Source organism: Streptomyces sp. NPDC046909 (assembly GCF_040644695.1).
In the GTDB taxonomy this organism is placed as follows: domain Bacteria; phylum Actinomycetota; class Actinomycetes; order Streptomycetales; family Streptomycetaceae; genus Streptomyces.
On the sequence record NZ_JBEYXC010000006.1, the window covers coordinates 282,949 to 339,718 of the forward strand.

The 56,770-nt window shown below is 68.2% G+C and carries 50 protein-coding genes and 1 pseudogene (1 of these 51 cut by a window edge); 32 read left to right on the plus strand and 19 right to left on the minus strand.

Features of this window, described 5'->3' with window-relative positions:
* The 4 genes in view from ABZ928_RS22015 to ABZ928_RS22030 are tightly spaced (at most 41 nt apart) and all read left to right on the plus strand, a layout consistent with a single transcriptional unit that may run on beyond the window.
* Positions 1-923 carry the 3' portion of a hydroxymethylglutaryl-CoA synthase gene (locus tag ABZ928_RS22015; protein ID WP_361521400.1) on the plus strand. It extends 484 nt beyond the left edge of the window, so the window shows 923 of its 1,407 coding nt (coding positions 485-1,407); its start codon lies beyond the left edge, outside the window; the stop codon is at positions 921-923.
* Positions 920-2,113 carry an acetyl-CoA acetyltransferase gene (locus ABZ928_RS22020; protein ID WP_361521402.1) on the plus strand — a complete coding sequence of 398 codons (1,194 nt, stop codon included), beginning with the start codon at positions 920-922 and terminating at the stop codon, positions 2,111-2,113. The genes ABZ928_RS22015 and ABZ928_RS22020 overlap by 4 nt, the downstream gene beginning before the upstream one ends.
* A gap of 41 nt (positions 2,114-2,154) precedes the next feature.
* The gene (locus ABZ928_RS22025) at positions 2,155-2,370 is read left to right on the plus strand and encodes a ferredoxin (protein WP_361521405.1); all 216 of its coding nucleotides are present in this window, start codon (positions 2,155-2,157) and stop codon (positions 2,368-2,370) included.
* 4 nt (positions 2,371-2,374) lie between these two features.
* Positions 2,375-3,619, plus strand: coding sequence for an FAD-dependent oxidoreductase (locus ABZ928_RS22030; RefSeq protein ID WP_361521408.1), 1,245 nt, complete (start codon positions 2,375-2,377; stop codon positions 3,617-3,619).
* On the opposite strand, the gene ABZ928_RS22035 is transcribed toward ABZ928_RS22030, so the two are convergent.
* A complete protein-coding gene (locus ABZ928_RS22035; protein ID WP_361521410.1) occupies positions 3,609-4,247 on the minus strand; it encodes a TetR/AcrR family transcriptional regulator in 639 nt (212 codons plus the stop codon). The genes ABZ928_RS22030 and ABZ928_RS22035 overlap by 11 nt on opposite strands.
* Before the next feature lie 238 nt (positions 4,248-4,485).
* Here ABZ928_RS22035 and ABZ928_RS22040 point away from each other — a divergent pair, with 238 nt between their 5' ends.
* The 4 genes from ABZ928_RS22040 to ABZ928_RS22055 all read left to right on the plus strand — a co-directional run bounded on the left by ABZ928_RS22040 (position 4,486) and on the right by ABZ928_RS22055 (position 8,094).
* On the plus strand, positions 4,486-5,349 hold the full coding sequence (locus ABZ928_RS22040) for a MaoC family dehydratase N-terminal domain-containing protein (RefSeq protein WP_361521413.1): 864 nt from the start codon (positions 4,486-4,488) through the stop codon (positions 5,347-5,349).
* A complete protein-coding gene (locus ABZ928_RS22045; protein WP_361521416.1) occupies positions 5,346-6,116 on the plus strand; it encodes an enoyl-CoA hydratase in 771 nt (256 codons plus the stop codon). Before ABZ928_RS22040 ends, ABZ928_RS22045 begins: the two co-directional genes overlap by 4 nt.
* Entirely contained in the window at positions 6,113-7,294 is a 1,182-nt protein-coding gene (locus tag ABZ928_RS22050; protein WP_361521419.1) for a CoA transferase, read from the plus strand. Before ABZ928_RS22045 ends, ABZ928_RS22050 begins: the two co-directional genes overlap by 4 nt.
* A gap of 92 nt (positions 7,295-7,386) precedes the next feature.
* Entirely contained in the window at positions 7,387-8,094 is a 708-nt protein-coding gene (locus ABZ928_RS22055) for a nitroreductase (RefSeq protein WP_361521422.1), read from the plus strand.
* A gap of 119 nt (positions 8,095-8,213) precedes the next feature.
* Here the strand turns inward: ABZ928_RS22055 and ABZ928_RS22060 are convergent, their stop codons facing one another.
* Entirely contained in the window at positions 8,214-8,951 is a 738-nt protein-coding gene (locus ABZ928_RS22060) for a hypothetical protein (protein ID WP_361521425.1), read from the minus strand.
* A gap of 284 nt (positions 8,952-9,235) precedes the next feature.
* On the opposite strand from ABZ928_RS22060, the gene ABZ928_RS22065 reads away from it, so the two are divergent.
* The 7 genes from ABZ928_RS22065 to ABZ928_RS22095 all read left to right on the plus strand — a co-directional run bounded on the left by ABZ928_RS22065 (position 9,236) and on the right by ABZ928_RS22095 (position 17,173).
* On the plus strand, positions 9,236-10,246 hold the full coding sequence (locus ABZ928_RS22065; protein ID WP_361521427.1) for a helix-turn-helix transcriptional regulator: 1,011 nt from the start codon (positions 9,236-9,238) through the stop codon (positions 10,244-10,246).
* A 193-nt stretch (positions 10,247-10,439) separates the two neighbouring features.
* Positions 10,440-11,519 carry an LLM class flavin-dependent oxidoreductase gene (locus tag ABZ928_RS22070; RefSeq protein ID WP_361521430.1) on the plus strand — a complete coding sequence of 360 codons (1,080 nt, stop codon included), beginning with the start codon at positions 10,440-10,442 and terminating at the stop codon, positions 11,517-11,519.
* A 317-nt stretch (positions 11,520-11,836) separates the two neighbouring features.
* Entirely contained in the window at positions 11,837-13,825 is a 1,989-nt protein-coding gene (locus ABZ928_RS22075) for a maleylacetate reductase and hydroxyquinol 1,2-dioxygenase domain-containing protein (protein WP_361521432.1), read from the plus strand.
* Entirely contained in the window at positions 13,822-14,328 is a 507-nt protein-coding gene (locus ABZ928_RS22080; RefSeq protein WP_361521435.1) for a flavin reductase family protein, read from the plus strand. The genes ABZ928_RS22075 and ABZ928_RS22080 overlap by 4 nt, the downstream gene beginning before the upstream one ends.
* 243 nt (positions 14,329-14,571) lie before the next feature.
* Positions 14,572-15,327, plus strand: coding sequence for a CoA transferase subunit A (locus tag ABZ928_RS22085; protein WP_361521438.1), 756 nt, complete (start codon positions 14,572-14,574; stop codon positions 15,325-15,327).
* Complete coding sequence (locus ABZ928_RS22090) at positions 15,327-15,974, plus strand: CoA transferase subunit B (RefSeq protein ID WP_361521441.1); 648 nt, start codon at positions 15,327-15,329, stop codon at positions 15,972-15,974. The genes ABZ928_RS22085 and ABZ928_RS22090 overlap by 1 nt, the downstream gene beginning before the upstream one ends.
* On the plus strand, positions 15,971-17,173 hold the full coding sequence (locus tag ABZ928_RS22095; RefSeq protein ID WP_361521444.1) for a thiolase family protein: 1,203 nt from the start codon (positions 15,971-15,973) through the stop codon (positions 17,171-17,173). Before ABZ928_RS22090 ends, ABZ928_RS22095 begins: the two co-directional genes overlap by 4 nt.
* Positions 17,174-17,243: 70 nt before the next feature.
* Here the strand turns inward: ABZ928_RS22095 and ABZ928_RS22100 are convergent.
* The 3 genes and pseudogenes from ABZ928_RS22100 to ABZ928_RS22110 form a co-directional block, all read right to left on the minus strand.
* Positions 17,244-17,909 (minus strand): annotated as a pseudogene (locus tag ABZ928_RS22100) (transposase).
* A gap of 219 nt (positions 17,910-18,128) precedes the next feature.
* A complete protein-coding gene (locus tag ABZ928_RS22105; protein WP_361521447.1) occupies positions 18,129-18,281 on the minus strand; it encodes a hypothetical protein in 153 nt (50 codons plus the stop codon).
* 69 nt (positions 18,282-18,350) lie between these two features.
* Complete coding sequence (locus ABZ928_RS22110) at positions 18,351-19,367, minus strand: AsnC family transcriptional regulator (protein WP_361521450.1); 1,017 nt, start codon at positions 19,365-19,367, stop codon at positions 18,351-18,353.
* Between the two features lie 116 nt (positions 19,368-19,483).
* On the opposite strand from ABZ928_RS22110, the gene ABZ928_RS22115 reads away from it, so the two are divergent.
* From ABZ928_RS22115 to ABZ928_RS22125, 3 genes are all read left to right on the plus strand, one after another.
* Positions 19,484-20,854, plus strand: coding sequence for an MFS transporter (locus ABZ928_RS22115; RefSeq protein ID WP_361521453.1), 1,371 nt, complete (start codon positions 19,484-19,486; stop codon positions 20,852-20,854).
* Entirely contained in the window at positions 20,851-22,077 is a 1,227-nt protein-coding gene (locus ABZ928_RS22120) for a M20 family metallopeptidase (protein WP_361521456.1), read from the plus strand. The genes ABZ928_RS22115 and ABZ928_RS22120 overlap by 4 nt, the downstream gene beginning before the upstream one ends.
* 534 nt (positions 22,078-22,611) lie before the next feature.
* Positions 22,612-23,286: a TetR/AcrR family transcriptional regulator gene (locus tag ABZ928_RS22125; RefSeq protein ID WP_361521459.1), complete on the plus strand. Its 675-nt coding sequence runs from the start codon at positions 22,612-22,614 to the stop codon at positions 23,284-23,286.
* 79 nt (positions 23,287-23,365) lie between these two features.
* Here ABZ928_RS22125 and ABZ928_RS22130 read toward each other — a convergent pair whose 3' ends face one another.
* Positions 23,366-24,583 (minus strand): CaiB/BaiF CoA-transferase family protein, encoded by a 1,218-nt coding sequence (locus ABZ928_RS22130; RefSeq protein WP_361521462.1) that lies wholly within the window; start codon positions 24,581-24,583, stop codon positions 23,366-23,368.
* Between the two features lie 280 nt (positions 24,584-24,863).
* Complete coding sequence (locus tag ABZ928_RS22135) at positions 24,864-25,787, minus strand: SDR family oxidoreductase (RefSeq protein WP_361521465.1); 924 nt, start codon at positions 25,785-25,787, stop codon at positions 24,864-24,866.
* A gap of 135 nt (positions 25,788-25,922) precedes the next feature.
* Here ABZ928_RS22135 and ABZ928_RS22140 point away from each other — a divergent pair, with 135 nt between their 5' ends.
* Positions 25,923-26,543 carry a TetR family transcriptional regulator gene (locus tag ABZ928_RS22140; RefSeq protein WP_361521468.1) on the plus strand — a complete coding sequence of 207 codons (621 nt, stop codon included), beginning with the start codon at positions 25,923-25,925 and terminating at the stop codon, positions 26,541-26,543.
* A gap of 242 nt (positions 26,544-26,785) precedes the next feature.
* Here the strand turns inward: ABZ928_RS22140 and ABZ928_RS22145 are convergent, their stop codons facing one another.
* The 8 genes from ABZ928_RS22145 to ABZ928_RS22180 all read right to left on the minus strand — a co-directional run bounded on the left by ABZ928_RS22145 (position 26,786) and on the right by ABZ928_RS22180 (position 37,464).
* Positions 26,786-27,583 carry a VOC family protein gene (locus tag ABZ928_RS22145; RefSeq protein WP_361521471.1) on the minus strand — a complete coding sequence of 266 codons (798 nt, stop codon included), beginning with the start codon at positions 27,581-27,583 and terminating at the stop codon, positions 26,786-26,788.
* 119 nt (positions 27,584-27,702) lie between these two features.
* Positions 27,703-29,127 carry an NAD-dependent succinate-semialdehyde dehydrogenase gene (locus ABZ928_RS22150; protein ID WP_361521473.1) on the minus strand — a complete coding sequence of 475 codons (1,425 nt, stop codon included), beginning with the start codon at positions 29,125-29,127 and terminating at the stop codon, positions 27,703-27,705.
* Positions 29,128-29,209: 82 nt separating this feature from the next.
* A complete protein-coding gene (locus ABZ928_RS22155) occupies positions 29,210-30,157 on the minus strand; it encodes a PDR/VanB family oxidoreductase (protein ID WP_361521475.1) in 948 nt (315 codons plus the stop codon).
* 599 nt (positions 30,158-30,756) lie between these two features.
* Positions 30,757-30,984, minus strand: coding sequence for a hypothetical protein (locus ABZ928_RS22160; protein WP_361521478.1), 228 nt, complete (start codon positions 30,982-30,984; stop codon positions 30,757-30,759).
* Positions 30,985-31,379: 395 nt separating this feature from the next.
* Complete coding sequence (locus ABZ928_RS22165; RefSeq protein WP_361521481.1) at positions 31,380-33,575, minus strand: aminobutyraldehyde dehydrogenase; 2,196 nt, start codon at positions 33,573-33,575, stop codon at positions 31,380-31,382.
* A 17-nt stretch (positions 33,576-33,592) separates the two neighbouring features.
* The gene (locus ABZ928_RS22170; protein WP_361521484.1) at positions 33,593-34,492 is read right to left on the minus strand and encodes a dihydrodipicolinate synthase family protein; all 900 of its coding nucleotides are present in this window, start codon (positions 34,490-34,492) and stop codon (positions 33,593-33,595) included.
* A 75-nt stretch (positions 34,493-34,567) separates the two neighbouring features.
* Entirely contained in the window at positions 34,568-35,956 is a 1,389-nt protein-coding gene (locus ABZ928_RS22175) for an NAD(P)/FAD-dependent oxidoreductase (RefSeq protein WP_361521487.1), read from the minus strand.
* 137 nt (positions 35,957-36,093) lie between these two features.
* Complete coding sequence (locus tag ABZ928_RS22180) at positions 36,094-37,464, minus strand: MFS transporter (RefSeq protein WP_361521490.1); 1,371 nt, start codon at positions 37,462-37,464, stop codon at positions 36,094-36,096.
* A 350-nt stretch (positions 37,465-37,814) separates the two neighbouring features.
* Between ABZ928_RS22180 and ABZ928_RS22185 the strand changes: the two genes are divergently transcribed.
* The 5 genes from ABZ928_RS22185 (at position 37,815) to ABZ928_RS22205 (ending at position 42,512) form a co-directional block, all read left to right on the plus strand.
* The gene (locus tag ABZ928_RS22185; protein ID WP_361521493.1) at positions 37,815-38,483 is read left to right on the plus strand and encodes a GntR family transcriptional regulator; all 669 of its coding nucleotides are present in this window, start codon (positions 37,815-37,817) and stop codon (positions 38,481-38,483) included.
* Positions 38,484-38,963: 480 nt separating this feature from the next.
* The gene (locus tag ABZ928_RS22190; RefSeq protein ID WP_361521496.1) at positions 38,964-39,899 is read left to right on the plus strand and encodes a transporter substrate-binding domain-containing protein; all 936 of its coding nucleotides are present in this window, start codon (positions 38,964-38,966) and stop codon (positions 39,897-39,899) included.
* Entirely contained in the window at positions 39,899-40,870 is a 972-nt protein-coding gene (locus ABZ928_RS22195) for an amino acid ABC transporter permease (protein ID WP_361521499.1), read from the plus strand. Before ABZ928_RS22190 ends, ABZ928_RS22195 begins: the two co-directional genes overlap by 1 nt.
* Before the next feature lie 22 nt (positions 40,871-40,892).
* The gene (locus ABZ928_RS22200) at positions 40,893-41,699 is read left to right on the plus strand and encodes an amino acid ABC transporter ATP-binding protein (protein ID WP_361521502.1); all 807 of its coding nucleotides are present in this window, start codon (positions 40,893-40,895) and stop codon (positions 41,697-41,699) included.
* Positions 41,700-42,272: 573 nt separating this feature from the next.
* Entirely contained in the window at positions 42,273-42,512 is a 240-nt protein-coding gene (locus tag ABZ928_RS22205) for a hypothetical protein (protein ID WP_361521505.1), read from the plus strand.
* 209 nt (positions 42,513-42,721) lie between these two features.
* Here ABZ928_RS22205 and ABZ928_RS22210 read toward each other — a convergent pair whose 3' ends face one another.
* The 3 genes from ABZ928_RS22210 to ABZ928_RS22220 all read right to left on the minus strand — a co-directional run bounded on the left by ABZ928_RS22210 (position 42,722) and on the right by ABZ928_RS22220 (position 44,927).
* A complete protein-coding gene (locus ABZ928_RS22210; protein ID WP_361521508.1) occupies positions 42,722-43,306 on the minus strand; it encodes a TetR/AcrR family transcriptional regulator in 585 nt (194 codons plus the stop codon).
* A 262-nt stretch (positions 43,307-43,568) separates the two neighbouring features.
* Positions 43,569-44,219, minus strand: a complete 651-nt coding sequence (locus ABZ928_RS22215; protein WP_361521511.1) for a 3-oxoacid CoA-transferase subunit B — start codon at positions 44,217-44,219, stop codon at positions 43,569-43,571.
* A 3-nt stretch (positions 44,220-44,222) separates the two neighbouring features.
* Positions 44,223-44,927 carry a CoA transferase subunit A gene (locus tag ABZ928_RS22220; RefSeq protein ID WP_361521514.1) on the minus strand — a complete coding sequence of 235 codons (705 nt, stop codon included), beginning with the start codon at positions 44,925-44,927 and terminating at the stop codon, positions 44,223-44,225.
* A 157-nt stretch (positions 44,928-45,084) separates the two neighbouring features.
* Here ABZ928_RS22220 and ABZ928_RS22225 point away from each other — a divergent pair, with 157 nt between their 5' ends.
* From ABZ928_RS22225 to ABZ928_RS22260, 8 genes are all read left to right on the plus strand, one after another.
* Complete coding sequence (locus ABZ928_RS22225) at positions 45,085-45,858, plus strand: IclR family transcriptional regulator (protein ID WP_361521517.1); 774 nt, start codon at positions 45,085-45,087, stop codon at positions 45,856-45,858.
* Between the two features lie 139 nt (positions 45,859-45,997).
* A complete protein-coding gene (locus ABZ928_RS22230; protein ID WP_361521520.1) occupies positions 45,998-47,167 on the plus strand; it encodes an SRPBCC family protein in 1,170 nt (389 codons plus the stop codon).
* Positions 47,168-47,192: 25 nt separating this feature from the next.
* Positions 47,193-48,122 carry a 3-keto-5-aminohexanoate cleavage protein gene (locus ABZ928_RS22235; protein ID WP_361521522.1) on the plus strand — a complete coding sequence of 310 codons (930 nt, stop codon included), beginning with the start codon at positions 47,193-47,195 and terminating at the stop codon, positions 48,120-48,122.
* Positions 48,109-49,068, plus strand: a complete 960-nt coding sequence (locus tag ABZ928_RS22240; RefSeq protein WP_361521525.1) for a 3-hydroxyacyl-CoA dehydrogenase NAD-binding domain-containing protein — start codon at positions 48,109-48,111, stop codon at positions 49,066-49,068. The genes ABZ928_RS22235 and ABZ928_RS22240 overlap by 14 nt, the downstream gene beginning before the upstream one ends.
* A gap of 599 nt (positions 49,069-49,667) precedes the next feature.
* Entirely contained in the window at positions 49,668-50,756 is a 1,089-nt protein-coding gene (locus ABZ928_RS22245; RefSeq protein ID WP_361521528.1) for a glycine betaine/L-proline ABC transporter ATP-binding protein, read from the plus strand.
* The gene (locus tag ABZ928_RS22250) at positions 50,756-52,765 is read left to right on the plus strand and encodes an ABC transporter permease subunit (protein WP_361521530.1); all 2,010 of its coding nucleotides are present in this window, start codon (positions 50,756-50,758) and stop codon (positions 52,763-52,765) included. Before ABZ928_RS22245 ends, ABZ928_RS22250 begins: the two co-directional genes overlap by 1 nt.
* Before the next feature lie 17 nt (positions 52,766-52,782).
* Positions 52,783-53,748: an ABC transporter substrate-binding protein gene (locus ABZ928_RS22255; RefSeq protein WP_361521533.1), complete on the plus strand. Its 966-nt coding sequence runs from the start codon at positions 52,783-52,785 to the stop codon at positions 53,746-53,748.
* Positions 53,749-53,985: 237 nt separating this feature from the next.
* A complete protein-coding gene (locus ABZ928_RS22260) occupies positions 53,986-56,436 on the plus strand; it encodes an FAD-dependent oxidoreductase (RefSeq protein ID WP_361521535.1) in 2,451 nt (816 codons plus the stop codon).
* Positions 56,437-56,560: 124 nt separating this feature from the next.
* Here ABZ928_RS22260 and ABZ928_RS22265 read toward each other — a convergent pair whose 3' ends face one another.
* Positions 56,561-56,713, minus strand: a complete 153-nt coding sequence (locus ABZ928_RS22265) for a hypothetical protein (RefSeq protein ID WP_361521537.1) — start codon at positions 56,711-56,713, stop codon at positions 56,561-56,563.
* Positions 56,714-56,770: the final 57 nt, after the last annotated feature.

The window sequence follows — 56,770 nt, forward strand, 5'->3', positions numbered from 1 at the left end:
ACATCGGCGTCACGGAGGAGTTCCTCGACCGCTGGCGGGAGCCGGCTCGCACCACGGGCCGGCACTGGGAGGAACGATTCGGCTTCGAACGCTACGCCGCGCTGGTACGGGCGGCCGCGACAGCCGCTCTCGACGCCGCCGGCCTCAGCGAAGCGGACCACACCGTGGTCACCAGCCCCAACACCGGTGTCCTGAAGCGGGCGGGGACGCTCGTCAAGGGCCGGATCGCCGGCCATCGTCCGCCCGTCGGGTTCGCCGGCGCGGCCGACCCCCTGCTGGCGCTCGCCGACGTGCTGGACCGGGCGGGCCCCGGAGAGACCGTCCTGCTGCTCTCGGCGGTCGACGGCTGTGATGCGCTCGTCCTGCGGACCACCGACGCCCTGGTGGACCGTCGCCAGGCGCGTTCGGTCCAGCAGCAGTTGCAGGGCGGCAGAGAGGTCGACTACACCAGGTATCTCTCCTGGCGCGGACTCGTCGAGGTGGAGCCGCCCCGCCGCCCCGAACCGCAACCGCCGGCCGCGCCCCCCTCGGGTCGGACGACCGGGTGGAAGTTCGGGTTGACCGGCTCCCGGTGCACGCTGTGCGGATTCGTGCATCTGCCACCGGCCCGGGTGTGCCGCGGCTGCGCCTCCGTCGACACCATGGAGCCGCTGCCCGCCGCGGACCTGCGCGGACGCGTCCGGACGCACACCGTGGACCGGCTCGCCTACTCACCGTCGCCTCCCATGGTCGAGGTCGTCGTCGACCTCGGCGGCCCCGGCGGCGGCCGCAGCACATTCGAAGTGGCGGACGCGGACATGGACACGATCGGAGTCGGGGCATCCGTCGGCCTTGTCTTCCGCCGTCTGTTCACCGCCGGCGGCGTGCACAACTACTTCTGGAAAGCGCACGTCCAGGCCGAGCAGCAGCAGGAGGCGTCGTGAGCAGCAACGGAATCCTCGACAAGGTCGCCGTCGTCGGTATGGGCTGCACCTCGTTCGGTGAACTGTGGGGTGCCTCGACGGACGACCTGCTGGTCGACGCCGTCACACAGGCTCTCGGCGGGCGCGATGCCGACCTGGTCGACGCCTACTGGCTCGGCACGGTCGGCTCCGGCCAGTCCGGACTGACCCTGAGTCGGCCACTGGGCCTCGACTACCGCCCGGTCACCCGGGTCGAGAACTTCTGCGCCACGGGCTCGGAGGCGTTCCGCAACGCCTGCTATGCGGTGGCGTCGGGCGCGTACGACCGTGTGATCGCCGTCGGCGTCGAGAAGCTGAAGGACTCCGGCTACTCGGGACTGCTGCGCACCGAGCCGCCGGGTGACGGCACCGCGCCGGAACTCTCGCTCACCGCTCCCGCGGCGTTCTCCCTGCTCGATCCCGCCTACACCGGGAAACACGGGGTGGCCCCGGAGCAGATGCGGGCGGCCATGACCCATGTCGCGTGGAAGAACCACCGCAACGGAGCCCGCAACCCCAAGGCGCAGTACCGCAGCGAGGTGTCCAGGGAGAAGATCGAGGCCGCGCCGAAGGTCGCCGGCCGCCTCGGTGTCTACGACTGCTCGGGGGTCTCCGACGGCGCGGCCGCGGCGCTCATCGTGCGGGCCGAGGAGGCGAAGGACTACGTCGACAATCCCCTCTACGTCAAGGCGCTCTCGCTGGTCGCCGGACCGATGCGGGGTGCGTTCGACCCGGCCTACGACTTCACCACCTTCCCGGAGGTGGTCCGGTCGGCCAAGGACGCCTACCGCCAGGCCGGCATCGAGGACCCGCGCACCGCGATCTCGTTCGCCGAGGTGCACGACTGCTTCACCCCGACGGAGATCGTCCTCATGGAGGACCTCGGGTTCGCGGAGGAAGGGCAGGCCTGGAAGGACGTACTGGCGGGCGAGTTCGACGCCGAGGGCCGGCTCCCCGTCAACATCGACGGCGGCCTCAAGTCGTTCGGACACCCGGTCGGCGCGAGCGGCTTGCGCATGCTGTACGAGGCATGGCTGCAGTTGCGCGGCGAAGCCGGTGACCGGCAGTTGCCGGATCCGCGCACCGCTCTCACGCACAACCTGGGCGGCCGCCCGGGCGGCTGCGTCTCCTTCGTCTCGGTCGTCGGACGCGAACTCGGCGTCTGCGGCTGAGAACTGAAGACCCGCAGGTTCTTGCGGGACAACCCATCACCATGGCCACGGACAGACAGGGAATCATGAAGGTCATCCTCGATCGCGCCCGGTGCACGGGCATCGGCATCTGCGAGTCGCTCGCGCCAGAACACTTCGAGGTCAACGAGGACGGTGATCTGGTGGTCCTCCAGGACGGCGTCAGCCCTGAGGATCTGCAGGCCGTCGAAGAGGCCGTCGGCGGCTGCCCCACCGAGGCGCTCCGGATCGAGCGGTGATCGTGTGAGCGTCCAACGGCTTGTTGTGGTCGGCGCGTCCCTGGCCGGACTGCGTGCGGTCGAGGCCGCCCGCAAGGCGGGATTCGACGGGTCGATCACGCTCATCGGCGCGGAGTCCCATCTGCCCTACGACCGCCCTCCGCTGTCCAAGGCGTTCCTCGAACCGGAGGCCGAGGGTCCGGCGGGCCCCTACTTCCGGGACGAACACCATCTGCGGGAGGTACTGCGCACCGAGCTCAGGCTCGGCCGCCCCGCGACCGGCCTGGACACCGAGCGCAGGGTCGTGCGGGTCGGCGATGACGAGGTGCCCTACGACGCGCTGGTGATCGCCACCGGTACCACTCCGCGCGACCTGCCGGGCATCGACGGCCTGGCGGGCGTGTACTCGCTGCGCACCCTCGACGACGCCCTGACCATCCGGTCCGCTCTGAAAGGCAGCACTAAGGCCGTGGTGATAGGTGCCGGGTTCATCGGCTCCGAGTTCGCCTCGGCCGCCAAGAAGTGGCAGGTCGACGTGACGATCGTCGAGAGCCTGACCACCCCCCTGGTGCGGGCCGTCGGCGTGGAGATGGGCGATGCGATCGCCTCGCTGCACCAGCGGAACGGAACCACGCTGCGCTGCGGTGTCGGGGTCGAGAGGCTCGAGGGCGACGGGAAGGTCGAGCGCGTCGTCCTCTCCGACGGGTCGGTGATCGAAGCGGACCTGGTGGTCGTGGGCGTCGGGGTCTCGCCGGCCACCGCGTGGCTGGAGGCGTCCGGCCTGACGCTGGACAACGGGGTCGTCTGCGACGAGCGACTGTGGACAGGTGCCCCGGGCGTGTACGCCGCGGGCGATGTCGTCAACTGGCCCAACGCTGTCATGGGGGAGCGGCAGCGGATGGAGAACTGGACGGCGGCCGCCGAGCAGGGAGCCGTCGCAGCTCGGAACGCCGTCGATCCCGAGAACGCCAAGCCCTACGGCACGGTTCCGTATTTCTGGTCCGACTGGTACGACGTGCGGATCCAGTCCGTCGGTTCTCCCCAGGCGGACGAAGTCCGCGTCGTCGACGGACACTTGGACGGCGGCGACCGGTGGGTCGCGCTGTACCGCCGCGGGGACCGGCTGATCGGCGCACTCACGGTCAACGCGCCGACCGAGATCATGAAATACCGCGCTCTTGTCGGCAAAGGCGCTTCCTGGGAGGAAGGGCTCGAGTTCGCCGCGCGGCGGGCGAGACGGTCGGACCAACCGGCTCCGGTCAGTCGATGAGCGCGTGCCTGACGAACGATTGTGCGTTCCTGACAAGCTCGTCTATGGAGCAGCGCCTGGAACTCCACCATTCGGCAGCCCAGTTCAGTGATCCCATCACGAGCATCTGCGCGACGAACGGATCGTAGTCAGCCCGCATCGCGCCGCTCGTCACCGTTGAATCGATCAGCTCACGCCACAACTCACCGTACTTGACCTGTTCGACTCTCTGTCGCTTCTGGATCTTCTCCGAAACCTGCCCCGCATTGCGGATCGAGGCGGTGGTGTAGTCGGAGGCCTGGAGTTCGTAGCGCAGGTGAGCTTCCACGGCGGCGAGGAGGCGGTCGATCGGAGAGGCATCGGCGGGCAGGGCATCGAGGACTTCGATTACATGGGCTCGCATCGAGGCCATTCCGACCCACATGACTTCCTCGATGAGATCCTCGCGCGAGCCGAAGTGGTAGTAAATCGCCGGCGCTTGCAGATCGGCGACTTCGGCGACGTCGCTCAGCCGCATACCGGAATAGCCTTTGCGGCTGAGTACTTTGGCGGCGGCGTCCAGAATTCGCTTGCGAGTGCGAGCCGACTTGCTGTCAGTGGCAGGCTCGATCGATGCTGACTCGGCAGGAGGAGAAACTCGGCGCGACATGCCAGGCAGTGTAGCGCAGGGTGATCGCCTCCAGGAGTCGGTGGCTCGCTCGAACGATGACAAGTAGTGCCCGATGGCTTGATGTTGCTCGCTCTTGCCTACGGAGCCTTCCTTAATGTAGATTAAAAAATGTCAGGCGAGATCGCGTTCGGGCGGTCGGCCTTACGGAAGACAAGCGCGCCCCTTGCCGGTAGCTGTGATCGGTGTGCAGGGGCGTGAGATTGGTGCGTGATGGCAGATGTCGGCCCTTGAGCTCGACACCTTCCGGGAGGCGATAGGCCGGCGCGGGATCGAGACAAGAGAAACTCTCGATCTGTGGACCTGCCTCATGTATCACCGCACGTTCGTGCGTGATGCCGCTGAGCCCGACCACGGTTCATTGATTCCTCCGGGGTGGCATTTTCTTTATGACCGTCCCGGCAGCGGGCTTGACGAGCTGCGCCCGGATGGGATGCCGGCCCGCTCCTCGGTCGTCCCGGATATCCCTCTGCCGCGGCGAATGTTCGCGGGTGAGGAAATCACCTGGTATCTGCCCGTGCATATCGGTGACACCGTTACCCAGTCCACAGTCCTCGACTCCGTGGAGGAGAAGACGGGGTCAAGTGGAGACCTGGTCTTTGTCGGTGTGCGTCAGGAGATAAAGGTGCCCGACGGGGTGGCCATCTCCGGTGTCGCCAAGACGGTGTTCCGTGGCGCGGACCGCTCAACAGGCAACGCTTCGAATTCCCCGCACGAGTCGTCCGAACCGCGGAAGTGGACGCGCAGCGCATCGGTCACGTTGAACGCCGTCCAACTCTTCCGGTATTCGGCGCTGACCTTCAATTCCCACCGGATTCATTACGATCACCTATGGGTGACCCGGCAGGAGGGCTACCCCGGTCTGGTGGTGCAGGGCCGGCTGACCTCTTTGCTCCTGCTCGGCTTCGGGATGCAGCAATGGCCCGACGCCACCCCCCGCCGATACACCTATCGGGCCGTCAACCCGGTGTTCGCGGACACGCCCGTGGCGCTCTGCGCCATCGACAATGACAAGGGCGCAGAGCTCGCGGCGGTCCTCGACGACGGCCGGGTCGCGATGCGCGCGGTTCTGGAGGTGGAATGACCGAGCTACTCGTGCACCGCTCCGGCGGTGTGGTCAACGTGACGCTGAATCGGCCCGAGCGCAAGAACGCGATGAACACCGCGATGCTCGAGGCGATGGTCGCCACCTTCGACGAGATCGCCGCCAGCCAGGAAGACCGTGTCGTGGTCCTCACAGGGGCAGGTGACGCGTTCTGCTCGGGGTCCGACCTGAGCGACCGGCAAACGGATCCCCGGCACCCCCTGGCCCGGATGCGGTGGATCGCGCGGGCCGCGCAGGCCCTGTACTCGGTACCTCAGCCGGTTGTCGCCATGGTACGAGGCCCGGCCGTAGGCGGCGGACTCTCGCTCGCGCTCCTGGCCGACCTGATCATCGCAGGGTCCTCGGCACGGTTCTCGACCGTCTGGACGAAGCGTGGCCTGAGCCCCGACTTCGGCGGCTCCTGGCTGCTGCCCCGCCGCGTCGGCCAGCGCGCCGCGGCCGAACTCGTTCTCCTGAGCGAGGTCCTCGACGCCGAACAGGCAGCGGCGATAGGAATCGTCAACCGTGTGGTGCCCGACGAGCAGGTGGAGGAAGACGTGCGGCGACTGGCCGCACAGCTCGCGGCGGGGCCGCCACTGGCCTTGTCCATGGCCAAACGGCTCCTGCGCGCGGGCGGTGAAATGCCCTTCGCCGACGTGCTGGAATCCGAAGCGATGTCCCAGGCGGTCAACGCCCGCTCGGAGGACGGCGCGGAGGCCATCGACGCGTTCTTCAACAAGCGCCCGCCGACCTTCGCCGGCCGATGAGGGCGCTCGACGGGGTGCAGGTGCTCGACTTCGGCCGCTACGTCGCCGGACCGTACTGCGCCCAGCTCCTCGGCCAGCTGGGCGCGCGCGTGATCCGCGTCGAACGTCCCGGCGGGGCGGAGGACCGCGGGCTGACACCGGTGGCGGACGACGCCGGATCGATGTTCCTGGCAACGAACATCGGCAAGGAGTCGATCACGCTGGACACCCGCACGCCCGGAGGCCGACTGGTCCTTCACAAACTGGTGGCCGCCAGCGACGTGGTCGTCGCCAACCTGCCGCCTCGTGGACTGGCGGCGCTGGGGCTGACCCTCGACGAACTGCGCCGAATCCGGCAGGACATCATCCTGACCACGGTCACCGCGTTCGGAGCGGACAGCGACTGGGCCGACAGACCGGGTTTCGACGGTATCGGCCAGGCGATGTCAGGCGCGGCCCACCTGACCGGCGAACCGGACACACCACTGCGCGCGGGCGTGTCATGGGTCGACTTCGGCTCCGCCACCCTGGCCGCCCTCGGCACGATGGCGGCGCTGCGCGAGCGCGACGTGACCGGTGAAGGCCAACAGGTCGACGCCGCTCTCCTGCGAACCGCCCTCGCCTTCTCCTCGCCGGCACTGATCGAGCAGGCAGTCCTTCAGAACGACCGGCAGGCCACCGCCAACCGAGGCCCTCAAGCGGCCCCGTCCGACATCTTCCGTACGCGCGACGGCTGGATCATCGTCTACGCGGTCGGCGACGCCATGTTCCGGCGATGGGCGGCGCTGATCGGAGAAGAGGAGAAGTGGACCACCGATCCGCGTCTGAGTGACGATGCCCGACGCGGCGAGCACGGCGAGGAGATCTCGGCGCGCATGTCGAGGTGGACCGCCCGACTGACCACGGCGGAGGCGCTCGACAGGCTGACCGCGGCACGGCTGCCCGCCGCACCGGTGTACAGCCCGCAGCAGGCGCTGGACGACGAGTCCCTGATGAGCGTGGCCCGGATGGCGCCGCTCAGCTATCCCACCGCACCACGACCCGTACCGTCCTTCCCGCTTCCCCTGTGGCTCAGCGGCTCCGACAAGGCCGAGCAACCGAGGCCACCACGGCTCGGTGAACACACGTCCGGGATTCTCGCCGAACTCGGCTTCGGCCCCGACGAGATCACGGACCTCGCGGCGGGCGGCGCGATCTGAGAACGCGCTCCCAGCGCTTCGGAATCAACGGTTCGGAGCCGACGGTTCACGTGCGGCCGGTGGCAGTCGCCACCATCGACAAGGAGGTAAAGGTGTCCGCGAACGTGGACGAGATCGGTATCGCCGCCCCGGCGGGGTATCGGGAACTGCGGGCGATCATGGAGGCGCGACACAGCTGCCGCGCCTTCACCGCGGACGAGGTGCCGCGCGAGACCATCGTGCGAGTGCTGGAGACCGCCCAATTGACCGCGTCGTGGTGCAACACGCAGCCATGGCAGGTGACCGTGCTGAGTGGTGAGCGCAGACGCGCGTTCGCCGACCGCCTGTACGCACACGCCGAGTCCGGGGCGGGGGAGGCCTACGACCTGGACACTCCCGAGTACCGCGGGATCTCGCTCGTCCGCCGACGCGAAGCCGGCTGGGGACTGTACGAAGCGGTCGGCATCACCAGAGGCGACCGCGAGGCCAGCCTTGACCAGGCGCTGCGGAACTTCCGCTTCTTCGACGCTCCCCACATCGCGATCATCACGTCGGACCGGGCTCTGGGCACCTACGGCGTGCTCGACTGCGGCGCGTACGTGGCCTCGTTCCTGGCCGCGGCCACCGCCCTCGGCCTCGCCACGATCGCACAGGCCGCCGCCGTGCACCACGGCGACGTCGTGCGGGAACACCTCGCGATACCGGACGACCGCCTGCTGGTGTGCGGGATCGCCTTCGGCTACGAGGACCGTGACCACCCTGCCAACGCCTTCCGCACCAGCCGGGCGCCGGTCACGGACGCGGTGACGTTCCTCGACTGACGCGTCCACAGGGCCTCCCGGCACGCTTCGGCTCGATTCATCCCCGAGCCGCCGAGAGGCCCTGCTTCACGTGCGTACCGCCGGAGCATGACCCATCCAGACCCCATCCGGCGTTGCGGTCATACGAGGTCGTACAGCACGGGCATGGAGCCGACTCGGTTGGCCAGCAGGTTCGTCGAGATGTACTCGCCCATGCTGGGCTTGCTGATGAGCTCCACGAAGCTGGGCAGGTCGAGGTCGAAACGGGCGTAGCTGAGGTAGGCGTAGTCCGACGGGCTGTCGGGCTCCAGCAAAGTGGCGTTGTTCAGGTCCGCCTCCGCCTGGAACCAGCCGTAGCAGTACTCCCACGTCCGCAGGGCTATCTTGGGGTCTTCGGAGACGTTGTAGTTGAACAGGAACAGCCCCGGCCGGGTGACGTCCACTTCGCCGAGACTCTCGAGGCAGTGGCCCTTGAACTCGTGCGTGTCGCTGGTCGCGGCCGTCACGGCATCGCGGAGTGCCTGGTACTCCTCGGACTTGCCGACCGCCTCCAGCGCGTCCACGTCGTTGGTCTCCACGAGCACCGCCACGTCGTAGCGCGGCTGACGGAACTCCTTCTGCTGGCCGTACACGCTGGGCGTGGGGACGATGACCGCCTGGTACACCGTGGCCTTTGCCACCGATTCCAGGCGCTCGACCTGGCGGGCGAGGTCCTTCAGCCGGTCGATCAGATCGGACTTCTCCTTGCTCGGCGAAGGGAACCTCCCCTCGGTGGGTGCGTCGACCGCGGCGGCCAGGTGGAGGTAGCCGCGCGTGGGCGGCTCCACCAGCCGGGCACGCGAGTACTTCGGGTTCGGGTTGATCAGCTTGAATTCCATGAAGGATCTCCTCAAGAGATTGGTGCAGCGCACGTACGAAACGGTTTCGTACAGGCATGCTGTGAACGGTAGGCCCGGCGGCGGTGCCCCGCCGATCCGTTTGGCGACGCACCGATCCGCTGCGCGACAGGGATACCTGCGCGCGTGGATCGACCTTCGCGCCTGGCCCGAAGGTGGCGTGGCAGGCGTCACGTGCGCTCTCAAAGTTGGTCAAACGAACCGGCGGATAGACTGATTGCCGACCGCCGTAGGCGTCCCCCTAGGCAGGCGAAAGGCGGGGCCGTATGGACGAGAGCGTGGCGGAGCCCGCCGTCGTGGGTCCTTCTCTGTTGCGGCGCTTCACGGTGCTTGAGTCGGCAGAGCTGGACGAGGTCCGACCGAATGCCTCGCAGATGCTGTCGTCGTTCCGCCCCACCTCGGGAGGCGGCAGCGGCATGCTGTGCGATCTGGCGGCCGTCGGCTTCGGACCGTTGTCCCTCGTCTACGCACGTACCTACGGAGACGAGCTCGCGGCCGAGATCACCGAGAAAGTCTCCTATTACGACATCAATATCGCGTTGGCGGGGACCAACCGGGTCGAAGCCGGCGACGAACGCCTGATGCTCACGCAGAGCACGGCCGGAATCCTCTCCCCGCGCATGCGGCCGACGATGCACCTCAGTGACGGATACAGCCAACTGCACCTGCGCATCGAACGGTTCGCGCTGGAGCGGCATCTGGAGGACATGCTGGGCAGACATGTCGTCGGCCCCATTCAGTTCCGGGCCGAGATAGACCTGACCTCTCCGGCGCTTGCGTCCTGGGTGCATGCCGTTCATCTCTTCGTCCAGGACCTCGACCAGGAGTCGGGCCTGAGCGCTTTCGGGCCGGAACTGAGCCCATGGGCCGGCTTCGTCATGACCGGACTGCTGTTGGCGCAGCCGCACGACCATTCCGCGCAGCTCGCGCAGCGGCAGTTCGCCCCCGTGCGTCCGCTCTCGGTCAAGCGCGTGATCGACCTCATCGAGCAGGACCCCTCGAACGACCTGTCGCTGGCCCGGCTCGCTGCCGTGGCGGGTGTGGGTCCGCGGTCCTTGCAGCGCAGCTTCCGTATGCACACAGGGGCGTCGCCACGGGAGTACATCCAGAGCGTCCGGCTCGCGCGCGTGCATGACGACCTTGTCGCGGGGGCGGGCTCCACGGTCGCCGATATCGCGCTCCGGTGGGGTTTCAACCACGTACCGCGGTTCGCACGTCTCTACCGGGAGCGCTACGGAGTACCACCCTCGGCGACTTTGCGCGCTTCCAGGGCATGACGACGCGTTCTCCGGTCTGGCGGGTCACGCCGAGGGCGCGTCGCCGCACCGGCTCGCATTCTGCTGTCGCACAGCGGATCGGTGCGTCGCCAAGCGGCTCGGAGGGCTGACGGTAACGACATACGGTCGCAATGTGCTCGACACCTTGTCGGCACGTGATCGACTCATCCACCGTTCCCGGAGGCCAGAGCCCATGGACGTGCTCAGCGACAGCCCGCAGACGCTCAAGTTCGTACACACCTACGGTGTGGGTCTGCACGCAGAGGAGGCCGACCCGGATGTGCACGACCCGCGCTGGCAGAAGCGTCAGGTGGACGACTTCGTGGAATTCGCTGTCGAGGCCGAGGAGCAGGGCTTCGACGGAGTGACGGTCACCGAGCACCACGTGCCCATGATGACGTGTCCGTCCCCGCATCTGCTGCTCGCGGCCGCGGCGGTGCGTACGAGCAGGATCAAGCTGGGAACGGCGGTGACGGCGCTGCCGCTCTACCACCCGATCCGGGTGGCGGAGGAGGCGGGTACCCTCGACCTGCTCAGCGGGGGGCGGTTCGAACTCGGCATCGGCCGCGGCGTGCCCGGGGAGGCGCACATCGCGGTCGGCCGGGACCTGACCCCGCAGGAGCTCAGCCAGGGCTGGCTCGAGAGCCTCGACGTGCTGCAACTCGCCCTGACCCAGCAGGACTTCACTTATGACGGAACCTTCCACAAGGTCACCGAGCCGACGACGATCGCGACCCGCCCGCTGCAGGAGTCGCTCCCGGTCTGGCTGGGTGGGGCGAGCCAGGACACGATGAGCCAGGCCGCCTCCCGGGGCTGGAACATCATGCGCAACTTCGGCAGCAACCAGGAGCACCGAGACGCGCTGGACCACTACATCAAGGTGGCCGGCGAGCACGGGTACGACAGGTCCGGCGCGAACCTGATGGTGGAGAGGTTCGTGGCGATCGGGGAGACCGAGACGGAAGTCGAGCACAACCTCGGCAGGATGACGCACTCGCTGGGCCGGTTCATCTCGTTCTTCACGGCGGGCGGCAAGCGGGCCATCCCGAACGCGGACGCCGAGTTCCATGTCGGCGCCGACTCCGGAAAGAAGAACCGGCCGGCCATCGTCGTCGCCGGCACCCCCGAGCAGGTGATCGACAGTCTCCAGCAGACGATCGACGAGACGGGTGCTCGCCGACTGATCATCGAGATCTTCTCCACCAAGGAGAGGCAGCTGTTCGTGGACGAGGTCATGCCCGTTCTGCGGGAGCGGAACGCGACGGCGATCTGAGCCGAGACCCGGCGAAAGCACGACCCCGGCAAGCTGGAGCCAGGGAAGCAGAAGCCCCCCGGCACCCTGGCTTCAGACCACTCCGCGCGCCCAATCCGGGAACCTCCCGGTCGCCGTTGTCGCCGATGAACCGTGGTTCGTTGACGCGACGGGAATCGGCGCCGGCGGCGATCGAGCGCGGCCACGTGAAGGTGACTGGCCTTGTCAGTGGCCGGCTCGGCGTGCGTGCACCGCGGTCGTGCCCCCGGTCCCGAGAGCCGAACAGCAGCCCGTGGTTCCGCCGCGAACCCACCCGTCACATCGAGAGGTTGCCGACGATGTCGTCCTTCTCCTACACCGCCCACCCCGCCCGTATCGTTTTCGGCACCGGCACCCTCGACCAGGTCAGCGAGGAGGTCGAGCGGCTCGGCCGCCGCCGCGTGCTCGTTCTCGCCGGTCCGCACCGCGCCGACGTGACGGAGCGAGTCGAGAAAGTCCTCGGTCCGCTACTCGTGGGGCGCTTCGACGGCGCTGCCATGCACACACCGGTCGACGTCACCGAACGGGCACTGGCCCTGCTCCACGAGATCCAGGCGGACTGCGTCGTCGCGATCGGCGGCGGTTCGACGACCGGACTGGCCAAGGCCCTCGCCGTCCGGACCGGCGTCGATCAGGTGGTCCTGCCGACGACCTACGCCGGGTCAGAGGTCACTCCCGTGCTCGGTGAGACCGAGAACGGCGTGAAGACCACCCGCTCGTCGCCGGAGATCCTCCCCGAGACCGTGATCTACGACGTCGAACTCTCCCGCCGGCTCCCCGTACCACTGACGGTGACCAGCGCTGTGAACGCGATGGCCCATGCCGTCGAGGCGCTCTACTCACCGGACGCCAATCCGGTCGTCGACGGGATGGCCCTCGACGCGATCGGGCGGCTGGCCCGGGGCCTGCGCCGACTCGCCGCCGACCCCGGTGATCCCGACACCCGCAGGGACCTCCTGCACGGCGCGTGGATGGCCGGAACATGCCTCGGCATGGTCGGCATGGGGCTGCACCACAAGCTCTGCCACACGCTCGGCGGCAGCTTCGACCTTCCCCACTCACCGACGCACACGGTCGTCCTTCCGCACGCCATGGCCTACAACGCCGCCGCCGCACCTGAGGCGATGCGACGCATCGCCGACGTGCTGGGCGCCGCAGACGCGCCGACCGCGGTCTTCGACCTGATCGCCGAGTGCGGCGGACCGACCGCGTTGCGCGACCTCGGACTGGACGAGGGCGATCTGGACCGTGCCGCCCGCCTGGCCGTGGCCAAGCCCTATCCCAACCCGGCACCGCTGAGCGGCGTGGGCATCCTCGACCTGCTCCGGCACGCGTGGGCCGGCAAGCGGCCGACCACGGACACCGCGGCCCTCGGCGGCCTTGCCGGCATCGACCGGCTGACCCGGCAGGTCGTCGCCACCTTCGCCGGCGCCGAAGACCCACGGCTGCGCGAGCTGCTCAGTGACCTGGTCCGCAGGCTCCATGGCTTCGCCGTCGACAACGAGCTCACCCAGACCGAATGGGCGACGGCCATCGACTTCCTGACCCGCACCGGGCAGATCTCCACGCCCACGCGCCAGGAGTTCATCCTGCTCTCCGACACTCTCGGGCTCTCCAGCGTGGTCGATGTCCTCACCAACTCCCGTACCCCGGACACCACACCGTCGGCCGTGCTCGGCCCGTTCTACGTCGAAGGCCCACCCGAGCTCGCGCAGGGCACCGACATGGCACAAGGCCTTTCCGGAACCCCGCTGTACGTGGACGTCAGCATCACCGACACCGCCGACCGGCCGTTGGCCGGCGCTGTCGTCGACGTCTGGCAGTCGAACGACGACGGCTTCTACGACGTGCAACTGCCCGACGTCGACGGTCCCGTACTGCGCGGCAGGTTCCGCACCGACGCCGACGGGCGACTGCGGTTCTGGAGCATCCTGCCCTGCGAGTACCCGATCCCCGACGACGGACCGGTCGGTCAGATGCTCGCGGCCACCGGCCGCCATCCGTACCGGGCCCCGCACGTGCACTTCATGATCTCCGCGGAGGGCCACCAGCAGCTGATCACCCAGCTCTTCGTCCGCGGAGGCCGCTACCTCGACTCCGACACGGTGTTCGGGGTGAAGGACGACCTCGTGGTCGACTTCGCGCCGCGCACCGGTCCGGCTCCTGACGGCCGGCAGACCGAGGGCGGCTGGCGAGAGCTGCGGTACGCCTTCCGTATCGCTCCCCAGGGCCCGTCATCTCCCCCATCACCCTCGACGCTGACAGCAGCACCGGAAGGGACGTCATGAGAATCCTTGAGAAAGTCGGATCCGACACCGATGCAGCGGTACTGCGCGCCACATTCGGTTGCTTCCCCACCGGAGTCGCCGCCGTGTGCGCACAGGTGGACGGCGAGATGGTCGGCATGGCCGTCAGCTCCTTCACCTCGGTCTCGCTGACCCCGCCGCTCGTGTCCATCTGCATCGACAACGGCTCCTCGACGTGGCCGAAGCTGCGTCGAGCGGCGACGCTCGGAGTCAGCGTTCTGTCCGCGACACACGATCTCGCGGGCCGGCAGCTCGCCGCCCGCACCGGCGACCGCTTCGCGGGACTGAACACGACGACCACGGCATCCGGCGCGGTTCTCCTGGAAGACGCGGCCGCGTTGTACGAGTGCTCGATCGAGGACGAGTTGGCCGCAGGGGACCACACCATCGTCGTGCTCCGAGTCCTCGCTCTCGCGGCAGAGCCGACGACCCTCCCGCTGGTATTCCACGGCTCACGCTTTCACCAGCTCGCCGCCGCTCAGTAGACGGCGAAACCGGCCGAAGCGTGCACACCGGCGTCGGGTTGAGGCGGCCGGGCTTATCCCAAGGAATGACATGAAGACAGTCGAGGCTGAGGCAAACCTCTCCTCAGCGTCGTCGTGGACGGCTGGGCGGCCAAGCCGGCAAAGCCGCGACCGGAAGCCATGTGAAGGTCGCATGCGGTCTTCCTGGGTGCCGAATCCCCACGAACGACTGGAGCCGGCCCAGGAGAAAGGTGCAGCCGCGTGATGGACAAGGTGGTCGCCACTGCCGGTGAGGCGGTGGCCGATGTGCTGGACGGCGCGTCGCTCGCGGTGGGCGGTTTCGGACTGAGCGGTGTGCCGAACGTGCTGATCCAGGCCCTGTACGAGCGGGGCGTGGCGGGCCTGAGCGTGGTCTCCAACAACTGCGGGGCGTTGGAGAGCGGGCTGGCGGTCCTGCTGGCGGCGGGGCGCATCGCCCGGGTGACGGGTTCCTACATCGGGGCCAACAAGGAGTTCGCCCGGCAGTATCTGGCCGGCGAGCTGGAGGTGGACCTGATTCCGCAGGGCACGCTGGCCGAGCGGTTGCGGGCCGGGGGAGCTGGAATCCCCGCCTTCTACACCCCGGCCGGGGTCGGGACGCAGGTGGCCGAGGGCGGACTGCCGTGGCGCTACGACGGTGAGGGCGGCGTCGCCCTGGCCTCGCCGCCGAAGGAGGTGCGGGAGTTCGACGGCACCGAGTACGTGCTGGAGCGCGGCATCCGCACCGACTTCGCCCTCGTCCGGGCGGCAAAGGGGGACCGGCACGGGAACCTGGTCTTCAACAAGTCCACCCGCAACTTCAACCCCCTGGCCGCGATGGCCGGCCGGATCACCATCGCCGAGGTCGAGGAACTTGTTGAGCCGGGCGAGATCGACCCCGATGCGGTGCACCTGCCGGGGATCTTCGTCCAGCGGGTGGTGGCCCTGACCCCGGAGCAGGCGGCGGACAAGAGGATCGAGCAGCGAACGGTGAGCAGCTGATGGCCTGGACACGTGAGCAGATGGCCGCCCGCGCCGCGCGCGAACTGGAGGACGGCCAGTACGTCAACCTTGGCATCGGCCTGCCGACGCTGATCCCGAACTATCTCCCGCCGGGCGTGGAGGTGATCCTGGAGTCGGAGAACGGGATCCTGGGCACGGGGCCGTATCCGACGGAGGATGCCGTCGACCCGGATCTGATCAACGCCGGGAAGGAGACGGTGACAGTGCTGCCGGGTGCCTCCTTCTTCGACTCGGCGCTGTCGTTCTCGATGATCCGGGGCGGGCACATCGATGTGGCCGTGCTGGGCGCGATGCAGGTCTCCTCGAACGGGGACCTGGCGAACTGGGCGATTCCCGGGAAGCTGATCACCGGGATCGGCGGGGCGATGGACCTGGTGCACGGGGCCCGTACGGTGATCGTGGTCATGACGCACACCGCCAAGGACGGCTCGCCGAAGATCCTCGAAGAGTGCGCGCTCCCGCTCACCGGCAAGGCGTGCGTGAACCGCATTATCACGGACCTCGGTGTTCTCGATGTCGCCGACGACGGTCTCGTTCTCGTCGAGCCTGCGCCCGGCGTAACGGTCGCGGAGATCGTGGCCAGGACAGCCGCCAAGCTGCGCATCCCGGAGGAGATCCAGTCATGAAGGACGTGTACATCGTCGACGCGGTGCGCACCCCGATCGGCCGCTACAACGGCGGCCTGGCGAGGGTGCGCCCGGACGACCTGGCTGCCCACGCGATCCGTGAACTCCTCTCCCGCACACCGGAGTTGGACCCGGCTCGGATCGAGGACGTCTACCTCGGCAACGCCAACGGCGCCGGCGAGGAGAACCGCAATGTCGGCCGCATGGCCGCCCTCCTCGCGGGCCTGCCCACCACCGTGCCCGGAGTGACGGTCAACCGGCTGTGCGCCTCCGGCCTGGAAGCCGTCATCCAGGCGGCTCGCGCGATCGCCGTCGGCGACGCCTCCATCGCCCTGGCTGGCGGAGTGGAGTCGATGACCCGTGCCCCGTACGTGCTGCCGAAGTCGGACAGGGCCTTCCCGGCCGGGCACGGCGAGCTGTACTCGACCACGCTGGGCTGGCGCATGGTCAACCCGAAGATGGACCCGCAGTGGACCATCCCGCTGGGCGAATCCGCGGAACTCATCGCCGACAAGCACAAGATCAGCCGCGAGCAGCAGGAGGAGTTCGCCCTCGCCTCCCACCAGAAGGCGGCAGCCGCACAGCAACTGGACCTTTTTGACGCTGAGTTGGCGCCCGTGTCGATCCCTCAGCGTAAGGGTGACCCGGTCGCCTTCGCCACCGACGAGTCGGTCCGTGCGGACGCCTCACTGACTGCGATGGCCAAGCTCAAGCCGTCCTTCCGCAAGGAGAACGGCACCGTCACGGCCGGCAACGCGTCCCCGCTCAACGACGGCGCCGCCGCCCTGCTCCTGACCGACGAGGAGGGCCTGAAGGCCACCGGTCGCCAGCCGCTGGCCCGCGTCTCGGCCACCGGTGTCTCCGCGATTGACCCGCACTACTTCGGTCTCGCCCCGGTAGAGGCCGTCAATAGGGCTCTCGTCAAAGCGGGCAAGGGATTTGACGACCTGTCCGTGCTGGAACTGAACGAGGCCTTCGCCGCCCAGGTGCTGGGATGCGTCGCCGAGTGGCCCGAGTTCGACCTGGCGATCCTCAATCCACAAGGCGGCGCCATCGCCCTCGGCCACCCCCTCGGCGCATCCGGAGCCCGCCTCGTCGGCACCGTCGCCCACCAGCTCGCCCGCCAGGGCAGTGGCGTCGGCGTCGCCACTCTGTGCATTGGCGTGGGCCAGGGCCTCGCCCTCGTCCTCGAACGCTAGGAACCCGTAAGAAGGGCCATGCGCCACCTTTGAGGGGGCGTTTAAAAGTGGGCGGATTGCCGTTTACGCTTCAGTGCGTTCCTCGCCAGGTGGGTGTTGTCTCGTCCGTTGTGCGTTTGGCAAGGTTGTCGATTCCGAGGGTGGCTCCGTGTTTGACGACGGCATTCTTGAAGCCGGTGTCGCCCCAGCTCCTGGAGATGGTCGGGTACGTCTCCTTCGCCTGGTCGAGGAGGCGGATTCCCAGGGCGTTTTCCGACAGGCTGGCGGCGGTGACGGTCACAGCGAGGATGCGGCCGATCGTGTCGGTGAGAATGCCGCGCTTCCGACGATCTTCTTCGCGGCATCCGTTCCCTGGCTGGTCAGGGGCACATTGGTGGAGGTCTTCACGCTCTGGGTGTCAATCACGGAAGTGGTCGGCTCGGGCTTGCGCCCCTCCTTCACGCGCGCCAGTCCGGGCAGGTCGTAGTTGAGCTGGGCGAAGATGCCCTCGTCGCGCCAGGCGGCGTAGTAGGCCTAGACGGTGCCGTGGTTCGGGAAGTCGTGCGGGAGGCATTTCCAGAGGATTCCGGTGCGGGCACGTAGAAATGGCGTTGAAGACATCGCGCAGTTCGACCTTGGCCGGCTGGCCGGTGGGCCTGCGGTCGATCCGGGCTTTCCACCAGGCGGATAAGGTGGATTCGATCAGCGCCCATCGGGCGTCGGACAGGTCGCTGGGGTACGGCTTCCGCTGGCTCACGAAAGGGCTCTTACACGAAGAGCGCCGCTGCCAGCGTTACTTGGCCAGTAGGGCGTTTCTATGACGTCCATAGTCCATGGACCAGACGGAATCCGGGTGCGAGACACGGAGCAGATGGGCGCCGAGGCCGGAGCCTGGAAGGCCGCGAAGCTGCACGCAGAGCGCAAATCCCTGCAAAGAGAACCGGTCGCAAGAGCGACGTAATGCCACAGGCTATACCTAAAGCCCACTAAGGGCCGCCTCGACGTCACCTGCGCCCACTGGAGCCTGTCCGGCGGCGAGGCCGTCCTCCTCCGGCGTGCCGTGCTCGCCAACGGCGACTTCGAGGGGTACTGGCAGTTCCATGTCCAGCGCGAGTACCAGCGAGTCCACGCCGCCCCCTACCAGCAATTTGCCCCGGCTGCATCGCACCAGCGCCTCAGGGCGCACGTGGATCAGGGCTCAGTCGCGGAACCACGGGTCGATCGGCACCTGCTCGGCGGCCCGGCCGTCCGGTCCGAGCAGTGTGCCGGCCCGTTTGGTGTGGCGCAGCGCCACGGCTCGGTCCACGAAGCGCAGCCGGGGGACGCGCTCGGCGAGGACGGACTCGAGCCGCTGTACGTCGTCCAGGCCGCGCAGCCACAAGGCGATCACCAGGTTGGCGGCCCCGCCGGTGAGACCGAGGCAGACCCGGGTCTCGGGGAGACCGGCGAGGGTACGGGCGACGTTGCCGTGTTCCTCCGGTGGTACGTCGGCCCACAAGGTCACCGACACCGGCCAGCCGGTCAGTGCGTGGGGGACGTCGCAGCGCACGACGACCGCCCGGCTGGCGAGGACCGCCTCGACGCGGCGCCGGGCGGTCGGTCGGCTGACGCCCATCCGGTCGGCCAGCTCGCTCACACCCATCCGGCCGTTCTCGGCCAGCAGCCGCAGCACCGCCCGCAGGTCTGCCTCGGCCGGCGCGCTGGCCGAGGCAGAGGAGGTCGAAACGCTTCGCGCGAGGCGGCGCTGCTCGGCCGGTTCCAGTGTGCGCAGTTGCCACTTGCTGCCCTCGACGAAGAGCCTGGTGCCGACCTGGCTGCGGATCGACCGCACGCCCGGGATCCGGGACACCCCGTGCAGCACGAAGTCGGAGAGCGCGTCCAGCCCGGCGGTGAACACGGTCAGCAGCAGGTCACGGCCACCTGTCACGTGCTCGACCGAGCCGACCCGCGGGTCGCGGGCCAGCGCGTCGGCGATCGGCAGCATCTGGTCGGTGGCGCAGTCGACCTCGACGAAGGAGACGGTCACCCTCTCTACGGCGCCCGGCCCCGGATGGGCCGACAGCCAGGCCGACCCGCTCGTGGCGAGTCGTGCCCAGCGGCGGGCGACGGTGGCCGGATCCACCCCCAGCACCTGGGCGATCTGTGCCCAGGATGCCCGTGGAGCGAGCTGGACAGCGTGCAGGACGCGTAGATCCGCTTCGCTGAAACTTCTCACTTCATGCTTCACCCGGGCCATTTTCTGCCATCTCTTGCATCTTTACGAGGGCGAGTGTCCATGCCCGCACCATCGTTCGTCATCGATCCCCTGTGTCTCGCGAGAGGAACTCCGCGATGTCAGCTCCCCAGGCTCAGGTCCCAGACGCTGCGGGCGGTCCGTCCCTGGCATCCGCGCCACCCGGCGCACCCACCGAAGCGACCGCGCCATCGCGCCGCCGTGAGCTCAGCGCGGCAACGGTGGGAAGCATCGTGGAGTCGTTCGACTGGAACATGTACGCCGTGCTGGCGCCGTTCTTCGCCACGCGGCTGTTTCCCGGCGGCACCACCGGCGCGACGCTGACGGCCTACGCCGGCTTCGCCGTCGGCTTCCTCGCCCGTCCGGTGGGCAGCGCGCTGATCGGTCGGCTTGCCGACAAGCGCGGCCGCCGATTCGGGCTCACCCTGAGCATGTCGGTGATCGCCGCAGCCAGCCTGCTGCCCGCCCTGGTCCCGTCGCGGGAGCAGATCGGCATCTGGGCGGCGCTCCTCATGGTCGTCGCACGGCTGGTGCAGGGACTGGCGTACGGCGGCGAGACCCCGACCGTCGCGGCGTACGTCACCGAGACGGCACCACCACACAGGCGGTTCCTGTTCAGCGGCATCTCCTACGGCGGCATCATCATCGGCTCACTCCTCGCGTTCGCCACCGTGGCCATCCTCGACGCGACGGTGGGCGCCGACGCACTGGCCGACGGGGCGTGGCGCTGGGGTTTCGTGGCCGCCGCACTGATCGGCGTGGCAGCGATCTGGGTCCGCCGCTCGGCCCCCGAGAGCGAGGAGTTCGAGCGCGAGGCCGCGGTCCACGGCAGTCGGCGGCCCCCGATCCGCAGCGTGTTCACCCGGCACTCCACGGCATGCGTCGCCCTCTTCCTGATGTCCGTCAGCACCACGGTGTCGTTCTACTTCTCCCTGGTCTATCTGCCGGTGTACGCCGCCCACGCCGGCGCCGCCGACCAGGCCGCGGCATCAGCGTTCATGACGGTCGCCTACGCCGTCACCCTGCTGGCCATGCTGCTCGCCGGAGCGCTCGCCGACCGGATCGGCCTGATCCCGGTGCTGCGCGGCGCCGCCCTGGCCACGGCCGTCCTGGTGGTGCCCCTGCTCACCGCCATGGACTCCGGGGCCCTGGACTACCGCGTGGTCGCCGTGCTGCTCGGCCTCCTGGTCGCGGCGCCGGCGGCCGCCGTCAACCTGCTCAGCGGGCTGCTGTTCCCGACCGCGGTGCGCGCGGTCGGAGCGGGCATCGTCAGCGCGGTCGCCGTCGCCGGCTTCGGCGGCACCTTCCCGCTGCTCGCCGAGGCCCTCACCGTGCGGGGACACGCCGTGGTGATCCCCTACTACGTCGCCGCCACTGCTGTATTGGGCGTGCTCGGCACCTTCGTCGCCGCCCGGGTTCCCGGGTTCGCCGCCGCCTCTCGTCCGATCCCCACCGAGGAGAACCGATGACCGTCACCGTGAACACCGCCTCCCTGACCGACGACGCCCGGGCCATGTGCGAGGACCTGACCCGGCTGCGGCACCGGCTGCACGCGGAACCCGAGACCGGCCTGCAGCTCCCGCGCACCCAGGAGAAGGTGCTCGCGGCGCTCGTGGGCCTGCCGCTCGAGATCACCACCGGGACCTCGCTCACCTCGGTCACCGCCGTGCTACGCGGCGCCCGGCCCGGCGGCACGGTGCTGCTCCGCGGCGACATGGACGCGCTCCCGGTGCAGGAGAAGAGCGGCGTCGGTTATGCCTCCCAGGTCGAAGGCCTGATGCACGCCTGTGGCCACGACCTGCACACCACGATGCTGGCCGGCGCGGCCCACCTGCTGTCCGCGCGCCGGGACCGGCTCGTCGGCGACGTGGTCTTCATGTTCCAGCCCGGTGAGGAGGGTTACGACGGTGCCGCCGCGATGGTGGCCGAGGGAGTCCTCGACGCATCCGGACGCCGGGTCGACGCAGCGTACGCCCTCCACGTCATGTCCGCCGGTATCGCCCCGAGCACCTTCGAGACCCGGCGCGGACCCTTTCTGGCCGCCTCGGACACCGTCCGGGTGACCGTGACCGGAGCCGGCGGCCACGGCTCCATGCCCCATCGCGCCAAGGATCCCTTGGTGGCCGCCTGCGAGATGGTGACCGCACTGCAGACCCACATCACCCGCGGCTTCGACGTGTTCGACCCGGTCGTCGTCACCGTCGGGGCCTTCCACTCGGGAACCCAGCACAACGTCATCCCAGAGCAGGCCTGCTTCGAAGCCACCGTCCGTTCGTTCTCGCCGCAGGCACACGCCGCGATCAAGGACGGCTTCGTCCGGGTCTGTCGCGGGATCGCAGCCGCCCACGGCGTGACGGTGGAGGTCGACTACGCGGAGTGCTACCCGGTCACGGTCAACGATGCCGCCGAGGCGGAGTTCGCCGTCGACGTGGTCGCCGAGACGCTGGGGGAGGAGCGGGTGTCCTGGGCGCCCCGGCCGATCGCCGGCTCCGAGGACTTCTCCCGGGTACTCGACGAGGTGCCCGGCGTGTTCATCGGGCTCGGCGCCGCCCCCCGCGACGCCGACATGCAGTCCGCGCCCGACAACCACTCGCCACTGGCCGTCTTCGACGACGCGGTCCTATCCGACGGGGCGGCGGTCTACGCCGAACTTGCCGTCCGCCGGCTGGAGGCCCTCACGCCGACCACCTGAACCGTGTCCGAGGGGAGTGACCCGCCGAGGTCGGGCCGAGTGAACCCACTCGGCCCGACCTCGGCGGGTGGTCTGCCCCAGGTTCGATGGGGTCGGGTTGTTGGAGAATTGGCTGTCCCTCTGTCTTCGGAGGCCGTCATGCCCCGCAGCTGTCCGCCCGAGTTCCGGCGCCGTGTGATTGATCTGGTCGAGTCCGCCCATGCACCGCCGCCTCGCCCGCAACTACGAGCCCCTCACCGCCAGCTCCGAGGCCATGATCCACATCGCCTCGATCGACAGCCTTGCCAAACGCACAACGGACGAGACGACACCCACCTGGCGAGGAACGTACTGGGGCGTAAACGATAATCCGCCCACTTCAAACGCCCTCTGAGAGCGAGGACTGTCACCTCGAGACAAGCGGGTTCTCGATGGGCTGGGTTCGACCCGAGGCGCACGCCCCCACTCCTACTCGATATTCCTTGATATCGACTTAGCGCTCGCTAAGATGGGTGGCCAGGGTTGGCGGTTGTGCGGACAGGGAGGAGTGAGCGCATGCCCACGATGGAGCCCTGCGAGCCCTCGGTCGAGGAGGCACTGCAGCTGATCGGCGACTGGCGGGTGTTCGAGCCGCTCGAGTTGCCGGCGACGCTCACCGGCGCACTTGATGCCTTCCGGGAGCATGGTTATCACGGCACGTCGGTGCGCGACATTGCCCGGCGGGTAGGGGTCACCGTACCGGCGCTCTATTACCACCACGAGAACAAGCAGGCCATGCTCGTCGCGTTGCTGGAGCACGCCGTGGGGGAGGCGCTCGCGCGCGCCCGGCTGGCCGACGCCGCGGGCGAGGGGTGGGTCCTGGAGAGATTCGCCAACGTCACCGAATGCATCGTGTTGCACATGACGCACCGGGCGGCGACGGCGGGACTGGACGCCGAGCTGCGATATCTCGAACCAGCCAACCGTAAGCGGTACGCCGCCCTGCGCAAGCAGCTCGAGGAGATGGTGCTCGCAATCCTTGAAGAGGGCGTCGCCCAGGGGCTGTTCGAAGTGGACCACGCCCCGGACACCGTGCGGGCGTTGCTCGGCATGTGGCAGGCGGTGGCGACCTGGTACCACGACGGAGGGCCGCTGTCACCGCAGGAGATCGCCAACCGGTACGTGTCGATCTCGCTACGGGCGGTGGGCGCAAGGGTGCGCCCCGCACCCCGCACGCACTCCGCGGCGTAGGCCGCGAGGCCCGGCACCCGGGCTCGTCGGCGTCTCGGCGCCACCGTCCCGGTCCCACTGGCCCATGCTCAGACCAGGCTCATGCCGACCGCCCCTCCTGTGATGCCTCATGCGGTACGCCGAGCGGTGTGTCGTCCTGGGTGTGTTGGCGCACGGCGCCCGCAGCGAGCAGACGGGAGATGTCATCGGCGTGGGCACCCCAGTCGCGCAGGGCAGTGCGGGTGTGCTCGCCCGGGACCGGAGGTGGGCCCTGGACGGCCGCCGGGGTGCGGTCCAGGTGGGGGGCCGGAGCGGGCTGGCGTATGCCGTCGGTTTCGGTGAAGACGCCGCGCGCCGCGTTGTGCTGGTGTGTGTGGGCCTCCCACGGGCTGAGCACCGGGGTCACGCAGGCGTCGGTGTGTTCAAAGTGTGCAGCCCACTCGTCGCGCGTGCGCTGTTTGAAGGCAGCCGCCAGCCGCTGACGCAGCTCCGGCCAGCGTGCCTCGTCGTACTGGTCGGGCAGGCCGGGATCGTCCGACAGGCCGAGCCCGTCGAGGAGTTCGGCGTAGAACCTCGCCTCCAGCGGGCCCACCGCAACGTGCCCGCCGTCGGCTGTCTCGTACGTGGTGTAGAAGGGCGCACCGCCGTCGAGGAGGTTCTTGCCGCGCTCGCGGGACCACGACCCCGCCGCACGCAGGCCGAACATTGCGGTGGTGAGCAGCGCGGCCCCGTCGACCATGGCGGCGTCCACGACCTGGCCCTGGCCGGAACGCTCGCGCTCGTAGAGGGCGGCGAGGATGCCGATTGCCAGGAGCATGCCGCCACCGCCGAAGTCTCCGACGAGGTTCACCGGCGGCACCGGTGGCCGGTCGGCTGGACCCATGAGACCGAGGGCGCCCGATACGGCGATGTAGTTGATGTCGTGCCCGGCCCGAGGAGCGAGCGGGCCATGCTGGCCCCAGCCGGTCATCCGTCCGTAGACCAGCCGGGGGTTGGTGGCGCGGCATGTGTCCGGGCCGATGCCCAGGCGTTCGGCGACACCGGGTCTGAAGCCCTCGACGAGGACGTCGGCGCGGGCGGCGAGCTGGCGCACGAGAGCGCCGCCGTCGGGGTGCTTCAGGTCCACCGCGACCGAGCGGCGTCCGCGGGCCAGAGGATCGGGGGCCCTGGCGCCGGCCGGGTTGACGTCCGTGGTGCGGTCGACGCGCAGCACCTCGGCACCCAGATCGGCCAGCAGAGTGCAGGCGAAGGGGGCCGGGGCGAGGCTGGCGATTTCCAGTACGCGGAGGCCGACCAGCGGGCCCTCGTCCGTGCTCATGCTTCCTCACCTGTCATGTACCTGGGTCGCCGAAGTGCACGAGTGAAGTCGATCGCCATGAGGTTCTCGCGACCCTGACGAATTTACTTAGCGCTCGCTCAGAAGGTAGAGGTCTCACCACGGGAGGGTCAATATGCGGACTCGCGTCTTATCGCCATCGGCCGGAGTGCACCCTGCTCCTGGGAGGCTGCCTTCGCGGTTGCCGACACCCGCCCCACGCTCCGGAGCAATCGCCCTATAGCTCTGGCTTGCACCCTCATTGTCAAGCGCGCCAGCGGGCTCAACGGGTGGTGGTCGCCGGGACGTCGAAGTAGTGGCCTTGGTCGAGGTCGTCGATGAGGCCGGGCTGGACGGGTTTCCAGCCGAGGAGGTCCTGGGTCAGCGTGCTCGAGGAGGGGTTGTCGGCTGTGGCGGGAGCGCTGAGGAAGCCGAAGTGGGCGTCGGCCTGTGTCGACGGGATGCTGACCACGGGCAGGTTCAGCCGGTGGCCGATGGCCTCGGCGATCTCCCGGAAGGGGATCCCCTGGTCGTCGACGGCGTGCAGCCGTGACCCCGCCGGCGCGGATTCCAGCGCCAGCCGGTAGAGGCGTGCCGCGTCGAGCGTGTGCACAGCGGGCCAGCGGTTTGCCCCGTCACCGACGTACGCCGCGACACCCTTCGACCGGGCGATGGAGATCAAGGTCGGGATGAAGCCGTTGCGGTCCAGCGTGCTGTGCACGGTCGGAGCAAGCCGGACGATGGACGACCGGATGCCGCGTTCCGCGAGCGCGACCACCATGTTCTCGGCGTCGATCCGCGGCCCTGCGTCGAGTGCGTCGGCTTCGGTGGCGGCGTCTTCCAGCCCCGCGAAGGCGAGCAGCATGGTTCCCGACGTGGTCACCAGAGGCTTGCCGGTGTCGGCGAGCGCGTCCCCGAGAAGCTCGATGGCGCTCAGATCCGCTGCGACCGCGCTGTCGAAGTCGCCAGCGAACATGGCGTCGTGCTTGAAGGCCAGGTGGATGACGCCGTCGGCCGCGGCTGCAGTCGCGGCGAGGCCGTCGAGATCGTCGAGATCGCCTCGGTACACCTGGGCACCGGCAGCCGTCAATGCGGCGGCGGACTTGTCCGAGCGGGCCAGGCCGACCACATGGTGTCCCGCTTCGAGGAGTTCGGGGACGACCGCGGAGCCGACGTGTCCGGTGGCTCCAGTGACGAATACGCGCATGCTGTGCCTTCCTGCTGCAGGCTCCCCACCCGGAGTGGGGACCTGATGTCAGTTCATGACATCACCGTAGCATCGATGTCAGTCTCTGCCATGACCTTGATGTCAGCTTCTGCCGTCACGGCGTAGGATCGGAGCATGAGCCGATGGAAGCCCGACGCACGGGGCCGCTTGGAGAAGGCGGCGCTGGAGCTCTACAACCACCAGGGCTTTGACGCCACCACCGTTGCGGAGATCGCCGCCCGCGCCGGGCTCACCGAACGGACCTTCTACCGGTACTTCGCCGACAAACGGGAAGTCCTCTTCCCGGGCGACAGCCCCCTCGCGGACACCCTCGCGGATGCCACGGCCACCGCGCCTGTCCAGCTTCCGCCGCTGGAGGTGATCGCCTACGCCCTGACTGAAGCCGTTCCTGTCTTCGAAGAACGCGGGGACCTGATACGGCAACGCCAGGCCGTCATCGCCGCCAACCCTGAACTCCAGGAGCGCGAACTGACCAAACTCGCCACACTCGCCTCCACACTCGCCCACGCGCTGCGTGAACGCGGTCTGCAGACCACGACCGCAATACTTGCCGCAGAAATCGGGATCGCCGCGTTCAGGGTCGCCTACGAACTCTGGGTCAACGACCCCGACCAGAACACCCTCGCCCAGCGGATCCAAGAGACCCTGGACACCGCCAGGCACCTCGCCACGCCCGCCGAACAAGTCGCCGCGACCGAGGACGGCAGCCTCACAGGCCAGGAGAACGTGGCATGAATGCGGTGGGCACCTTGTGCAAGGGGCCCGCGGCTTCGTGACGCAGTACGTGCGGGGACTTCTGGGCGCAGGATGTTCCGAGCTCCAGCCTCCGTGGCGGGCTGACGACATGACTGAGCCCACCGAGGTCCAAGACGCCCTCCGGAGGGGCGGAGGGCTTTGGAGGGGGCGACGCGGTGCGGTCGAAGGGCCTGCCGGTGAGCCACGTGTCAAGGCGAGCGGAGTTGCCGACGATGCCAGTATCAATGGTGGGTTGTTCGTAGCGAAACAGAGCCGATCGTCAGGTCGCGATCAGGTGGGTTTTTGAGGCTGATGCCTGTGACTCCTGCACGTTCGGCGGTGCGGACGCGGAGGGTTCCGTTTGGCCAGGTGAACTTGAGTTCGCCGTCGTGCTCGGTGACGCGGGCCTGGAGGACGGATCCGAAGAGGCGGCGGCCGAAGTCCGGGTCTGTGGTGCTGAGGTGTGTCGGTCCCAGTTCCGAGGCCGGTCCGGCGGGGGTGTTCCACAAGGAGGTCCACCAGTTCGGGTCGGTCGCTCCGTCGGTGCTCGGGAAGGCCGTGGTGTCGCGGTCGCGGGTGGTCAGCAGTTCTTCCGCGGATGGGTAGGCGCGGTCCGACTCGGCGAGTTGGATGACGACACGGTGTATGGCGTCGGGCAGGAGGAAGGCTTCGCGCCAGGGGGCGTGGTCGTAGTTCTCGCCGACGACGGTGGCGCCGATGGCCCGTGCCTGTTCCACGGCGGCGCGGAGGTCGGGGACGGTGAAGGTCACGTGATGCGCGCCCTCACCGTGTCGGTCGAGGAAACGGCTGAGGAAACCGGGGCCGTTCGGTTCGAGCAGTTCTATACGACCACCACCGTGGGCGGTTCCGACGTAGAGCAGGAGGTATCGAAACTCCTGGAGGGTCTCTCCCGCGATGGGCGTAGCACCGAGCTCTTGCCGAAGCCGTCTCGCCCAGGTCATCGCGTCATGAACGGCGAACGACGTGTGATCGAAGTCGAAGGTCGCGGCTGAAGCCGCGGGGTGATCGTGTGGTGTCATCAGAAGAGTCCGGGGCGTAGGGGTGAAGCGGTGGCGCGCGAGATGGGGCGTGAGCCGCCGCGTGGTCGCTGTCAGGGGCCTGGTCCCAGGTCGGCCTGCAGGCTGGAGACGCACCGTTGTCAGTCGTTCCCAACTGAGCTCGGTTGACCGGCGACGTACAGCAGACGCTTGTTGGCGAACTCGTCCATGCCGAGCGGTCCCAGCTCGCGGCCGTAGCCGCTGCGCTTGACCCCGCCGAACGGGATCGCCGCGCCTTCACCCGCGGGGGTGTTGACGTTACTCATGCCGACTTCGAGTTGCCCGGCCACGTCCAGAGCGCGCGACTGGTGCACGCTGAAAACAGCCCCACCGAGGCCGTACACGGAGTCGTTGGCCAACTCGACCGCCTCGACATCGGATTGCACGGAGTACACGACGGCGACCGGGCCGAAGAGTTCCTCGTGGTACGCACGCATCCCCTTGGAGACCGCGGTGAGGACGGTGGGTGCGAAGTATGCGCCGGGTGCGGGACCGAGCCGACCGCCGGCGTGTACCTGGGCGCCCTTGGTCACTGCGTCCTGTATCTGGGCGTCGAGATGCTCGGCCGCCGAGCGCGATGACAGGGGGCAGTAGGTTCCCGGCTCCGCATCGCGAGTCGGATCCGCAGGCCGCATCACCCTGGCCAATCGGGTCAGTTCGTCGACGAAATCGCGGAAGTATTCCTCGTGCACGATCATGCGCTTGTTGGAATTGCAGGTCTGGCCGGTGTTGTACATGCGCGTTTGCCAGGCCAGACGGGCGGCTCCTCGGACATCGTCGGTGTCGAGAACGATGTACGGGTCGGACCCTCCCAGCTCGAGCACGCACTTCTTGAGGTATCGTCCTGCGATCGCGGCGACGGCGGAGCCGGCCCGTTCGGACCCGGTGAGGGAAACGCCTCTGACCCGATCGTCGGCGATGAGGCGCTCGACCTGGCCGTGGGTCGCGTACAGGTTCTGGTACGTCCCGTCAGGCAGGCCGGCATCGGTCAGAACCTGCTCGATCGCGGCCGCACACTGAGGTACCGACTCGGCGTGCTTGAGGAGGATCGTGTTGCCGAGGACGAGGTTGGGTGCAACGAAGCGTGCGACCTGATAGTAGGGGAAGTTCCACGGCATGATTCCGAGTACTACTCCTATGGGACGCCGCTGGATCACCGCCCGGTCCCCGGGGTGCGCTTCGATGTGCTCATCGGCGGCCAACTTCGGACCGTGATCGCCGTAGTACCGGAAGATCGAGACACACAAGTCGAGTTCCTCGACGGCCTCGTGCCGGGGCTTGCCCATCTCGCGGGTCGCGAGGTCGGCCAGTTCGCCCACTCGCGAGGCGAGGATGTCTGCGACCCGATGTGACACCGCGGCCCGTTCCACGATGGGCGTGGAGCACCACTGCCGGTAGGCGTCGTCCGCCCGGGCCAGGCTCTCGTCGATGGCTGCGTCCTGCGCAAGGTCGAACCGGGCGAACTCCTCACCGGTGACGGGGTCGACGGACCTGTAGATGACGACCTCTTGGCGGGCGGTATCCATCAGCACTCTCAGCTTTCGTTGGTCGGCGGCACCGGCCGACTTGTCGGTCAGATCCGGGGAAGGCACAAAAGACGGCGGACGGTCACAGATCGAGTACCAGCCGGCCGGAACGGGCCCGGGAGACGCAGATGCACAAGCAGTCGCCGGCGAGTTTCTCCTCCTGGGTCAGGATGGAGTCCCGATGGTCGATCTCGCCTTCGAGGACATCGGTGATGCAGGTGCCGCACGTACCCTCGCCGCAGCTGTAGTCGATGGCGTGCCCGGCGTCCTTGAGTACCTGCAGTATCGATTTGTCCTCAGGGACCTGGTACGCCGCGCCGGTGGTGTCGAGCACGACTTCAAAGGCCTGGTCGGGATGGCGCGCAACGGCCGGTGCGGCGGAGAATCGCTCGAAGTGGACTGTGCCGCGGCCCAGCCCGGCGCAGGCGCGCTGTACGGCGGTGAGCATCGGCTCCGGCCCGCACACGTAGTAGTGCGCGTCGGCGGGGTGGTGCCGGACCAGGGCTTCGAAGTCCATGAAGCCGTCCACGTCGTCGCAGTGCAGCCGGAGACGATCGCCGAGACCGAGTTCTTCCAGGAGGGCCGCGAACACCGCTTGCGATCGCGACCTGACAAGGTAGTGCAGCGTGAAGGGCCGCCCTTTGGCCTTGAGCGAGCGCGCCATGGAGTACAGGGGCGTGACGCCGATCCCGCCGGCCACCAGGACAGGATGATCCTGTCGGTCGTCGAGGGGAAAGTTGTTCCGCGGTCCGGAGACGGCCACGACGTCCCCGACCTCCAGCGCGTGCATCGCGATCGATCCGCCGCGCCCGTCCGGCTCCAGCTTCACCGCGACCGACACCTCGCCTGTTGCCTCGTCCCAGTCGATCAGGGAATAGCTCCTGATCAGGTCGCCAGGCAGATGTACGTTGAGGTGCGCGCCGGGCTCGGGCCCGAGCTGCGGCTCGTGAGCCGTCTGGAACGTGAACCTGGTGATATTGGCGCCGAGGGGCGCTTTGCTCACCACATGAACGTTGGTCGACTTGAGCATGGGTACCGTCCAGGGTCGTTCTTCGGGCAGCCATGACCAATGTAGGCTTGAACGATCGTTCAGGCAAGGAGGCGTCTGAACGATCGTTCAACTGGCGTTGTTCTCGTCCTGACGCCCCACCTGGTTGGCCAGTGCGTCGACCACGAACGTTCGCCTTGACACGCTGCTCGGTGGCGCTGGTACGGAGTTTGCCGACCTCACTCTGACGGCAACGTTGTCACTCTAGGGGTCGCAAATGGTCATGTGCCGGTAGCTCGGTGCCGCGCGCGAGCTGCTGTGCCACCTGCGGGTCATCGGCTCTCGGGGGTCGACGCCGGTGGTTGAGGCTAACCCGACCCCGTCGAGACCTTCCACGGATTCCTGGTTGACTGCCTGCGGGCTGCTGGCCGACCGATCTACGTCATCAATCCGCTCATCACCGCCGCTACCGCGACCGCTACGCAGTCAACCGCAAGAAGTCAGACCGCCGCTACGCCAGAATCCTGGCCCGCATCCTGCGCACCGACCCCGCCGGGCACCGGTTCCGGACCGGCACGCGGAGGGGCCGGGACAGCCGTGCTGTCCCGGCCCCTCCGTGGTTCACTGCGCTGCGAAGGCGGTCACCAGATCGGATTCCAGCCGTCGGTGCCGGCCAGGTACTTGGCGGCGGTGTAGTCCTGGGCCTGAGCGTCGGTCAGCTTCGGTGCGTTCGTTCCGAGGCCGGCTCCGAGGCCACCGTTGTGGTACTCGAAGAACCGGGCCTGCGTCCAGGAGTAGGTGGTGTCCATGTCGGTCCAGGGGTGTTGGTAGTTGATGTTGTTGTGCCAGACCCCAGATCCACCAGCCATATTCCGTCCGGGAAGAACCTCGCCGACCCGGCGGCCGCCTCCAGCGCCAGCCGGGTCTTGCCGATCCCGCCCGCGCCGGTGAGCGTCAGCAACCGCACCGACTGCAGCAGGCCGCGGATCTCTGGGACCTCGGACCGACGGCCGATGAAACGGGTGACCGCCGCAGGCAGGTTTCCCGCCCGCGAGGGCGCCGCAGTGGTCACGACGTTCGCCTCCCAATCGCAAGGGCTGGATGACCAGGTAGCGCCAGCTGGCGACCGGCTAGTTCCGCGGCCGTACGGGCCCCCGAGGAGAGAGAAATACGTGAGGCGGCTCGTCGACTCCGTCACACAGGCCCGTCACGATGGCCCGGCCCATCTCGCCCACCCCGATGATGCCGATGCACTTCACCGGAATCAGCGCTCGTGGTTGTGCATGACGTGTTTGGTGCGTGAGTAGTCGTCCAGGGCGTAGATGGACAAGTCCCGGCCGTAGCCGGATCCCTTGAAGCCGCCCCAGGGGACCTCGCTGGCCAGTACGAGATGGGAATTGACCCAGACGGTACCGAAGTCGAGACGTGCGGCGACGTCGTGGCTGCGGCGGGCGTTCTCCGTCCAGACGGATGCCGAGAGGCCGAGCGGGACGTCGTTGGCGCGCCGTACCGCTTCGTCCTCGTCGGTGAAGGTCTCGACCGTGATGACGGGGCCGAAGATCTCCTCGCGTGCGGCTTCGGCTCCTTCGGGGACGTCGACCAGTACGGTCGGGGCCACGAAGTATCCCGGCCCGTCGAGGGCCCCGCCTCCCGTCGCCACGCGGATGCCTTCTTTCTTCGCGCGCTCCAGATACCCGGTGACCCGGTCGAAGTGGGCCTTGGAGACCATGGGGCCGACCTCGACGTCCTCGCCGGCCTGCGGTTCGCCGACAACCAACGCTTCTACCTCGTCCACGAGTTGCTCGACGAACTGGTCGGCAACCGATGCGTGGACGAGGACGCGGCAGGCGGCCCCGCACTCCTGGCCGGAGTTCCAGAAGCTGGCCACGCGGAGCGATGATGCAGCCGCCTCGAGGTTGGCGTCCGGGAAGATCACCACAGGGGCCTTGCCGCCGAGTTCGAGGTGTACGCGCTTGAGGCTGTCGGCGGCGGCCCGGGCGACGGCGCGGCCGCTGCCGACCGATCCGGTCAGGGCGATCATGTTGATGTCCGGGTGCTCGGCGAGCCGGGCGCCGACGGTCGGGCCGTAGCCGTTCACCACGTTCAGCACGCCGGCCGGCAGGAGGTCGGCGACGAGTTCGGCGAGCTTGAGCGTGGTCAGGGGGGTCTGCTCGGACGGCTTGAGGACCAGGGTGTTGCCGGCGGCGAGGATGGGGGCGATCTTCCAGACCGCCATGAGCAGGGGGTAGTTCCACGGGGTGACCACGCCGATCACGCCGAGCGGTTCGCGCAGGATGACCGACAGGTGGTTCTCGGCGTAGTCGCCGGCGGCCAGGGAGGTGGTCGCGCGGACCGCGCCGGCCATGAAGCGGAAGGTGTCGATGGCCTGGCTGACGTCGTCCTGCGACACCGCGAGCGGCTTGCCGGTGTTCGCCGACTCCAGCCTGGCCAGGAGGTCGCTGTGCTCGGTCAGTCGGTCCGCGATGGCGTGCAGCAGCTCGGAGCGCTCCTTCGGGACCAGCCGCGCCCACCCGGCCTTGGCCGCCACTGCGGCGGCGACCGCCCGGTCGACGTCCTCGGCGGTGCCCTCGGGAATCCGGGCGATCACGGCCTCGCTGCTCGGGTCGACGACGTCGATGTATCGGTCGGTCGATCCCTCGACGAAGGCCCCGTCGATGAAGTGCCGGGCCGGAGGAAGGTCAGCCTCGGTGATCAGGGGCTGTGCGTCGGTTGCGCGTCGCACGCCACCCGTTGTGGGGTTCGCGGTAGTGGTCATGATCGGTGACTCCTTTGAGCGTGGTCGTGTGGGACAGCTGGCCAGTCGACAGTTCGGCCGACGCCGTGTGCCTCGGCCTGCTGGTAGATGCGCCGGGCCTATGACGTCCGCCTTGGTGATCTCGTCGCTCAGGGAGTCCATTGGTTCGACGTCGTATCCCTGCTCGTGCAGGCGGCCGACGGCGGCGTCGAGCGACGGTCGGCGCGGTGACCACATTCCGGTCCAGGCGTAGGACCTGTTCCGGTGCAGTGCCGCGATGTGCGCCTGCCCCTGGACACCGGATCCGAGTACGAGGAGGCGGGCCGCCTCGTGCCGGGCCAGCGCTTCCACCGCGACCGCGCTCGCCGCGGCCGTGCGCAGCGTGGTGAGCGCGGTGCCGTCCATGAAGACCAGCGGGACGCCGGTGTGGGGGTCGAGCACGGTGACCACGGCGTTTATGGTCGGCCAACTTGTCCCCGAGTTCCCGGGGTTGATGCTCCCGAACTTGCAGACGGGGCCGCTGGTGCGGTCGAGGCGAGCCGCGTAGCAGAAGACAGTGTCGGGGTCGTCGGCGTGGCCGCCGAGGATCTTCTCGGGCTGCCACGCCTCGCCCCGCGCGAGAGCGATGAACGCCGCTCGTTGCGAGGCGATCGCGGTGTCGATGTCGAACAGGGTTCGTACGTCGTGCCCGTCGAGGAATCTCATGGCAGCGGCGCCGTATGTCACTTTGCCGCGTTCAGCTGCGGCAGCGCCTCGACCAGGGCGGTGATCCGGGCGGTGGTGGCGGCGTCCAGCCCGAGGAGCGGTTCACGGGGCTCGCCGACGGGGATCCCGGCCGCGTTCAGGCCGACCTTCACCGCCTGGATGAACGGGGCGGACATGATCGCGTCCATCAGCGGGTAGATCGCCGCCCACTCGGCCTGCGCGCGGTCGAGGTCACCGGCGCGCAACGCCCGGTGGATGGAGACGAGTTGGGCCGGCATGACGTTCGCGGTCCCGGCCATGACACCGGCGGCACCCTCGGAGATCGCCTGGAGCAGCAGGCTGTCCCAGCCGACGAAGGTGGAGATGACGTCGCCGTAGTTGTGGATCAGCTGCCCGGCCTGGGCCATGTCGGCGCTGGTGTCCTTGATGTACTGGATGTTCTCGACCTCGCGGGCGAGCCGGCCGACGGTCTCGGGGGAGAGGTTGACGCCGGTGGCGCCGGGCAGGTTGTAGAGCATGATCGGAATATCCACGGCGTCCGCGACCGTGCGCAGGTAGTGCAGCGTCTCGTCGAGCGTGAGCGGCTCGTAGTACGGGGCGACCACCATCAGCACCGAGGCTCCGGCGGTCTCCGCGTGGCGGGACAGTTCGACTGCTTCCTTGGTGCTCAGCGCGCCGGTCTGCGCGACGACCGGTACCCGTCCGGCCGTCTGGTCGACGACCGTCTCGACGACCAGGCGCCGCTCGGCTCCGCTCATCGCCGCGAACTCACCGGTGGATCCACAGGCGACGACACCGTCAACCCCGCCGTCGATACTGCGGTCGACTACACGGCGCAGGACCTTCTCGTCGATCTGCCCGTCCGCGGCGAAGGGGATGGCAAGTGCGGTCAGGACACCGCTCAGCTGTGCCGACATTCTGAATCTCCTCAGGTGAAGCTGTAAGGGGGAGCTGTAGGGGGAGCCGTCGGAGCTCCGAACGAAGCGGCGGACTTACGGCGCGCTCGGCGCCGGCGCCCGGTCGCGCGCCGCGGTCTGCCGTCCGGTGGCAAGCAGGCTCCGGACCTCGTGAGCGGCGGACAGGCCGGTCTGGATCGCGGTCTCGGTGTAGAGGGTGCCGAGGTAGTCCCCGGCCAGGAGCACCCGGCCGGTGCGGCGGGTCAGCGTCTGCTGCAGCCTCCCGCGGCCGGGGAAGCAGTAGGGGGCGCCTGTGGGCCAGCGCTGGACCTCTGCCTCCACGACGTTGTCGGCGAAGCCGGGCAGTACCTGGTCCAGGTCGTCGAGGTAGATCCGCTGGATCTTGTCGTCGTCGTGCTCCAGCAGCTCGCGCGCCAGGCTGCCCGGCGAGAAGGTCATGATGCTGCTGCCCGGCCGCCGTTCCGGCGCGTAGCCGTGGACGACGTTCGACATGTTCAGCGCGACGTTGAAGGACCGCTTCGGCGTCGCGATGCCGTAGGCGTCGTCCCAGACCTGGCGTCCGGATTCGTTGCTGAGGAACGCCGCGCTCACATACGGCCCGTAGACGATCTTCGACAGGGCCTCGCGTACGTCGCTCTCGAGGTCGACCGCGATGCGGTGGCTGACGGTCGCCGGCGTGGCCAGGACCACGTAGCGGGCCTGGACCTCCTGCTCCACCCCGTCCTGACGGTAGCGGACGACGACCGAGTCCTTCTTGTGGACGATCTCGTCGACCGTGGCGTTCAGCCGCACTCGGTCCGACAGGGGTGCGGCGATGCTCTCGGTGAGGGTGGAGGGGCCGCCGAGGATGCTCTGCGAGAGACCGCCGCCGATGTTCCACACCAGGCTGAAGTAGCCGACGCCCGCGCCCGCCGAGAGCTGGTCGATGTCGGCGGAGGAGCGGGTCACCGTGGGCTTGAACAGCGCCTCGGCGTCCTCGGGCAGGTCGCCGATGAAGTCCTTGAAGGAACGGTCGTTCATGAAGTTGTAGATCCGCTGCTGGTGCTGCGCCGCGGTCTCGTTCCGCCGTCGCTGCACGATGCGGGCGTAACGGGCCACGCGCAGCGCGACCTTGGCGCCCGCCTTGACCATGCCGACCCGCGACTCCATCGACATCGGGATGCGGAACGGGTAGGTCTCCACGCGTCCCTTGAGCAGCAGCTTGCCGTTCATCGACAGCCCGGCCAGCGAGCCGGGCACCGGCACCGAGTCGACGCCGGTGTTGTCCAGCAGCCACGACGTCGCCGAGTTCCCGCCCGCGTAGACGTGTCCGCCCCAGTTCATCCAGTACGGTCCGCGACGCTCCGACCGGATGCGTCCGCCGACCCGGTCCCCCGACTCGAGCAGGAGCGTGTTCCAGTGCCGCAATCGCCAGCCGGCGGCCAGTCCGGCAATGCCGCCTCCGACGATCACTACATCTTTCATGGGTAACCTCCTGCGGATTTTACGGGTGCGGGGTTGAAAAATCGGGGCGATGTCCCGTGGTCGTGCCGATAGAAACGACGACCTGTCCCGCGTTGCGGGCCGACCGGGCCAGACAGATTGGGAGCCCGACCGACCGGTCAGACGCGCGCGGTGCGACTCACGGACTCGGTGGTACGAGGTGACAGTGCGGCGGCCTCGGTGAGGGTCATGCCGCGGGTCTCGGGCGCCCACAGGACCGAGACCACGGCGCCGACCGCGTTGATGACGGCTGCCGCGAGCATGGTGCCGCCGATGCCCCAGCTGGTCAGGGCCATGGGGACAAGGTAGGTGCCGACGGCGGCGCCGATCCGGCTGGCGGAGGAGGCGAGGCCGACGGCGGAGCCGCGCACCTCGGTCGGGAACAGCTCGTTCGGGTAGACCCACTGCAGGATCTGGGTGCCGCCGATGATGATCGCGTACGTGGCGAAGAGGACCATGATCACGGCTGCGGGGGCGCCGGGGAAGAGGCCGAGCAGCAGCAGGGCCAGGCCCGACCAGACGAAGCTGTGGATGACCAGGGGGCGCCGGCCCATGCGGTTCACGAAGAACAGGGAGATCACACAGCCGATGAGGAACATGACGGTGATCAGGGCTGACCCGACGTTGGCCAGCGATCCTTCGAGGTTCAGGGCGCCGAGGATCTTCGGGCCGAAGGCGTAGATGGCGAAGAGCGGGACGATGGAACAGGTCCAGAAGGCGGTGATGTAGAGCATCCGGCCGCCGTAGCCGGAGCGGATGATCGCCTTGAGGTCGACGTTCTCGCGCTCCTCCGCCTCGTCCGGCATGTCGGCGATCGTCACGTCGGGGCCGTAGACCCTCTTCAGGACGGCCTCGGCCTCCTCGGTGCGACCCTTGTTCGCCAGCCAGCGCGGGGACTCGGGCGTGCCGTGACGCAGCACCACGATGATCGTGGCCGGCAGTGCGGCACTGGCGAGCATCCAGCGCCAACCGTCGTCACCGGTCTGCAGCAGGGCCTCACCGACGATGTACGCCACCGCGGCGCCGACGAACCACATGACGACCAGACCGCCCAGCAACGGTCCCCGGTAGCGACGCGGGGTGAACTCGGCCAGCAGCGAGGTGGCGATGGGGTAGTCCGCGCCGACCGCCATGCCTATCAGCAGACGCAGGATGAACAGCCACACCGGATCGTCGGCCCAGAACTGCGCGACGGAGCAGCCGATGATGGCGATCAGGTCGATGGTGTAGAGAAGCTGCCGGCCGAACTTGTCCGTCAGCCAGCCGCCCGCGAACGCACCGAGGAAGATCCCGATGAGCGCGGAGGCGCCGATGAGGCCCTCGGCGGAGTCCGAGAGGTTCTGCTGGTCGGTGATCTGCACCATGGCGACGCCGATGATGCTCAGGACGTATCCGTCGAGGAACGGACCTCCGGAGGAGTACAGCGCCAATTTCTTGTGGAAGCGCGACAGGGGCGCGTCATCCAGTCGGTTTCCTGCGGTTGCGGTCATCACAGCCTCCGGGAGCGGATCCCGGACTCACCGTTCAAGGGTAGGTCCAGGCCGGGTGGGGGTTGATGTCTTGTCGTCGGTGCCGGACGCCCGGTCCTGACGTGACCTGGGGGTCAGCGTGTCGGCCGGGCGGGGGGACGTCGTCACGCGATGGCCGGGGAGCTCCGGTCTCACCCGGGTTGCCCGCCACCATAGGATGTGATCACAGATCACACAATGGTTGGAGAGGAGTTCAGGTGGAGTTTTCCAAGGAGGCCGCCCACGGGGTGGCACAGCCGAGGGACACGGCTGACGTCAGCGTTCGTCGAACCACTGCCGCCGACCAGCCTGTTTATGATTCAGTCGTGCGTATGTCCAAACGTGTCGAGCCGTCGCGCTCTCTCACCGACCAGGTGTACGCGGTGCTGCACGAGGCGATCACGAGCGGCGAGTATCCGGCCGGCTACCGCTTGCGTATCCGTGATATCGCCGCCGAGGTCGGAACCAGTGTGATGCCGGTGCGCGAGGCCATCCGGCGCCTCGAGGAGGCCGGCTTCGCCGAACGCGTTCAGCACAAGGGCTCGGTCGTCAAGGGCCAGCACCTCGACGAGCTGCTGTACATATACGACACTCGGCAGATCCTGGAGGTCGAGGCCGCGCGCCGAGGCGCCGCACAGATCGGTGAGGCCGACGTCGCCCGTATGCGCGAGGAGTTCGAGCTGATGCGGCGCGCGATCACTGAAGGCGCCGTCGTCCCGTACTTGGACCACGACGAGGCCCTGCTGACCATCCTCTACGAGGCGGCCGGCAACCCCGTGCTGCTCAACACCATCCGCACTCTGTGGGAGCACTGCCGCGCCTACAAGATCGTCGGCGCGCGGGCGTCCCTCGGCACCCCCGGCGACAATTCGCTCTGGCGATACCAGGAGCAACTGCTCAAGGCCGCCCATGCGCACGACCCGGAGGCGGCGGCCGCCATCAACAACGATTCGCTGGCCAACGCCACCGACCGGATCAAGGCGCAGCTGGTCTCGCGGTAGGCACCCCGGCCGGGTCCGCCTTCCTTTCCCCGCCGCTCCTGAGTGACAGGCCCCCTCAGGCGCGGGGTTCCGGCCTGCGCAGGCCCAGGCGGATGACCCCGACGTGGCGACGATGGCGACCACTGAGCAGATCGACGTGATCACCGGCTGCCCCCGGTCCATCGACGTCGTCGTCGGCACGTGACTGGCCACTTTCAGCCTGACGCGGACAGGTGCTCCCCACGCGTCCCCGGTTTCACCCTCGGGATCGCCGTGATCGCCGTGATCGCCCACCGCACTCCGGCACCCAATTCGTTACCCGGAGCTTTCCGCAGGTCAGGGCAGCTGTTGCAGGTGGCAGGCCGAAAAAGATCTGTGATCACATCTTGTCAGACCTCCCTGAAGGTGCGAAGTTACCTGCCATCACCCAGCCCTGAGACATCCGGAACAGGGCCTATGTCGGGATAAATCCGCTCGGGCATTTCAGCCACAGGGAGAGTCATGAAGCGTCTACGCGATTCACGTCTGGTTCGCTTCGGGGCGATCGCCGGATCCGTTGCCCTGCTGGGGTCGACGGCGGCGTGCGGGTCGTCATCCACCACCGATTCGTCCACCACCGCGGCGGACAAGGCGTCGAAGAAGGTCGACTCGATCGCCGCCATGGTTCCCAAGTCCATTGCCGAGAAGGGGACCTTGACGATCGCCGCCGCCACCTACCCGCCGGCGGTGATCGAGCCGGAAAGCGGCGGCACTCCCACCGGTTGGGACATCGAGAACGTGCGGCAGATCGCCGCTGTGCTGGGCCTGAAGGTCAAGGTCAAGATCGCCCCGTTCAACGGCATCATCGCCGGACTGCAGGCTGGCCGTTACGACGGCGCGACCGGAGAGATCTACGCGACGCCCGAGCGCACGAAGACCGTCACGTTCGTGACCAACCACGCATCGGCCGACGCCCTCATGGTCCCCGTCGGCAGCAAGATCACCAGTGCGGCCACCGACACGGACCTCTGCGGTCGCACGCTGGCCGCTTCGCTCGGTTCCGCCGAGGCGGCGCTGGCCGACAAGATCGCGGGCAAGTGCAAGAGCGCCGGCAAGAGCGCGATCAACGTCAGGACCTTCGAGTCGCAGGCCGAGGTCAACCTCGCCCTGAAGGGAGGCCGGGTCGACGCGGCGGTGAGCAGCGCGAGCCAGGTGGCCTATGTGATGAGCCAGGCCAAGAACCAGTTCAAGCTGGTCGAGCTGCCGTGGGCCCCCCAGTACAAGACCGGCTTCGTGCTCCCCCGCAACAGTGACACCGCGAAGTTCGCCAAGGCGGTTCAGGCGGCCACCGACCACCTCATCGACAACGGGGACCTGCAGAAGATCCTCGACAAGTTCAACGCCGGCCAGGGACTGATCAAGAAGGCCGAGATCCTTCCCTCCACCGGAGGCAACTGATGAAATCAGCCACCGTCCTGGACTCCACACGCGTGGACCCCTCGGCCACCCCGCCCTCGGAACTCGTGGCGATGCGGCATCCCGGCCGACTCCTGGCCGCCCTGCTCCTGCTCCTCGCCGCGGCGAGTCTGGGCTACTCCGCGATCACCAACCACAACTTCGAGTGGCCGGTCGTCTGGGACTACCTGTTCCACCCCAAGATCATGGCGGGCCTGCGCACCACCCTGGTGCTCACCGCGGTGTCCATGTCTCTGGGCATCATCCTCGGCGTCGTCCTGGCGGCCTGCCGGATGTCGGAGAACCGGGTGCTCTCCACGCTCTCCGGCGCCTATCTGTGGTTCTTCCGCGGTACGCCGCTCCTGGTCCAGCTGATCTTCTGGTTCAACCTGTCGGCCCTCTACCCCCGCCTGTCGCTCAGCGTGCCGTTCGGCGGACCCGAAATCGTGGGCGCGTCCACCAACAGCGTGCTGAGTCTGTGGGCCGTCGCCATCATCGGCCTGACCCTGAACGAATCCGCCTACATGGCTGAGATCGTGCGTGGTGGCCTTCTCTCGGTGCCCAAACACCAGGGCGAGGCCGCCGTGGCGCTCGGCATGAACCGGTGGCAGACCTTCAGCCGGGTGGTCCTGCCGCAGGCCCTGCGGGTGATCGTCCCGCCGACCGGCAACCAGGTCATCGGCATGCTGAAGCACTCCTCGCTGGTGAGCATCATCGCTCTCTCCGACCTGCTGTACTCGGCCCAGCTGATCTACTCGCAGAACTTCCGCACCATCCCGCTGCTCGTCGTGATCTCGATCTGGTACCTGGTGTGCACCACGGTGCTGTCCTACGCCCAGAGCCACATCGAGCGTCACTACGGGCGCGGCGTCCACGTCGGCCCGCACCGGCCCGGCGGACTCGCGACGCTCCGCTCGCTCGGCTCCCGGCTCTCACAGCGGTCCCAGCCGAACGACACCCCGAATCCGGCGTAACGAAAGGACCGGTGAAGATCCGATGAGCGCACCGACATCCGCGCCCGGCAGCACCGACACCGCAACGACCGATCCCATCGTCCGGATCATCGACCTCCACAAGAGCTTCGGACCGGTCGAGGTCCTCAAGGGCGTCGACCTGGAGGTACACCGCGGGCAGGTGGTCGTCATCCTCGGGCGGTCCGGCTCGGGCAAGAGCACCATGCTGCGGTGCGTCAACCACCTCGAACGCCCCTCCAAGGGCACCGTCGTCGTCGACGGCGAGGTGATCGGTTACCGCATCAAGGGCGACAAGCTGCACGAACTGCCGCCGGCGGCCATCGCGAAGCAGCGCACCAAGACCGGCATGGTCTTCCAGGCCTACAACCTCTTTCCGCACATGACGGTGCTGGAGAACCTCATCGAAGCGCCACGCCGGGTCAAGGGCGTGAACAAGGCCGAGGCCGTGGCCGACGCGATGCAGGCCCTGGAGGAGGTGGGCATGGCCCACAAGGCCGACGTCTACCCCAGCACCCTCTCCGGCGGCCAGCAGCAACGCGTGGCGATCGCCCGTGCCCTCGTCATGAAGCCCAGCATCATGCTCTTCGACGAGCCGACCTCGGCCCTGGACCCCGAACTGGTCGGTGAGGTCCTGAACGTCATGAAGCGGCTGGCGACAAGCGGTATGACGATGATGGTGGTCACCCACGAGATCGGCTTCGCCCGCGGCGTCGCCGACGAAGTGGTCTTCATGTCCGAGGGCAAGCTCGTCGAGAAGGGCCCGCCGTCCCAGGTCATCGACGCACCCGTCCATGAGTCCACACGCACGTTCATCGACAGCATCCTTTGACCATCGCGCCGCTCTGCATTGAGGCAAGCTGGCGCCATGAACGGGGGCCATGGCACTCACCGGATGCGGAAACACCCGGTCGGGCCAAGGCATGTCCCTCTTCGCCGACGTTCAGATCTCATGCGGAGCCGGAGCCGACGCGCGCCCCCGCCTCCGCACCGCGCTGCGCCCATTGCAACAAGCCTGCCCGCCCATGACGGGTCAAGATCGAACGCTGCATCCGCCACGCCATCGCTCGTTTCCCCGACGACGTCACCCACCCTGTGGACCACCTTGACAGGCAGGTCGGACCCGGCCCCTGGGGGAAGGTGACCTGCATCGCCGAACTCGTGGGCCGCGGCGGAACGGCTCGGAACGGCAACGGTGGTCGCCGCGACCTCCTCAAGCCGCATCGGAACCCGCCGCCTCCCTCGCCCGAGCACGGGGGCGGGTGTGCCGACCGTCGGGCCGCTGCAGGGCAGAGCGCCGACCGGAGGTTCGGCGCATGATGGAGGCGGACTGAAGAACCTGGGGGCGAGCTCGGGGGCCCTGGCCTGACCCGGGCGGGAGACACCGAGACGATGGGACGGGGCGATGACGACGGTCCCGGAGGATGCCCTGCCCGAGGGGCTGGGGCGCCAGATGGACGTGCAGCGCATGGCCCTGGCGGTGCTGGACGAGCCGGGACTGGTCGCCTGCTGGACCGCCGCGGCGGAACACTTGGTCGGCTACTCGGACAAGGAGATTCTGAACCTGTTTAAATGTCGACGGCGGAGGCACCGCCGCTTCAGCCGTGGCCATCGACGTCGATCGCACATCGTTTGCCGTTCATGACGCGATGACCTGGGCGGGATGGCTTTGTGCCGACGTCGGCGAGAACTCGCCCGGGCAATCAGCCGTCGCCTCGTCGCATCCGGCATCCAGGCCCGCGTCACCGAGTACGACGGCGAAATCGAGGTCACCTGGCCGAACGGAACCCTGCGCGTCCGCATCACCGAACGAACAACCAGGGGCTCGAAATCCCGGACGCTCGGCCGGATCGGCTAATCAGCGAGGGCGATTTCCTCACACCTCTTGACACTCCTCCGGATCGACGTCTGGTCGAGTCCGAGGAGCGCCGTCAGCCACAGGCCGTTCTGCAGCACATCGATGTCCGCCGCCCGTCGATTGGACTCACCCCGTGAGATCGCCGGGCGCGCCGCCCTGATCAGTGCGGCAAGTCCAGCCCTGTACTTCTTCTGCGCCGCTGTGTTGATATCGGCGAAATCCTCGTGGGCCTGGGCGAGGGCCCACAACTGAAGTCGCAACGACAGGTACTCGGCCGTCAGGAACCGGGGTTCCGCGATACGGCGGAGCGCGAGACGCACCTGCTTCTCCGGAGGGAGAGATTCATCGACGGCAAGCAGGGCGACGTCCTGCTCCTCGATCCGGTGCAGCACCGCCCGGATCAGGGTGGTCTTGTCCTCGTAGTGGTAGTTCACGAGGCCCAGGGCGACCCCGGCCTCGCGGGCCACTGCACGCATGCTCACGCCGGAAATGCCGTGACGCGCCAGCAGATTCAGCGTCGCGTCGAGGATCCGAACCTGCCTATCCACCGGCTGATCGTTGTTTTCCGCGTGAGCATCCATGCCGCAAGACTAATCAACCAGAGCTTGTCCTCCGTAAGTGGTCCGCCGGGCCAACCGGCGCCTGACCTGGGTCGCCGACTATTCGCTCCTGGCGGGCCCGGGAGGCGGCGAGGCGATTGAGGGTGAACGCCGCCCGCGTGCGGTCGGCGTCTGAGGGCACCTCGCAAACGCGTCTGCGTCGCTCGACTGACCACGCCCGGTGGCGCCCTCGCAGACCGCTCAGCCCAAGCAGATGCCTCCAGACCGACCGAGCCGGGTGCACCTACGGCACGACGGCCGCGAGGTCGCTTGTTATGGGGGCAGCGGTCTTGTCGCGGACTTCGCCAGGTGTCACGCCTGGGGCGGTTCGGACGAGGTGGAGTCCGGCGGGGGTGATGTCGAGAACGGCGAGGTCGGTGATGATGCGATCGACGACACCGGCGCCGGTGAGGGGGAGGGTACAGCGCTCGACGATCTTGGGGCTGCCGTCTCTCGCGACATGATCGGTGATCACGACAATGCGGCGGGTGCCGGCGACCAGATCCATGGCGCCCCCCATGCCCTTGACGAGTGCGCCTGGGACAGTCCAGTTGGCGAGGTCGCCGTTGGCGCCGACCTGGAGCGCGCCGAGCAGGGCGATGTCAATGTGTCCGCCGCGGATCATGCCGAAGGAGGTGGCGGAGTCGAAGAAGCTGCCGCCGGGGGAGAGGGTGACGGTCTGCTTGCCGGCGTTGATGAGGTCGGCGTCCTCCTCGCCCTCGAGTGGGAAGGGACCGAGCCCGAGGATGCCGTTCTCGCTCTGCAGGGTGACCCGCATCCCGTCGGGCACGTGGTTTGCGACCAGCGTGGGGATGCCGATGCCGAGGTTGACGTAGTCACCGTCGCGCAGCTCGCGGGCGGCGATGGCGGCCATCTCGTCGCGTGTCCAGCTCATGAATCAGACCTCGGCCTTCGGACGTACGGTGAGCTTCTCGATGTCCTTGACGCGGTCGCGTGCTTGGACGAGGCGGTTGGCGAACACCCCGGGGGTGACGACGACATCCGGGTCGAGGTGGCCATTGAGGACGATCTCGGCCTCGACGACGCTGGTCCGGCCGCAGGTGGCCACGAGCGGGTTGAAGTTCCGCGCGGCGTAGCGGTACGTGAGATTGCCGACCGCATCGGCGGTGTGCGCGTGCACGAGCGCAAGGTCGGCGACGATGCCTCGTTCCTGGACGTAGCGCACGCCGTCGAACTCGGCGTGCGGCTTGCCCTCGGCGACGGGGGTGCCGACCCCGGTCCGGGTGTAGAAGGCGGGAATGCCGGCGCCGCCGGCCCGCATCCGTTCGGCGAGTGTGCCCTGAGGCACGAACTCCACGTCGAGCCTGCCGTCGAGGTACTGCTGGGCAAACAGCTTGTTCTCCCCCACATAGGACGCGAGCACCCTGCGCACCTGTCCGTTCTCCAGCAGCAGTCCCAGGCCCCTGCCGTCGACACCCATGTTGTTGGACACGATCGTGAGATCGCGTACCCCGGAGTCGCGCACGGCTTCGATGAGGTCGTTCGGGTTGCCACTGAGGCCGAAGCCCCCGACGGCGATGGTGATGCCGTCGGCGAGCACGTCGGCGAGGGCCTCCGCGGCATTGGCGTATCTCGTGGTCACGCGAGCTTCCTTCCATCCGTCTGTCCAACGAACGCCAGGGGAGCCAACGTCGCGACCCCGTATAGCGTCAATGGCAGGGCGTTTTCTCGGCGGGAACTTCTCAGTCACTGAGCGGTCGACGGAAAGGTGTTCACTGAGTGAACGTAAGGTAGGGGGCATGGCTGCCCCTCCCGCTCATGTGACCGGCCGGGTCGCCGCCGTGCTGCGGGCCTTGTCGGCTGCCCACCGCACGGGCGCGTTGACCTCGGAGGTCGCGCGGGCGAGCGCGCTGGCCCGCCCCACCGCACACCGGCTGCTCGTGGCATTGGCGGACGAGGGCTTCGTGGACCGTGATCACCGCACCGGGCAGTGGTATCTCGGGCCGGAGCTGTACCTGCTCGGCGAGGTCGCGGCTCAGCGCTACGACGTCACCCAGTACGCGCGAGCCAGCGTGCACCGGCTTGCTGCGGCCGCCGGGGAAAGCGCCTTCTTCTCCGCACGCCGTGGGGACGAAACGGTGTGCCTGCTACGCGAGGACGGCGACTTCCCGATCCGCTCGTTCGTGCTCTACGAGGGTGCGCGGTTCCCGCTCGGCGTCGTCTCCGCCGGTCTCGTCGTGCTGGCCATGCTGTCGGACCGAGAGATCGACGATTACCTGCGACAGACGGATCTCACCGTTCAGTGGGGCCCGCAGCACCACGCAGATGCTGTGCGCGAGCGGATCGCACGCACCCGCGAACTCGGATATGCCGTCAACCCCGGTCTCGTCGTCGAAGGCAGCTGGGGTATGGCCGCCGCGGTGTTCAACCAAGCCGGCGAACCCGCGTGGGCACTGACCCTGACCGGCGTCGAATCCAGGTTCCGCGACGACCGCCGCCCCGGCATCGGAGCCCTCCTGCTGAAGGAGGCGCATGCCCTGACGCAGCTCCTCCAGACCCGCTACCAGCAGTGAGTGATCCGTCGGGGGAACGTCCGTCGGGGGCAGGTCGGCGTGGACGCGCTGTCGTCCCACCATTCCGGCTTCGGCTCGACTGAACGAATGTCCAGCCGAGGGCTTGAACGTTCGTTCAGTCGGGTTCTACTATCCGGGCATGGTTCCAATCACCGTCTCTGACGTGCATGAGATCGAGAGCGGGTTCGATGATGATCCGGCCCGTTCCATGTCCCTTCGAGCCGAGGCATACACCGAGCCCAAGTGGCTGGACGCGGACCTGCGGGGGATCTTCGCCAGGACCTGGCAGTGGATCTGTCACGGGGAGAAGCTGACCGCTCCGGGCAGCTATGTGTCCGCCTCCGTGGCGGGTATGCCGATCGCGGTCGTCCGCGACCGCGCCGGGGGCCTGCGGGCCTTCTACAACGTCTGCAAGCACCGGGCCCACGAGCTTCTCTCGGGCTCGGGCACCACCCGGACCATCGTGTGTCCGTACCACGCCTGGTCCTACGGGCTGGACGGCACGCTGAAGGCCGCCCGCCGCGCCGATGCCATGCCGACCTTCGACAAGTCCGAGATCTGCCTCGACCAGGTGCTGGTGGAGGAGTTCGGCGGGATGGTCTACGTCAATCTGGACACGACGGCCGCGCCCCTCGCCGAGCAGGCGGGTGACCTGGCGGCCGACATCGCGCGGTGGGCTCCCGACGTGGCTGAGCTGACGCATGCCAAGCGCCTCACCTACGAGGTGCGCAGCAACTGGAAGAACGTGATCGACAACTTCCTCGAGTGCTACCACTGCCACATCGCGCACAAGGAGTTCGTCGATCTCGTCGACATGGACACCTACGAGGTGAAGACCCACGGGATCTGGTCGAGTCACTTCGCCAAGGCCGGCACGCACGAGAACGTGGCCTACGACGTGTCTCAGGCGACGGTCAACGACCATGCCGTGTGGTGGCTGTGGCCCAACACCTGCCTGCTTCGCTATCCGGGCCGGGGCAACTTCATGGTGTTCCAGGTGATCCCCGCGGGCCCGGACCGCACGCTGGAGACCTGGGACTTCTTCCTCGAGACCACCGAGCTCAACGAAGCCGAGACGCAGGCGGTCCGATACATCGACGATGTCCTGCAGGTGCAGGACATCACCTTGGTCGAGAGCGTCCAGCGAGGCATGAACACGCCCGCCTTCGACCAGGGTCGCATCGTGTACGACCCGCAGGGCACCGGACTGTCCGAACACGGCGTCCACCACTTCCACGGCCTGGTGCTTGACGCCTACCGATCGCTGGTCGGCCTGGAGCAGGGCACACGGACAAAGGCGCTCTCGTAGCGGCCCCGAACTCGTAAGGACACCCATGCCGAAGCCAGTGATCATCACCTGTGCCCCCACCGGCGGAATTCACACGCCGACGATGTCCCCGCATCTCCCGGTGACGCCCGAGGAGATCGCACAGGCATCGATCGAGGCGGCGGATGCCGGAGCGGCCATCATCCACCTCCACGCCCGCAACCCCCAGACCGGGCAACCCGACCCGCGCCCGGAGCTGTTCCAGCAGTTCATGCCGCAGATCTCGGCAGGCTGCGACGCGGTACTGAACGTGTCCACCGGCGGCGGCCTCGGCATGTCGCGCGAGGAACGCCTCCGGGCGGCCGTGGCGACCTCCCCGGAGATGGCCTCCCTCAACGTGGGCTCGCTGAACTTCGGGATCTTCCCGATGCTGGCGAAGTACACGGACTGGAAGCACGACTGGGAACCCGCGTTCCTCGAGTCGACTCGCGACCTGGTGTTCAAGAACACCTTCGCCGACATCGAGTACGTCGTGAAGGAACTCGGCCAGGGACATGGCACCAAGTTCGAGTTCGAGTGCTACGACCTCGGGCACCTCTACAACCTCGCCTGGGTGGTCGACCAGGGTTGGGTCGAACCGCCGTTCTTCGTCCAGATGGTCTTCGGCGTTCTCGGCGGTGTCGGAGCGGACCTCGACAACCTCCTTCACATGCATACCGTCGCCGACAAGCTTTTCGGGGACAGCTACGAGTGGTCCGTGCTGGCCGCCGGCCGCCATCAGATGTCGTTCGCGACCCAGGCCGCGATGCTGGGCGGCAACCTCCGCGTCGGCCTTGAGGACAGCCTGTTCATCGGACCGGGACAGCTGGCCCCCTCGAACGCGAGCCAGGTCCGAAAGATCCGCGACATCATCACCGCCTTGGGCCATGAGGTCGCGACACCGGCGCAGGCCAGGGAACGACTCGCCCTCAAGGGAGCCAACCATGTCACCTTCTGAGACCACCGAACCCTGGCCCGATCCCGCCAGTGTCACCCACGTCGCAGCGCTCGGCGGAGGAGTGATCGGCCAGAGCTGGACCGCACTCTTCCTGGCCGCCGGCAAGTCCGTCGCCCTCTACGACCCCGACCCCACTGCCGAGCAGAGGGTTCGGGAGGCGATCGAGCGCGCCTGGCCGGTGCTGCACGAGCTTGGACTTGCGGCGGAATCCCGCCCCTCGGACAAGCTGACGGTGTGCGATGACCCCCGCGCCGCAGTCGAAGGGGCGGACTTCGTCCAGGAGAGCGTGCCGGAGCGGCTCGAAATCAAGGACGGGCTCTATGAACTCATCGAGCCCGTTCTCGGCGAGGCCACCCTCGTCGCCTCGTCGGCCTCAGGCCTGACGCTGAGCGAGCTTCAGCGCGGATGGAACGATCCGGCTCGACTCGTCCTCGGACACCCGTTCAATCCACCGCACCTGATCCCGCTGGTCGAGGTGATGGGCAACGAACGAACCGATCCGCGGGCCGTGCCGTGGGCGCGTCGGTTCTACGAGACGCTCGGCAAGGTGACCATCGAGGTCATGCGCGAGGTCCCCGGCCACGTGGCCAACAGGCTGCAGGCCGCGCTCTGGCGGGAGGCGATCCATCTGGTCAACGAGGGCGTGGCCAGCGTCGAGGGCGTCGACACGGCTGTGTCCGCGGGACCCGGACTGCGCTGGGCCGCGATGGGGCCGACGCTCCTGTTCCATCTCGGCGCCGGGGAAGGAGGCCTGGCCGCGTTCTGCGATCGATACTCCGAGAGCTTCAACCGCTGGTGGGACGACCTCGGCGACCCGCGCCTCGATCCGTCAACGGTCGAACGCCTCGTCCTCGGACTGGCCCAGGCCAAGGGGGACGCATCGGTCGAGGACCTCGCCGAGCAGCGCGATGCGCTGATCCAATCGTTCATTATGGCGAAACGCTAGGGCCATCCTTCCTCTGCCAGGCTGCCCTGGCAGAGGAAAGGGCATCGGGCCTTCGGGGAGATCGGAAACGCTGAAGCGGGATCTCATAAAGAAACACGATCCCGTGGCCGGCCATCCACAACACGGGGAGTCACTCACGTGCATTAGCGGCACGAGGCGACCCGCGCGAATATGTGGACCTTCACCGTCGCTCAGAAAAGGAGCGACGTGCGACGTGGTCGTGGTGCAATACCGCATGCGATTTCAAGGGTGCACGGCGGCTGCTCGCATGGCGAAATTATCACCGACAACCCCTTGTCCTGACTTCTCTGATTCGCGAGAGTGTTCCACCGTAAGTAATGCGGTAAAGAATGGAATACCACTCGGAGGTACACCTGCGCGTGGCAGATCTGCATGACGGTGAAGGGGGCTGGCCGGTGGGTGGCTGCCGCTGGAACACCGCTGTCCCGCGTATTTGCTCACCGCCCTCCTCACCGGGCGGATGATCATCACGACATCGCAGACGTGGCCTCCCGCTCCGCTTCTACGGCGAGAAACCAGAACATCCAACCCCGGCCGCAGCACTGGTTCCGCGGCTGAACGCCGAAAAGAGGTCGATCGTGACCCCCACACAGACCGAGGTGCCGCAGCGGCGCGGCACGCCCCAGGACTCGGACGGCAAGGCCGTCATATCCGTGCGCAATCTGTGGAAGGTGTTCGGGCCGAAGGCCGACCGGGTGCCGGAATCCGAGGAGCTGTGCGGACTCAGCCGACGTGATCTCATGGACCGCACCGGATGCACCGCCGCCGTACGCGACGTCAACTTCGAGGTCGCGCCCGGTGAGGTCTTCGTCGTCATGGGCCTGTCCGGCTCGGGCAAGTCCACACTGGTGCGATGTCTGACCCGGCTGATCGAACCCACCTCCGGTGAGGTCGTCTTCGAGGGCCAGGACATCCGGCAGGCGGACGCGGCCCGGTTGCGGGACCTGCGCCGCCGTAAGTTCTCCATGGTCTTCCAGCACTTCGGGCTGCTGCCGCACCGCCGTGTGGTGGACAACGTGGGCTTCGGCCTGGAGATCCGCGGCATGAGCAGGGCCGAGCGCACCAAGCGGGCCCTGGAAGTCGTGGAGTTGGTCGGCCTGGCCGGCTACGAGAACTCCTACCCCGACCAGCTCTCCGGCGGTATGCAGCAGCGCGTCGGGCTCGCCCGGGCACTGGCCGGCGACCCGGACGTGCTCTTCTTCGACGAGCCGTTCTCCGCGCTCGACCCGCTGATCCGCCGGGACATGCAGAACGAGGTCATCCGGCTGCACCACGAGGTCGGCAAGACCATGGTCTTCATCACCCACGACCTCTCCGAGGCGCTCAAGCTGGGCGACCGCATCCTGATCATGCGCGACGGCAAGATGGTCCAGTGCGGCACCGGCGACGAGCTGGTGGGCGCCCCCGCCGACGACTACGTCCGCGAGTTCGTCAAGGACGTGCCGCGCGGCGACGTGCTCACCTTGCGCTGGATCATGCGGCCGCCCGCCGACGGCGACGACCTGGACGGACCCGAACTGGGCCCGGACGTCGTGGTGCGCGAGGCCACCCGCGTGGTCCTCGCCGCAGAGAAGCCGGTCAAGGTCGTCGAGAACGGCAAGCTGCTCGGCATCGTCGGCGACGAGGAGATCCTCGCGGTGGTCGCCCGGCAGGAAGGCGGCGCGTGATGACCGTCGCCGTGGAGAGGACCGACAAACCCGGGACGTCCCCGGTTGTCGAGGAGCCCGCTCCCGTCAAGGCCGAGCGCAGGATCAGCCGGTCCATGGTGGTCGGCGCGATCCTCGTCGTCTGGCTGGTGTTCTTCGCCGTCCTGCGCGGCAAGCAGACCCTGTCGCTGGCGGCGGCGGACCTGACCGATCTGCACCGGTGGTTCAACGATGTCAACGACTCGGTCGGCGCGAACCGCAACTCCAACCCGCTCTTCCTCTACTTCTTCAACGAGATCCGCCTGGTTATCGACTCCTTGGTGACCTTCGTCCAGGACCTGATCTCGCAGCCCTCCGGCGACCGCCCGGTCCCGCAGGTCGGCTGGCTCGGCGTCGTGGGCATCGCCGGCTACGTCTCCTGGGCCGTCGGCAACTGGCGGGTCGCGCTGCTCGCGGTGGCCGGCTTCATCTTCCTCGGCCTGCAGGGCCTGTGGCAGGAGTCCATGGACACGCTGGCGCTGACCGTCTCCGCGGTCCTGGTAGCGCTGTTGTTCGCGATCCCACTGGGTGTGTGGGCGGGTCTGTCCGACCGGTTCAACCGCGTCGTGACGCCGTTCCTGGACTTCATGCAGACGATGCCGACCTTCGTCTACCTGGCCCCGCTCACACTGTTCTTCCTCATCGGCGGCGCCTCCGCGGTGATCGCCACCGCGATCTACGCTGCCCCGCCGGCGATCCGCATCACCGCGCACGCCATCCGTTCGGTGCCCGAGACCACCGTCGAGGCGGCCGACTCGCTGGGCGCGACCCGCTGGCAGGCCCTGCTGAAGGTCCTGCTGCCGATGTCCAAGCGGACCGTGGTGATGGGAGTCAACCAGTCGATCATGGCCGCGCTGGCCATGGTGACCATCGCCGCCCTGATCGACGCGCCCGGCCTCGGCAAGACCGTCGTCCAGGCGCTACAGTCCCTCGACGTCGGTACGGCCTTCAACGCGGGCCTGTCCATCGTGGTCCTCGCGATCATCCTCGACCGGGTCACCACCGCGGCCAGCGCCCGCGCGGAAACCGCCCAGAACTCGGGGAGCCGCTTCGCGGGCTGGCGGCGCCCGCTGCTGGGCGCCGGGGCGGCCGCCACCGGCGTCCTGATCTACATGTCGCACACCTACGTGTGGGCGGCGGAGTTCCCGGGCGAGGGCAGCGTCGGCAGTTCCATCGCGAAGGCCGCCGACACCGCGACCACCTGGGTCCAAGACAACCTGTCGGGCTTGACCAACGCGATCCGCGACGTCATCACCAACGGTCTGCTCAACCCCTTCCAGTCGCTGCTCACCGACTCCCCGTGGTGGCTGGTGGCCGCCGTGCTCATCGGCCTCGCCGTGGTCCTCGGAGGCGTGCGCGCCAGCATCACTACGGCCGTGTGCGTGGGCCTGCTGGTCGGCACCGGGGTGTGGTCGGACGCGATGACGACGACCGCGTCGACCGTCGTCGCCACGGTCCTTGTGATGCTGCTGGGCGTGGTCTTCGGCGTGTGGATGGGACGCAGCACGCTCGTGGACCGGATGCTGCGGCCCACCCTGGACGCGGCCCAGGTCATGCCGCCGTTCGTCTATCTCGTGCCGTTCCTCGCACTGTTCGGTGCGACCCGGTTCACGGCGATCGTGGCCGCCATCGTCTACGCGGCCCCCGTCGCCATCAAAATCATCGCGGATGGGGTGCGCAACGTGCCCGCAACCACGGTGGAGGCGGCCACCTCGGCCGGCTGCAACACCTGGCAGCTGATCACCAAGGTCCAGCTGCCGATGGCACGCAGCGCCCTGACCCTCGCGACCAACCAGGGCCTGATCTACGTGCTGGCGATGGTCGTGGTGGGCGGTCTGGTGGGCGCCGGCGCCCTCGGGTACGACGTCGTGGCCGGCTTCTCGCAGGGCCAGCTGTACGGGAAGGGACTGGCGGCGGGTCTCGCCATCGTCCTGCTCGGTGTCATGTTCGACCGGATCACTCAGGCAGCGGCTCGCCGCACCAGCGCATGAAAAGGGAGCACCACATCATGGCAAGACACTGGCGGGCCGGCGCGGCCGGCATAGCGGTCCTCGGCCTCACCCTCACCGCGTGCGGCGGCGCCAAGGTCGGCGACGACAGCAGCGCGGCCGGTGCGGGCAGCTCCGGCAAGTGCGGCACCTTCAACCTCGCGGTCAACCCCTGGGTGGGCTACGAGGCGGACGCGGCGGTCGTCGCGTACGTCGCCGAGAACGACCTGGGCTGCAAGGTCAACAAGAAGGACCTGAAGGAAGAGATCGCCTGGCAGGGCTTCGGCACCGGCGAGGTCGACGCGGTCCTGGAGAACTGGGGCCACGACGACCTGAAGAAGAAGTACATCACCGACCAGAAGACCGCTGTGGAGGCCGGCTCGACCGGCAACAAGGGGATCATCGGCTGGTACGTGCCGCCGTGGCTGGCGAAGGCCCACCCGGACATCACCGACTGGGAGAACCTCAACAAGTACGCCGCCAAGTTCAAGACCTCCGAGTCGGGCGGCAAGGGACAGATCCTGGACGGCGACCCGTCGTACGTCACCAACGACGCGGCGCTCGTGAAGAACCTGAAGCTGGACTTCAAGGTGGTGTACGCGGGCAGCGAGACAGCCCTCATCCAGGCCTACCGCAACGCGGAGAAGAACAAGGAATGGGTGATCGGCTACTTCTACGAGCCGCAGTGGTTCCTCTCCGAGGTCCCGCTGGTCAAGGTGAACCTCCCGGCCTACAAGGCGGGCTGTGACGCCGACGCGGAGAAGATCGCCTGCGACTACCCCGAGTACGACCTCGACAAGATCGTCAGCGCGAAGTTCGCCAAGTCGGGCAGCCCCGCCTACAACCTGGTGAAGAACTTTAACTGGACGAACGACGACCAGAACGAGGTCGCCAAGTCCATCGCGGTGGACAAGATGACCCCCGAGGCGGCGGCCAAGAAGTGGGTCGACGCCAACCGCGACAAGGTCGCCGCCTGGATCAAGTGACGACGGCGGGCGGTGGACCGTACGGAGCCGACAACGGGCTCTGCCGAGGCTGCCCCAGCGCGTAGGCGACGGGGCAGCGGGTTGTGTTGCGTTGATCAGTACTGATCCCTGGGTCTGTATCACCACCAACGTTGTGAAGTTCTCTGCTAAAGCGTGCCCGCAGACGGCCGTTCGGAGCAGTCACGAAAGAAGCCGTCACCACTGAACCGTCGCCCATGAAGAACTGGAGTTTCCGCCATGGCAGCGCAGCCCAAAGTGGTTGTCATCGGAGCCGGCATCGTCGGTTGCGCGCTCAGCGACGAGCTCACTGAGCGCGGCTGGACCGATGTCACGGTCCTGGAGCAGGGCCCCCTCTTCGCCACCGGCGGGTCCAGCTCCCACGCCCCCGGTCTGGTCTTCCAGGCGAGCCCGTCGAAGACCATGACGGAGTTCGCCTCCTACACCGTGCAGAAGTACACGGACCTCACCCTGGATGGTCAGTGGTGTTTCCAGCAGGTGGGCGGCCTTGAGGTGGCCACCACTCCGGAGCGGCTGGCCGAGATCGAGCGACGGCACGGCTGGCTCACCTCCTGGGGCGTGTCCAGCCGGCTTCTGACGCCCGAAGAGGCCGTCGCGGTGCATCCGCTGGTCGACCAGGAGCAGATCCTCGGCGCCTTCCACATCCCGAGCGACGGCCTCGCCAAGGCACTGCGCGCCGGTGAGGCCCAGGCCCGCCGGGCGATGGAGCGCGGGGCGCGCTTCCTGCCCCACCACACCGTCACTGGCATCGAGTCCTCCGGCGACCGGGTCACCGGTGTCGTCACCGACCAGGGCACCTTCGGGGCGGACATCGTCGTCTCCTGCGCCGGTTTCTGGGGGCCGAGGATCGGCGAGATGGCCGGGGTGAGTGTCCCGCTGGTCCCGCTGGCCCACCAGTACGTCAAGACCTCGCCGCTGGCCGCGCTCGCCGGGCAGAACACGGAGGCGCTGGAGGCGTCCCGGCCGATCCTGCGCCACCAGGACCGCGACCTCTACTTCCGCGAGCACGTGGACCGCATCGGCATCGGCTCCTACGCGCACCGCCCGATGCCGATCCGTGTCGACGACGTCGAGCACCCCCGTGACTCCGTGGACCAGCCCTCCAAACTCGCCTTCACCGAGGAGGACTTCGCCGCGGCCTGGGCCGACTGCAAGCAGCTTCTGCCCGCGCTCGCCGAGGCCAAGGTGGAGGAGGGCTTCAACGGGATCTTCTCCTTCACCACCGACGGCATGCCGCTCATGGGCGAGGCCCCATCGCTGAAGGGCTTCTGGGTCGCCGAGGCGGTCTGGGTCACCCACTCCGCCGGGGTGGCCCGGGCGATGGCCGAGTGGCTGATCGAGGGCACCCCGCGCACCGACGTCCACGAGTGCGACCTCAACCGGTTCGAGGAGCACCAGCTGGCCCCGTCGTACGTGCAGCAGCGCTCGTGCCAGAACTTCGTCGAGGTGTACGACATCCTTCACCCCCTCCAACCGGCCGAGGCGCCGCGTCAGTTGAGGCTGAGCCCGTTCCACGACCGCCAGCGCGAGCTGGGCGCGGTCTTCCTGGAGGCGTCCGGCTGGGAGCGCCCGCACTGGTACGAGGCCAACAAGGACCTGCCGGAGGTCGAGGGTGTCCCGGGCCGGGGGGAGTGGGCCTCGCGCTACTGGTCCCCGATCGCGGGCGCCGAAGCCCTCGTCACCCGCGAACGGGTCGCGATGTACGACATGACGGCGCTCAAGCGCCTGGAGGTCACCGGCCCCGGCGCGCTGAACTTCCTCCAGTATCTGACGACCAACCAGCTCGACAAGCCGGTCGGGACGGTCGTCTACACCCTGCTCCTGGAGGAGACCGGCGGCGTCCGCAGCGACCTCACCATCGCGCGCCTCGGCGAAGAGCGTTTCCAGATCGGTGCCAACGGACCGCTGGACCTGGACTGGCTGACCCGTCACCTGCCCGACGACGGCTCGGTGCAGGTCCGCGACATCACCGCCGGAACCTGCTGCATCGGCGTCTGGGGCCCCCTCGCCCGCGAACTCGTCCAGCCGCTGACCGACACGGACTTCTCCCACAAGGGCTTCGGCTACTTCAAGGCCAAGCACGCCTACCTCGGCGACGTCCCCGTCACGGCCATGCGCCTGTCCTACGTCGGCGAACTCGGCTGGGAGATCTACACCACGGCCGACCAGGGCACCAAGCTCTGGGACACCCTCTGGGAGGCCGGACAGTCGCTCGGTGTCATCGCCGCGGGCCGCAGCGCCTTCAACAGCCTGCGGCTGGAGAAGGGCTACCGCTCCTGGGGCACCGACATGACCGCGGAGCACAACCCGTACGAGGCGGGCATCGGCTTCGCGGTGCGCATGCAGAAGGGCGACTTCCTCGGCCGCGAGGCCCTGGAGGGGATCGACCCCGAGAACGTGTCGCGACGGCTCGTCCCGCTGCTCCTGGAGGACGGCGAGGCCGTGGTCATGGGCAAGGAGCCGGTGTTCGTCGACGGCGAGCCCGCCGGGTACGTCACCAGCGCCGCCTACGGCTACACGCTCGGCCGGTCCATCGCCTACGCGTGGCTGCCCCGGGCGGCCGCCGTCGCCGGTACGACCGTGCAGGTGGGGTACTTCGGTGACCGGCTGTCCGCCACGGTCGCCGAAGAGCCGCTGTTCGACCCCAAGATGACCCGCATCCGCCGGTGACGGACGTTCCGGTGCCGCCTGCCGGCGGGTCGGCGCCCGAACTCACCAGGGTGCGTGGTGTACGGCTGTGTGAGCCGCGGAGCTGTCAGTACCTGATTCGGTGCGAGTCACCAATGGGTGGCGATCACCACAGAAGTCTGCAACAGGGGTCAGCACTCGTGATGGGCTTGTCGGTTGCCACATACGCTCGATGTGCGATCGAGCGCAGCAGATCGGGACTCGCCGTGGCGAGATTGGCCTCGGCACGGGCGTGCAGGGGCACGTCGGGCGCGGTCATGGTGCTCATCTCCTTCGGGTTTCGACACCTCGAAGATCATCCGGTGGCCGTTCATCT

Excerpts from the sequence above, each read along its gene's own strand:
- ABZ928_RS22025 (WP_361521405.1), top strand. The coding sequence starts at position 2,155 with ATGGCCACGGACAGACAGGGAATCATGAAGGTCATCCTCGATCGCGCC.
- ABZ928_RS22035 (WP_361521410.1), bottom strand. The coding sequence starts at position 4,247 with ATGTCGCGCCGAGTTTCTCCTCCTGCCGAGTCAGCATCGATCGAGCCT.
- ABZ928_RS22040 (WP_361521413.1), top strand. The coding sequence starts at position 4,486 with ATGTCGGCCCTTGAGCTCGACACCTTCCGGGAGGCGATAGGCCGGCGC.
- ABZ928_RS22045 (WP_361521416.1), top strand. The coding sequence starts at position 5,346 with ATGACCGAGCTACTCGTGCACCGCTCCGGCGGTGTGGTCAACGTGACG.
- ABZ928_RS22050 (WP_361521419.1), top strand. The coding sequence starts at position 6,113 with ATGAGGGCGCTCGACGGGGTGCAGGTGCTCGACTTCGGCCGCTACGTC.
- ABZ928_RS22060 (WP_361521425.1), bottom strand. The coding sequence starts at position 8,951 with ATGGAATTCAAGCTGATCAACCCGAACCCGAAGTACTCGCGTGCCCGG.
- ABZ928_RS22065 (WP_361521427.1), top strand. The coding sequence starts at position 9,236 with ATGGACGAGAGCGTGGCGGAGCCCGCCGTCGTGGGTCCTTCTCTGTTG.
- ABZ928_RS22070 (WP_361521430.1), top strand. The coding sequence starts at position 10,440 with ATGGACGTGCTCAGCGACAGCCCGCAGACGCTCAAGTTCGTACACACC.
- ABZ928_RS22075 (WP_361521432.1), top strand. The coding sequence starts at position 11,837 with ATGTCGTCCTTCTCCTACACCGCCCACCCCGCCCGTATCGTTTTCGGC.
- ABZ928_RS22080 (WP_361521435.1), top strand. The coding sequence starts at position 13,822 with ATGAGAATCCTTGAGAAAGTCGGATCCGACACCGATGCAGCGGTACTG.
- ABZ928_RS22085 (WP_361521438.1), top strand. The coding sequence starts at position 14,572 with ATGGACAAGGTGGTCGCCACTGCCGGTGAGGCGGTGGCCGATGTGCTG.
- ABZ928_RS22090 (WP_361521441.1), top strand. The coding sequence starts at position 15,327 with ATGGCCTGGACACGTGAGCAGATGGCCGCCCGCGCCGCGCGCGAACTG.
- ABZ928_RS22095 (WP_361521444.1), top strand. The coding sequence starts at position 15,971 with ATGAAGGACGTGTACATCGTCGACGCGGTGCGCACCCCGATCGGCCGC.
- ABZ928_RS22115 (WP_361521453.1), top strand. The coding sequence starts at position 19,484 with ATGTCAGCTCCCCAGGCTCAGGTCCCAGACGCTGCGGGCGGTCCGTCC.
- ABZ928_RS22120 (WP_361521456.1), top strand. The coding sequence starts at position 20,851 with ATGACCGTCACCGTGAACACCGCCTCCCTGACCGACGACGCCCGGGCC.
- ABZ928_RS22125 (WP_361521459.1), top strand. The coding sequence starts at position 22,612 with ATGCCCACGATGGAGCCCTGCGAGCCCTCGGTCGAGGAGGCACTGCAG.
- ABZ928_RS22130 (WP_361521462.1), bottom strand. The coding sequence starts at position 24,583 with ATGAGCACGGACGAGGGCCCGCTGGTCGGCCTCCGCGTACTGGAAATC.
- ABZ928_RS22135 (WP_361521465.1), bottom strand. The coding sequence starts at position 25,787 with ATGCGCGTATTCGTCACTGGAGCCACCGGACACGTCGGCTCCGCGGTC.
- ABZ928_RS22140 (WP_361521468.1), top strand. The coding sequence starts at position 25,923 with ATGAGCCGATGGAAGCCCGACGCACGGGGCCGCTTGGAGAAGGCGGCG.
- ABZ928_RS22145 (WP_361521471.1), bottom strand. The coding sequence starts at position 27,583 with ATGACACCACACGATCACCCCGCGGCTTCAGCCGCGACCTTCGACTTC.
- ABZ928_RS22150 (WP_361521473.1), bottom strand. The coding sequence starts at position 29,127 with ATGGATACCGCCCGCCAAGAGGTCGTCATCTACAGGTCCGTCGACCCC.
- ABZ928_RS22155 (WP_361521475.1), bottom strand. The coding sequence starts at position 30,157 with ATGCTCAAGTCGACCAACGTTCATGTGGTGAGCAAAGCGCCCCTCGGC.
- ABZ928_RS22160 (WP_361521478.1), bottom strand. The coding sequence starts at position 30,984 with ATGGCTGGTGGATCTGGGGTCTGGCACAACAACATCAACTACCAACAC.
- ABZ928_RS22165 (WP_361521481.1), bottom strand. The coding sequence starts at position 33,575 with ATGAGATTCCTCGACGGGCACGACGTACGAACCCTGTTCGACATCGAC.
- ABZ928_RS22170 (WP_361521484.1), bottom strand. The coding sequence starts at position 34,492 with ATGTCGGCACAGCTGAGCGGTGTCCTGACCGCACTTGCCATCCCCTTC.
- ABZ928_RS22175 (WP_361521487.1), bottom strand. The coding sequence starts at position 35,956 with ATGAAAGATGTAGTGATCGTCGGAGGCGGCATTGCCGGACTGGCCGCC.
- ABZ928_RS22180 (WP_361521490.1), bottom strand. The coding sequence starts at position 37,464 with ATGACCGCAACCGCAGGAAACCGACTGGATGACGCGCCCCTGTCGCGC.
- ABZ928_RS22185 (WP_361521493.1), top strand. The coding sequence starts at position 37,815 with ATGTCCAAACGTGTCGAGCCGTCGCGCTCTCTCACCGACCAGGTGTAC.
- ABZ928_RS22190 (WP_361521496.1), top strand. The coding sequence starts at position 38,964 with ATGAAGCGTCTACGCGATTCACGTCTGGTTCGCTTCGGGGCGATCGCC.
- ABZ928_RS22195 (WP_361521499.1), top strand. The coding sequence starts at position 39,899 with ATGAAATCAGCCACCGTCCTGGACTCCACACGCGTGGACCCCTCGGCC.
- ABZ928_RS22200 (WP_361521502.1), top strand. The coding sequence starts at position 40,893 with ATGAGCGCACCGACATCCGCGCCCGGCAGCACCGACACCGCAACGACC.
- ABZ928_RS22205 (WP_361521505.1), top strand. The coding sequence starts at position 42,273 with ATGACGACGGTCCCGGAGGATGCCCTGCCCGAGGGGCTGGGGCGCCAG.
- ABZ928_RS22210 (WP_361521508.1), bottom strand. The coding sequence starts at position 43,306 with ATGGATGCTCACGCGGAAAACAACGATCAGCCGGTGGATAGGCAGGTT.
- ABZ928_RS22215 (WP_361521511.1), bottom strand. The coding sequence starts at position 44,219 with ATGAGCTGGACACGCGACGAGATGGCCGCCATCGCCGCCCGCGAGCTG.
- ABZ928_RS22225 (WP_361521517.1), top strand. The coding sequence starts at position 45,085 with ATGGCTGCCCCTCCCGCTCATGTGACCGGCCGGGTCGCCGCCGTGCTG.
- ABZ928_RS22230 (WP_361521520.1), top strand. The coding sequence starts at position 45,998 with ATGGTTCCAATCACCGTCTCTGACGTGCATGAGATCGAGAGCGGGTTC.
- ABZ928_RS22235 (WP_361521522.1), top strand. The coding sequence starts at position 47,193 with ATGCCGAAGCCAGTGATCATCACCTGTGCCCCCACCGGCGGAATTCAC.
- ABZ928_RS22240 (WP_361521525.1), top strand. The coding sequence starts at position 48,109 with ATGTCACCTTCTGAGACCACCGAACCCTGGCCCGATCCCGCCAGTGTC.
- ABZ928_RS22250 (WP_361521530.1), top strand. The coding sequence starts at position 50,756 with ATGACCGTCGCCGTGGAGAGGACCGACAAACCCGGGACGTCCCCGGTT.
- ABZ928_RS22255 (WP_361521533.1), top strand. The coding sequence starts at position 52,783 with ATGGCAAGACACTGGCGGGCCGGCGCGGCCGGCATAGCGGTCCTCGGC.
- ABZ928_RS22260 (WP_361521535.1), top strand. The coding sequence starts at position 53,986 with ATGGCAGCGCAGCCCAAAGTGGTTGTCATCGGAGCCGGCATCGTCGGT.
- ABZ928_RS22265 (WP_361521537.1), bottom strand. The coding sequence starts at position 56,713 with ATGACCGCGCCCGACGTGCCCCTGCACGCCCGTGCCGAGGCCAATCTC.